This is a genomic window from Acidovorax delafieldii (genome assembly GCF_007993815.1).
GTDB lineage: Bacteria > Pseudomonadota > Gammaproteobacteria > Burkholderiales > Burkholderiaceae_C > Acidovorax > Acidovorax delafieldii.
This window is the reverse complement of record NZ_VJWE01000011.1, coordinates 956854-1012622: the sequence shown is the minus strand read 5'-3', so window position 1 is coordinate 1012622 and position 55769 is coordinate 956854. Positions and strand designations below refer to the sequence as shown.

Below are 55769 nucleotides of genomic sequence, written 5' to 3'. Positions count from 1 at the left end.
TCGGCCTCGGTGTACTGGCGGTAGCCGCTGTCGGTGCGCGCCACGCCGTTGATGAGGCCCAGCGATTCGTAGTGCCGCACCATGCGCGCCGAGATGCCTGCGCGCTTGGCAGCGACGCCGATGGGCACAGGCCAGGCGATGGGGCGGGGTGCTGCGGCCTTGGCGCGCGTGGTTGGCGCGGCATCTGGGGAATGGGGCGTGGTCATGGTGTGGCCCTCGCTGGGTGCGTGGTGGCGCGGCGCTCAGGCCGCGACGGTGTAGCCTTCTTCGGCAATGGCGGCGGCCAGGGCTTCGCGGGGGGCGGTGCTGTCCACGTCCACCTTGCCGCTGGCGCGGTCGATGCGCACCTGGGCGTTGGGATCTACCTGCTGCACGGCCTGGGTGACGGCGCGTTCGCAGTGGCCGCAGGTCATGCCCTGCACTTGGAAAGTCGTGGTGGTGGTTGCCATGGGGTGTCCTTGTTGGGTTTGGAAATGTGGCCGTGGATGCGACCGAAGCGAATGTTGAAGCTTGACATCGTGGCAGAGTCAAACACCGCTCAAGACACTCATGATGTGAGGGTTGATCAATATCAATGCTTGACCTTGCCATCACGTCAAGGATCAGCATCCCGGCCATGAACACCATCACCACCCCCCTCAACACCGCGCCCGGGTCTGTGCACTCGCTGGACCTGGGCATTTCTGGCATGACCTGCGCAAGCTGCGTGGGCCGTGTGGAGCGCGCGCTGCGCAAGGTGCCGGGCGTGCAGGAGGCCTCGGTCAATCTGGCGACCGAGTCTGCGCGCATTGCCTTTGTCACGCAGGTAGGCGCTGACGCCGCGGCCATGGAGGCGGTCCTGCGCCGCGCGGTGCGCAATGCGGGCTACGAGCCGCGTGCGGCGGGGCAGGAGGATGCTCCGGAGGACTTGTCGCCCTGGGCCGGCTTTTTACCCGTGGGTATTGGCCTGCTGCTGTCGGCGCCGCTGGTGCTGCCCATGATCGGTGACCTGTTCGGCCAGCACTGGATGCTGCCCGCCTGGGTGCAGTTTGTGCTGGCCACGCCGGTGCAGTTCATCCTGGGGGCACGGTTTTACAAGGCGGGCTGGCATGCGGCCAAGGCGCTGAGCGGCAACATGGACTTGCTGGTGGCGCTGGGCACCAGTGCGGGCTGGGGCCTGTCGATGTGGCTGTGGCTCACGGCGCCCACGGACCACCCGGGGCATGTGCCGCACCTGTACTTCGAGGCGTCGGCCGTGGTGGTCACGCTGGTGCTGCTGGGCAAGTGGCTGGAGGCGCGCGCCAAGCGCCAGACCACGGCGGCCATCCGTGCGCTGCATGCGCTGCGGCCCGATGTGGTGCATTTGCTGACCAAGCAGGGCGAGGTGGATGTGCCGGTGTCTGAGGTGCTGGTGGGCGATCAATTGGTGGTGCGGCCTGGCGAGCGCATCCCCGTCGATGGCACGGTGCACGAGGGCCACACGCAGGTGGACGAATCCATGCTGACCGGTGAGCCCCTGCCGGTGGCGCGCGATGTGGGTGCAGCGCTCACGGGTGGATCGATCAATGGCGATGGCCGCATCGTGATGGCGGTGACGGCCGTGGGCGCCGAGACGGTGCTGGCCCAGATCATCCGGCTGGTGGAAGACGCGCAGGCGGCCAAGGCGCCCATCCAGCGGCTGGTGGACCAGGTGTCGGCTATTTTTGTGCCGGTGGTGCTGGTGGTGGCGCTGGTGACCCTGGCGGGCTGGCTGGCCATGGGCGCGGGGCTGGAGGCGGCGCTGATCCACGCCGTGGCCGTGATGGTGATTGCCTGCCCCTGTGCGCTGGGGCTGGCCACGCCCGCGGCCATCATGGCGGGTACGGGCGTGGCGGCCAAACACGGCATCCTGATCAAGGACGTGCAGGCGCTGGAGCTGGCGCACAAGGTGGACACGGTGGCCTTTGACAAGACCGGCACGCTGACCGTGGGCCAGCCCCGGCTCACGGCGTTTGAGGTGGTGCCGGGTCTGGACGATACGGCGGTGATGGCGGCCGTGGCCGCAGTGCAAAGCGGTAGCGAACACCCCCTGGCGCGCGCGGTGGTGGCGGCTGCGGGCGAGCGGCAGATCCACGTGGCCACCGCGCAGGACGTGCGCGCCGTGCCCGGGCGCGGCACCGAGGGCGAGGTGGACGGCCAGAGCTACTTGGTGGGCAGCCTGCGCTGGATGCAGGAGCTGGGGGTGGGCCTGGGCCCGTTGTCAGACCGCGCGGAGGCATTGCAACGGGAAGGCGCCACGGTGTCCGCCGTGGCCCAGCGGGTCACAGAAGGGTTGGCGCTGCGGGCATTGATGGCCTTTGGCGACGAGCCCAAACCGGGTGCGCGCGAAGCTTTGGCGGCGCTGAAGGCGCGGGGCATCCGCACGGTGATGGTGTCGGGCGACAACCGGGGCGCGGCCGAGGCCATGGCCCGGCGCCTGGGGCTGGACCCGGCCGCGGGCGAGGTGATGGCCGAGGTGCTGCCGGGCGACAAGGCGGCCAAGGTGGCTGCGTTGCAACAGGGCACCGATGGCAAGCACCATCATGTGGCGATGGTGGGCGACGGCGTTAACGATGCCCCCGCGCTGGCGGCGGCCGATGTGGGCATGGCCATGGGCAACGGGACTGATGTGGCCATGCACGCAGCGGGCATCACGCTGATGCGCGGCGACCCGATGCTGGTGGCGGCGGCACTGGATATTTCGCACCGCACGGTGATGAAGATCCGCCAGAACCTGTTCTGGGCATTTGCATACAACGTGGCGGGCATTCCGCTGGCGGCGCTGGGCTACCTGAACCCGGTGGTGGCGGGCGCGGCCATGGCGCTCAGCTCGGTCAGCGTGATGGCGAATGCCCTCCTACTCAAGCGGTGGCGCATGTGATAAATACGTACAGCACGGTCATCGATGTCTGGCAAACTGCAACGATTTGTTGCGAATCCGTCGCCTCGGGGGAGGTGCGGCGACCGCATTGGCATAGCTATATCAAGGACGACAGATCATGAATCTCTTCTCGCTCATGCGGCAGTTCACCATACGTTTGCGCATGCTGGGTGCCATTGGCGTGGTGCTGGGCCTGCTGGGGCTGCTGGGGGGCGCGGGCATGCTGGGCATGTTCCGCATCCACAACATGAGCCAGGACTTCATGGACCACTCGTTCGCCGAGGTGGGTTACATGGCCGAGCTGCGGGGCGAAATGGGTGCCATCCGCCAGTTCGAGAAGGACATGATCATTGGCTACGAGAAGCCCGAAGCCGTGAAGGCCGCGTATGCCAAGTGGGTGGAGAGCCAGGACAAGGCCAAGAAGATTGCCAACAAGTTCCTGGAAGGCGAGGAGGACTCTGACAACCCGGTGGTGCGCAACATCGTCAAGCGCCTGGACAGCTACCGCGAGCTGTTTGCGCACGTGGCGCGCCAGCTGGAGGCAGGTGGCTATGACACCGCCACCATTGCCAACCGCATGAGCGGCAAGGCCGTGGCGGAGTTTGCCGAGGCCGACAAGCTGATGGCCGAGCTGGACTCGGTGCTGCGCGCGGAGGTGGCCAAGTCGGTGGCGCAGCAAAGCGAAGTGTCCAACCAGACCAAGTGGCTGTTTGTGCTGGCGGTGCTGATCACCGTGGTGGTGGTGGTGCCCACCACGCTGATGAACATGAACTCCATTTGCAAGCCGCTGGAAGACGCACGCAAGATGGCCCAGGCGATTGCGGGCGGCGACCTGTCGCAGCACATTGCTGCCGAGGGCAAGGACGAAGTGGCCGATTTGCAGCGCGCGCTGCGCGACATGCAGCAGGGCCTGAGTGCGCTGGTGGCGCAGGTGCGGGATGCCAGCGGCAACATCGCCACGGCCAGCCAGGAGATCGCCACGGGCAACCAGGACCTGTCGCAGCGCACCGAGCAGACGGCCAGCAACGCGCAGGAGGCCGTGTCCTCGCTGTCGCAGCTCACGTCCACGGTGCAGCAGACGGCATCGTCGTCGCAGATGGCAAACCAGCTGGCCGCGTCGGCCTCGCAGATGGCCACACACGGTGGCGGCGTGGTGCAGCAGGCCGTGGCCAGCATGCATGAGATTTCGACATCGAGCCGCAAGATCGGCGACATCATCGGCCTGATCGACTCCATTGCCTTCCAGACCAACATCCTGGCGCTGAACGCGGCCGTGGAAGCTGCCCGTGCAGGCGAGCAGGGCCGGGGCTTTGCCGTGGTGGCCAGCGAGGTGCGCAGCCTGGCGCAGCGCAGCGCAGCGGCGGCCAGCGACATCAAGGGCCTGATCCAGAGCAGCGTGACGGCCGTGGACGGCGGCGTGCGCCATGTGGAAGAAGCCGGTACGGCCATGAAGGACATCGTGAGCAGCGTGCAGCGCGTGGGCGACATCATTGGCGAGATCACGGCGGCTGCGTCCGAGCAGTCGGCTGGCATCGGCCAGGTGAACAGTTCGGTGGGCGAGATCGACCGCATGACGCAGCAGAACGCGGCGCTGGTGGAGGAATCCGCCGCAGCCGCCGAGTCGCTGCGCGAGCAGGCCGCGCGCCTGTCGCATGTGGTGCAGCAGTTCCGCCTGGCCGAATCTGCAGCCGGCTACGGCCACGGCGGTGCGGTGGCCGCACCGTATGCAGGGCATCAAACCCAGGCGCTGGCAACAGGCGCCGCGCAGGCGCGCCTGACGCACTGACCGCACCAGGCCTTTTCTTCCGATGAGCCCCGCAGGCTTGGTCTGCGGGGCTTTTTTGTGGGCAGAGCTGCCCGGCGGTTTATTGACCTGCGTCATGGGCGCACCCGTGCACGCGTGGCACCCTTGGGGCCTTGTTGAACCTGGGGAGTGCGCCATGCCGTCGATCAGTCTGCGAACCATTCGCGAGGAGCATGCGTCGCTCGCGGCGGTGCTGCACTCGCTGCGCCTGATGCTGGACCAGGGCCCGGGCGACGAGCCCGCCGCGTTCTTTGACGTGATGCGGGCCATGCTGTTCTACATCGACGAGTTTCCCGAGCGCCAGCACCACCCCAAGGAGTCGCAGTGGCTGTTCCCCAAGGTGGCTGAGCGCTCACCCCAGGCGGCCGAGGCCATCGCCCAGCTGGAGCGTGACCACGAGGGCGGCGAGGCTGCGGTGCGCGAACTGCAGCACCTGCTGCTGGGCTGGGAGCTGATGGGCGACGCGCGCCGCGAGGCGTTTGCGCTGGCGCTGGAGCGCTACATCCGCTTTTATCTGGAGCACATGCGCCTGGAAGAAACCGTGGTGCTGCCCGCCGCGCAGGAGGCCCTGCAGCCGGGCGACTGGACCGCCATCGACGCGGCCTTTGCCAGCAACACCAACCCGCTGGCCCCGGGCAAGCCGCGCGACGCGGCCTATGACCGGCTCTTCACCCGCATCGTCATGCGGGCGCCCAGTCCGATCGGGCTCGGCTCACCCTCCTGAGCGACTGCGCCGTTTGGTGCTGACTGCGGCAGGCGACTGCTGGCTCGTGCAGCGCCAGCTGCAACCGGTGCGGCCCCATGGGGCCGTTCCGGCGCGGTGCGGACTCAGGCGCTGAGCGCCGGGTAGTCCGTGTACCCCTCGGCCCCGCCGCCGTACAGCGTGGCGCGGTTCACCTCGTTGAGCGGTGCGTTGGCTTTCAGGCGCGCTACCAGGTCGGGGTTGGCGATGAAGGGGCGGCCAAAGGCCACGATGTCGGCGCCCTTGGCCAGGGCGGCATCGGCCAGCTCGCGGGTGTAGGCGTTGTTGACCATCCACGCACCCTTGCCGCCCGCTGCACGGTAGGCGGCCTTGAGCGCGGCGTAGTCGAAGGGGCGGCCTTCCACCTCGCGCGGGCCGCCGGTGGCGCCTTCGATGACGTGGATGTAGGCCAGGCCCAGCGGGCCCAGGTGGCGCACCACGTGGTCGAACAGCGGCTGCGGATCGGCGTCCACGATGTCGTTGGCGGGCGTGACGGGCGACAGGCGGATGCCGGTGCGGCCACCGCCGATTTCCTCAACGATGGCGCGGGTCACTTCGAGCAGCAGACGGGCGCGGTTGGCGATGCTGCCGCCGTAGTCGTCGGTGCGCTGGTTGGCACCGGTCTTGAGGAACTGGTCGATCAGATAACCGTTGGCCGCGTGGATTTCCACACCGTCAAAACCTGACGCAATGGCGTTGCGCGCGGCGTGGCGGTAGTCCTGCACGATGCCGGGGATCTCTTCGGCATCGAGTGCGCGGGGCATGGAGGTGGGGGTAAAGGTGGGCACGCCGTCTTTGATGAGCACGGTCTTGGTGTTGGCCTGCACGGCCGAGGGTGCGACGGGGGCGGCGTTGCCGGGTTGCAAGTCGGTGTGCGAGACGCGGCCCACATGCCACAGCTGCACCACGATCTTGCCGCCGGCATCGTGCACGGCGCGGGTCACCTTCTTCCAGCCGTCCAGCTGCTCGGTGCCGTACAGGCCGGGCACATCGGCATAGCCCTGGGCTTGCGGGCTGATGGCTGTGGCCTCGGAAATGATGAGACCGGCACTGGCGCGCTGCGCGTAGTAGGTGGCGACCAGGTCGGTCGGGATGGCCTCGGGCGAGCGGTTGCGCGTGAGCGGCGCCATGGCAATGCGGTTGGCCAGCTGTAGGTCGCCCGCGCGGGTGGGTTCAAACAATGAGGTCATGGTGAGTGGTCCTGAAAAGCTCAGTGCAAAAAAAGCAGCAAAGAGCCTGTTGACGATCTCCCAGGGGTCGCGCAGCGGTCTTTGCGGGAGGGGATGCAAGGCGCGGTGCGCAGTGGATAGCCCCGCTATCCACAAGCGCCGCAACGCCGCAGACCGCCCGCAAAGGCCACTGCCCGAAGGGTTGGAGCGAAATCGGGTGATTGGACGCCCCAGCTGCTTGCATGGGCATGAGCCCATGCGGCGCATCCGAAGCATCCACTCATCCCGATTGCGCTCCAACGCGATCCCCTGCGAGATCGCCAACAGGCTCTTGGAGCTTAATGCTGCAGCGCAAAACGTGCAGCGCACTGGCGTCAACAAGGGCACCGGTTTTGTGTTAGCCCCGTGCTGTCCAGGCGGCGCAAGCGGCGCGGGTGCTGTTGCATGAGAATGGACCGCCATGCCTTCGCCACCGCCCTTCGCACCGCTTTCCATCTCCCCGTTGCGCAGCCTGTGGCTCGCCGTGGCCTTGTCGATGGGCGCCGCCATCTCGCTGGGCATCACGCGGTTTGCCTATGCCCTGTTGCTGCCGCCCATGCGCGAAGACCTGGGCTGGTCGTACACGCTGGCCGGGGGCATGAACACGGCGAACGCGCTGGGCTATCTGTTGGGCGCTCTGGCCACGCCCTGGCTGTTGCGGCGCGCGGCCCCGGGCGCAGTGCTGGTGGCAGGTGCGGTGATGGCCACGGTGTTCATGGGTCTGAGCGGCTTTTTCACGCAGGCGGCACCCCTCCTGGTGCAGCGCCTGCTGGCCGGTGGGGCCAGTGCGCTGGTGTTCATTGCCGGGGGGCTGCTGGCGGCGCGGCTGGGTGCCCAGGTGCCGGGGCGCAGCGGTTTGCTGCTGGGCCTGTACTACGGCGGCACGGGCTGGGGCATCAGCCTGTCGGCTTTGCTGGTGCCAGCCGTGCTGGGTGTGGCGCCCGCGCCGCATGGCTGGACCTGGGCCTGGTGGGCCTTGGCGCTGGCCTGTGTGGCGGCCACGGTGGCATTGCTGTGGCCGGCGCGGGTGTTGAACGGGCTGGCTGCACCCGTGGCCGCCGCATCCGGAACCCCACCGGAGGCTGCAGTGCCCGACCGCGTGCGCTGGCGGGCCCTGGCCCCTGCGCTGCTGGGTTACGGCCTGTTTGGCGTGGGCTATATCGGCTACATGACCTTTGTGGTGGCGCTGCTGCGCGAGCAGGGCCGGGGTGCGGGCGAGGTGACGTTGTTCTACGCCTTGCTGGGGCTGGCCGTAGTGCTGTCTTCACGCATCTGGGCCGGGCTACTGGACCGCAGCCGTGGCGGAGAGGCACTGGCGCGGCTCAATGCGCTGCTGGGCGTGGCCACCATCCTGCCCGCCGTCACGGGCGCGTGGCCGGTGGTGCTGGCCTCGGGGCTGCTGTTTGGCGGGGTGTTCCTGTCGGTGGTGGCATCGACCACGGCGCTGGTGCGGCACAACCTGCCGCAGGCGCTGTGGGCCAGCGGCATCAGCGCGTTCACCATCGTGTTTGCGGCGGGGCAGATCGTGGGGCCCACGGTGGTAGGCTGGATTGCCGATGGCCCTGGAGGCCTGGCGCGCGGGCTGGTGTTCTCGGCCTGCGCGCTGTGGGTGGGGGCGCTGGTAGCGTGGCGGCAGAAGCCGCTGTAGCACAACTGGAGTTTTGCCCGCGCGTCGAGCTACGTGCTCCCAATCGATACTGGCGGGGCCTAGGCCAGGAACGCCGAGCAAGGGCCGTCCCGCAGCGAGGGCGTTGTCCCCCTGCCCGCGTAGCGAGAGCGGGGGGAAGGCGCGCAGCGCCTCAGGGGGGTGTCCCTATTTCAGCAGGCCTTCGGCCTTCATCGCGGCTTGCACTGCGGGGCGGGCACCCACGCGTTCACGGTAGGCCGCCAGGTTGGCCAGGCCGGAGATGTCGAGCTTGGTGGGCTGGGTCCAGTTGGTCACGGTGAACAGGTAGCCGTCGGCCACGGTGAACTGGTCGCCCATCAGGTACTGCTTGCCGGCGAGCTGGCCATCCACCCACTGCAGGCGTTGCAGCAGGCGCTCGCGCACCATGGGCTTGTACTCCTCGGGGGTGGCGGGGTTGAACAGGGGGCTGAAGCCCTTGTGCAGCTCGGTGCCGATGAAGGTCAGCCACTCTTGCAGGCGGTAGCGCGCCAGGGTGCCGTTGGCGGGGGCGAGTTGCTTGTCGGGCACCTGGTCGGCGATGTATTGCACGATGGCCGGGCCTTCGCGCAGGCGCTCGCCGTTGTCCAGCTCCAGCACGGGCACGTAGCCCAGCGCATTGATGGTGTAGTAGTCGGTGCCGTCCTGCAGCTTGTGGCTCTTGGTGCTGGCCAGCACGGGGGTGTAGGCCAAGCCGGCCTCTTGCAAGGCGATGTGGGGGGACAGGGAGCAGGCGCCGGGGGAGTAGTAAAGCTTCATGGATCGGTCCTTGAAAACGGTCGGAAACCGCCGATCCTATGCGCTGTGCCGGATTCTTGCAGGCGCCGGGGCGCAACCCCGGCGCCTGCTGCGTGGTGCAGCGGGGAGGGGTCGCGTCAGCTGTCGTATCCAGGCAGGTCGCGCTGCACCTTGCGCAGCAGCGCGGGCCAGGCAAAGGCGCCGCCCAGGCCGCCGGTCTGCACGCGCATGGCCTGGGCCACGCCGCTCACGATCTGCGGGTTCACCTGCGTCAGTTCGCCGCCGGCCTGCGCGTCGATCTGGATGCGGCAGGTGTTCTCGAAGGTGTACATGGACAGGAAGGCGTCGGCAATGGTCTTGCCCACGGTGAGCAGCCCGTGGTTGCGCAGCATGAGGAAGTTGGCTTCGCCCAGGTCGGCCTGCAGGCGCGGCTTTTCTTCGTCGCGGAAGGCCACGCCTTCGTACTCGTGGTACGCCAGCGAGCCCAGCACAAAGGTGCTTTGCTGGCTGATGGGCAGCACGCCGCCCTTTTGCGCGCTCACGGCCACGCCGGCGCGCGTGTGGGTGTGCAGCACGCAGCCCGCCTCGGGCCGGGCCTCGTGCACGGCGCTGTGGATCACGAACCCGGCAGGGTTCACAGGGAAGGGCGAGTCGTGCAGCTTGTTGCACAACATGTCCACCTTGATCAGGCTCGACGCCGTGATCTCGTCGAACATGAGGCCATAGGGGTTGATCAGGAAGTGGTGCTCGCCAGGGCCTGACACCGACTCGGGCAGCTTGGCGCTGATGTGGGTGAAGACCAGGTCGCTCCAGCCGTACAGCGCGACGAGCCGGTAGCACGCGGCCAGGTCGCAGCGCAGCTGCCATTCTTCAGGGCTGACGCTGCCTTGCAGCGAGGGGATGTTGAGCATGGGTGGTGTCTCCGCTTTTTGTAGAGGTGGGAAACGCCACTGTAGGGCGGTCTTGCCCGAGGGTCTGTCAGGCAGGCTACACCTGACGCACAACGGACGGAATGGTCGCCCCTGTGGTCCAGGAGCAGCCACACTGCAGTCTGACCGCCTGTGCGTTCAGCGTCAGCGCGTCAGTACTGCTGACGCTGCCGAAGTTGCCGCCGCCCGAGCCAGCCCAGTCCCAGCGCCGCCAGAGCCAGCATCCAGGGCTCATTGACAGGAATCCCCGTGGCTAGGGCCGTCACATTGATGTTCAGCGTGATGACCGAGGACAGGCCATTGGCATCTGTGACCTGGATGACCAGCACGTAGCTGCCGGGAGCCGTGGGTGTGCCGACCAGCATGCCGCTGGCGCTGAGCGACATGCCTGGTGGCAGCGTGCCCGAGTTGATGGCAAAGGTGTAGGGACCTGTGCCGCCAGTCACCTGTATCTGTCCGCTGTAGGGAATGTTGACAAGGAGTGCGGGGGGCGGGGTGATGACCAGCGTGCTGGTCACGGCGCCCGTGCCTGTCAGGTCCAGTTCGCGGCCCAGGAAGTCGGACACCGTGATGGTGAAGCTGTAGGCCGCTGCGGTAGTAGGGGTTCCCGTGAGGGCGCCACTGGCCGACAGGCTCAGGCCGACGGGTAGCACACCGGTGCTGACCAGGAACTGGTACGGCGCCACACCATTGCTGCCCACGAAGGTCACGCTATAAGGCACACCCTGCACCGGGACGGGAATGGAGGAGGGCGTGACGTTGATGCTCTGGGCTGCGGCGGTAGCGCTCCACAGCAAGAGGCCTGCGGTCCCTGCTCCTGCCAGGAGTTGTCGGCACCAGGTGGCCGCAGCCCGGGCTGCGCGGGCCATCATTGCGCACCTCCGCGCTTGCGTTGGAGCTGCCGTTCCAGGACTGAGAGGCGTTCCGCCAAGGCCAGGAGTTCCTCATCCTTGGCAGCCAGCTTCTGGTGCAAAGCCTGGACTGTCGCGGCGGCCAGACCCGCGACATCGCTGGGTGCAAGCGTCTGCGGGCTAGCGCCCAGCTGGAAGCGGTGGTGCACGTCTTCGGCCATGGGGCCCAGGTGCAGGCTGGCGTTGAGGTCGCTCAGGTAGCGCCAGGCATACAGCGGCAGCTGCGCCACCTCGCCCAGAATGACATGGACCGGCGCCGCTGTGATGTCGTGCTTGAGCGTGCGGCTGGAGCCCTGGCTGAGCGTACCGGCGATCACCAGGCCGCCGCTCGACTGTACCGACAACGCGTTGCTGCCGCTGCCGCTCGGTGCCAGGCTGACACTGGACGTAGTGGTGTGCTGGGTCCAGTACGCTGTGCCCGTGCCATGCGCCAGGCGCGCTGCGATGGAGCCGTTGTTCTGTAACTCCATCTGCACGCGCGTGGCGGGGGCCGCCGCGCTGTTGTCAATCAGCAAGGTGCCGGTGCCGTCGCTTCGGCGCAGGTTCAGCGACGCCACGGGGCGGGGAGTCCCCAGGCCGACGTTGCCGCTGCCGGCGATGTCAAGGCTGGAGTGCGGTGCCCCAGGCCGGATGCGCAGGGGCAGGCGCGAGCCGCCCGTGACGTCGCGCACGAAGAAATTGGCCTCGTTGCCGGCAATGTCCCAGGTCTGGGCTGTGAAGCCGCTGGTGTTGCTTTGCTCGAGCCGTACCCCTGGGGTATCGGTGGTCAGCATGTGCAGGTCCAGCGCGGGCACGGCCGTTCGGATGCCCACGCGCCCCTGTGGGCTCACGTGAAGACTGTGTGCCGGTGCGCCGGCCATCCAGCGTGCGGGAAGTTTGGCGCCCGTGGCATCCTCGATGGCCATGTAGCTGGCCCCACCACTGGAGGTGTCATTGGCGACCAGGGTCCATCTGTTGTTGGGAAATGGCGTGAGCCGGGTGTCCCAGAAACCGATGCGGGTGTTGTTCTCCTTCAGCCGCAGGGTGTCATCGCCAAAAACCTCGTTGTTGACGCAGTCGAGTCCTGTGCAGACGCTGCCCTGGACGATGTGGTCGTCGGCGACCACTTGGTCCTTGGTGGTCATGCGCGTGCTGGCCCGGATGGCGGCAGGTGCCGTGGTGGTGCTGTCGGCCGCACCGACCTCGCCACGCGGCGGTGCCTGAGGCGGCAGCACGAAAGAGCCACCGGCCACGGTCACGTAGCCGCTGAACTGGGCACCTATGGGGCTGGCTGCGGGCGCTGCTGGAGCTACAGCGGCATCGTCACGCCGCACTGCGTTGGTGGCAGGTGCGAGTGTCAGTTCGTAGACGTAGCGCCCGTCGGGCAGAGGGGTGTCCTGCAGGGAGAACACCAGCGGGCTGCGCAGCACGAAGTCCTGGGGCGTGCCGCCGTCGCGCGCGACGCGCAGCACGGCACGGCCATGGGGCGCGGCGGGTGTCCACTCCAGCCGCTGGGCCAGCAGGCGGACTGTGACAGCGGCGGCGCTGGCGGCGGCCTCCGGTTGTTGTGCCTGCACGTTCTGGCACAGCAGCGACGCTGCGAGTGCCGTGGCCATCATCAGCAGGGCGGCAGTGCGCGGTTTTGGCCGGCTCTGCGAGGGGTTGTGGTGGTGCATGGCTAGCGACCCCTTCAGCGTACGGGCTTGGCGGGGACCGCCATCTGGGCTTCGAGCAGGGAGATGCGGGCCCGGATCGCCGCAATGTCGGCCTCGCGCTCTGTCACCTTGCGAGCCAGTTCCTGCACGGCCCCCAGGGTCACGCCCGCGAGGTCGCCGGGCGCCAGGCTCTTGTCATCCTGGCCGAGCTGGAAGATCTTGCGGAAGTCTTCGGCCATGGGGCCGACGTGGCGTTCCTGTGCGGGGCTCGCGGTGTAGCGCCAGTGGTACAGCGGCAGGCTCAGCACTTTGGCCAGCAGGCTGCTGCCGTTGATGGGCTCGATGCCCGTCTTGAGCGAGCGGCTGGAGCCGGTGCTCAACGTTCCGGTGATGGCCAGGTTGCCGTTGGCCGCCAGCGTGAGCTGGGGGGTACCCGCGCCCTGTGTGGCCAGCGTGAGCGTGGTGCCGGCTGTCATGTCCCAACCGGTGGCCGCTGCCGTGGTGAAGCGCAGCGTGGCCGGGCCGTTGTTGGTCAGGTTCAGCAGGGTGCGCTGTGCGGCTGTGCCGCTGGTTTCCTGGACCAGGACTTGGGCCGTGCCGTCGGTGCGCAACACATGCAGTGCAGCGGCTGGCGACGCAGTGCCCAGGCCGACATTGCCCGATGCCGCGATGTCCAGGCTGCTGGTGGGTGCTCCAGGGCGTATGCGCAGCGGTAGGCGTGAGCCACCTGTGACGTCGCGCACGAAGAAATTGGCCTCGTTGGAAGCGATATCCCAGGTCTGCGCCGTGAAGCCGCCCGCTGAGGACTGCTCCAGGCGGACCCCTGGCGTGTCACCCGTCAGGGCATGTACGTCCAGCACCGGTGTGGCGGTGCGCAAGCCCAGGTCGCCGCCGGAGCTGACGTAGAGGCTGTTGGTGGGGGCCCCGGCACTGACGCTGAAAACCTGGTTGCCAGTGGCCGCATCCTCGATGGCGAGGTAGGAGGCGCCGCCCGAGGCGGCGTCGTTGGCCCGAATGCGCCAGTCGTTGGTGGGGAAGGCGCCGGTGCTGGTGTCCTCAAAATGGATGATGGGGTTGGCGCCCTTGAGCCGCACCGTGTCGAAGCCGAAGGACTCGTTGTTCACGCAGTCGAGCCCGGCGCAGAGGCTGCCCTGCACGATCAGGTCGTCGGCAACAACTTGGTCCTTGGTGGAGAACGTGGCTGCCGCCTTGGTGCGTGGCGCCGGCACGCTGTATTCGGTGCCGCCCACCTGCAACTGACCCTGGGCCACGACAAAGGAGCCTGACACGATGCGCTGGGACAGCGTGGCCTGGGCCAGGGCGGGATCCATGAGCGGAGGCGGGTCCAGGCTCAGTTCATAAAAGTAGCGTCCGTCGGCCAGGCCCGCGCTGCGGGGTTCCAGCACGATGGGCGCGCGCGCGAACGCCAGATCGGTGGTACTGCCGTCGGGGCGCGCCAGCCGCAGCTTGGCCGCACCGTGGGCTGTGTTGGGGGTCCAGGTGATGCGATCGGCCTGGCGGGTGGTGGCGATGGAAGGGGCAGCGCTCTGGGCAGCGCAGGTGGTGGCGATCAGGCTCGCCACCAGGGCCATCGAGGCTCGGTGCAGAAGGTTCATGGCGGTGTTCTCGAAAGCGCGGGCGGAGAAGGGCTACCAGGAGCACCGACACGGTCAGGGTGGCATGTTCGCCGCGTGCTTGCCGTTGGTTACTCGTAGAAACAAATTGAGTCTGAATGACCAGTGCTGATGCGTCAATCGAGAAATGCGCGAGGGTGATTGTTGTTTTTGTGATACATCATGCGGGCGGGTTGGCGGGTGCGTTCTCGCCGAGCGCGCCGCCGCTTTGCCGCCCTGCCGAGCGCGGTCAGGCTGCTCCTGGAATCGGTGCGCGCATGCCCGCGTTCAGCAGGTTCCAGGCGTTGATGATGGCGATGGCAAAGCCCAGGTCGGAAATCTCGGCGTCGGTGAACAGGGCCTTCAGCTTGGCGTACTCGTCATCGCTCGCGTCGCTGTGGGGGGTGGCGGTGATGATCTCTGCCCAGCGAAACGCAGCGCGTTCGCGCTCGCTGAAGAACGGTGCCTCGCGCCAGCCAGCCACAGCGTTGAGGTGGCGCGGATCGGCGCCGTCCTTGACGAGCGCGCTCCAGTGCATGTCCATGCAGTAGGCGCAGCCGTTGATCTGCGAGATGCGCAGGAACACCAGCTCGGCCAGCCGGGTGCCCAGTGGGCCTTTCTTGATGGTTTCAGAGACGTTGACCAGGCCCATGAAGGCCTTGGACGACAGTTGGTGGTAGGGCAGGCGGGCGCTGTGTTGCGACATGGAAAACTCCTGGTGTGAAAGGGTGTTGATAACGGCGGTGAAAGACGGCGCTCGTGTGTAGCCTTGTGGCCTTGCTACCGTATGGCCACACTGCCGTCTTCCATACCCTTCAAGACGCTGCACCGTGCCAGGTTGTGACAGGTGGCCTGCGTTTTTTCTGCCCTGGCGCACTCGCCGGAGCTGCCCGCGTGATGGTCTGCGCAGACGGCGCTATGCCCGTGTCTTTACAGCGGCAGCATGGCCGGGATGCCGGCCAGCTTGTCCGGGTTGCGCACGGCGTAGATGGCCACGATGCGCTCGCCATCGGTCACAAACGCCTGGGCCGACTCGATGCGCCCGTCCACATAGCGCAGCAGGCCCGGCTCGCCGTTGATGAGCGCCATGCGATACACCACCTGCGTGCCCAGGCGCCGGAACACCGCCCAGTACAGGTTGGTGATGCGAAACGGCCCCACCAGCGGCTTGGGAAACGAGGGCACGATGCCACCGCCATCGCCGATGAGCTGGGCGTCTTCGCTCAGCAGCGCCTCGATGGCGTGGCGGTCCCCGCTCTGGGCGGCATTCATGAAGCGTTGCAGCAGCTGGTGGTGCACCGCCTGCGGCACCTCAAAGCGGGTGCGCGCCTGCTGCACGCGCTCGCTGGCGCGGTGCACCATCTGGCGGCAGCTGGCCTCGGTCTTGCCCAGCTGGGCGGCGATCTCGGGGTAGTCGTAGTCGAACACCTGGCGCAGCAAAAAGGCCGCGCGCTCCTCGGGCCCCAGCCGCTCCAGCACATACATGAACGCCACCGACAGCTCGCCCGCCAGTTCCGCCGCCGATTCGGGCGTGTAGGTGTCCAGCTCCACCAGCGGCTCGGGCAGCCACCAGCCCACATAGGCCTCGCGCTCGGCCTTGGCCGCCCGCAGCCGGTCGATGGACAGCCGCGTGACGATGGTCACCAGCCAGGCCTCGGCCGACTGCAGAGTGCTGGCGTCGGTGCGGCTCCAGCGCAGCCAGGCGTCCTGCAGCACATCCTCGGCATCGGCCCGCACGCCCAGCATGCGGTAGGCAATGCCAAAGAGGCGAGGGCGCAGGGTGGTGAAGGGGTCGGTGGTGGTGGTCATGGCAATGGCGGCGGTGGAGTGCTTTCAGTGAAGCACAGACGGCGCACACCTGCAGTTTGTGACAGCCTGGCTTGGAACTATCGTTTTTATAGCTGCTAGTGCATGTGGCACTAGCGCTTGAGTTCACTTTGGGGCTTGAAACGCCTGCAGTGTCCCTCCGTGGCCCCGCGAAACAGACTACGGGCGCGCGGCCGGCTGCGTGAGCGATTCCAGCCGGGACAGGTAGTGCATGGCGTGTGCCTGGCTGCTGCCGCACATCTCGGCAGAGGGCGTCAGCCCCGCGCACACCGCTGGGCGTTCGGGTTGGCCAAAGATGCGGCAGCGCGCATCGTCCGCCAGCTGAATGCACCGCACCCCGGCCGGCTTGCCCAGTGGCATGCCGGGGATGGGCGAGCTGATGGAGGGGGCGGTGCAGCAGGCGCCGCAACCGGGGCGGCAGTCCACGGGCGCGCCGCCTTATTGGCCGCCAGCGGGCTGCAGGCGGCTGGCGCCCCACAGCACCTGGTCCACCACGGCACGCACGCGGTCGCGGTGGGCTGGCTGGACGAGGGCGCCGCTGTCGTCAAACGCGCTGCCTGCCGAGCCCAGGGCAAATGCCTTGGGCGCCAGCCAGCATTCGGCATTGATCAGCAGGGGTGCCAGGTGGCTTTGCGAGCGCAGGCCACCCAGGGCGCCTGGCGAGGCACTCAGCATGCCCACGACCTTGCCGCGAAAACTCTTGCCACCGTCCTGCCAGTCGGGGTTGCCCTTGACGGGGCTGGAGGCCCAGTCGATGGTGTTCTTGAGCAGGGCGGTGTAGCTGCCGTTGTACTCGGGCGAGCAGATGATCCAGGCCGGGTGCTGCCAGAGGATTTCCTTCAGCCGGATCACGTCGGCAGGCGTGCCCTGGGCTTCGAGGTCGGCGTTGTACAGCGGGATGTTGAAGTCCGACAGCTCCATCAGCGTGACGCTGGCCCCTGCATCGCGCGCGATGGCAGCGGTGGCGTGGGCCAGTTTGCGGTTGAAGGATTGCTGGCGGGTGCTGCCCGCGAAGATGAGAAGTTGGGTAGTCATGCGGGCCATTGGAGCACAAAGCCGCGGCAGGAATACTGCAAGCTGCCGCCCTCCGGCGTGTGGGGGCGGGCGTTTGTTTCACGTGAAACACCTGCCCAAGGCCGCAGGCGCTGGTAGCGCTGCGGATGGGTGGCGCTACCGCTGTCACCAGGGCTTTGCACAAAAAGCATGCAAAGGTGGGAAAATCGTGGGTTTCCCCTTGCACCCTTGCCGCCCCGATGGGCTGGTGAATGATGCATCCCGCCGCAGTGCGCCCCCCCCCCGTTGGGCCGTCGCAGGCTGGCGGGCGGTTTTGAATGTCGGGCCCCCCGGGCCCCGGAGCACCCCCCATGTTGTACCCCCAGGAATTTGATGTGATCGTTGTCGGCGGTGGCCATGCAGGCACCGAGGCCGCGCTGGCCGCTGCCCGTATGGGCAGCAAAACGCTGCTGCTGACCCACAACATCGAGACCTTGGGGCAGATGAGCTGCAACCCGAGCATTGGGGGCATCGGCAAGGGCCACCTGGTGAAAGAGGTGGATGCGCTGGGCGGGGCCATGGCGCTGGCCACGGACGAGGGTGGCATCCAGTTCCGCATCCTCAATAGCTCCAAGGGCCCGGCCGTGCGGGCCACGCGCGCCCAGGCCGATCGCATTCTGTACAAGGCCGCCATCCGCCGCATGCTGGAGAACCAGCCCAACCTGTGGCTGTTCCAGCAGGCGGTGGACGACCTGATGGTGGAAGGCGACCGCGTGGTGGGCGCCGTGACGCAGGTGGGCATCCGCTTCCGCAGCCGCACCGTGGTGCTCACGGCGGGCACCTTTCTGGACGGAAAGATCCATGTGGGCCTGAACAACTACGCGGCTGGCCGGGCAGGGGACCCGCCGGCGGTGTCGCTGTCGGCGCGCCTCAAGGAGCTGAAGCTGCCGCAAGGGCGCCTCAAAACCGGCACGCCGCCCCGCATCGACGGGCGCAGCATCGACTTCTCGAAGTGCACCGAACAACCCGGCGACGGCATGCCCGGCGGCGTGAACGAGGGCACGGTGCCTGTGTTCAGCTTCATGGGCAATGCACAAATGCACCCCCAGCAGGTGCCCTGCTGGATCACCCACACCAACGAGCGCACGCACGAGATCATCCGCAGCGGCTTCGACCGCAGCCCCATGTTCACCGGCAAGATTGAGGGCGTGGGCCCGCGCTACTGCCCCAGCGTGGAAGACAAGATCAACCGCTTTGCCGACAAGGACAGCCACCAGATCTTTCTGGAGCCCGAAGGCCTGACCACGCACGAGTTCTACCCCAACGGCATCAGCACCAGCCTGCCGTTCGACATCCAGTACGACCTGGTACGCAGCATGCCGGGGCTGGAGAACGCGCACATCCTGCGCCCCGGCTACGCCATCGAATACGACTACTTCGACCCGCGCTCGCTCAAGAGCAGTTTCGAGACACGCCAGATCCAGGGCCTGTTCTTCGCCGGGCAGATCAACGGCACCACCGGTTATGAAGAGGCGGCGGCCCAGGGGCTGTTCGCAGGCATCAACGCCGCGCTGCAGTGCCGGGGTGACGCGCCCTGGCTGCCTGGCCGCGACGAGGCCTACCTGGGCGTGCTGGTGGACGACCTGATCACCAAGGGCGTGACCGAGCCCTACCGCATGTTCACCAGCCGGGCCGAGTTCCGCCTGCAGCTGCGCGAGGACAATGCGGACATGCGCCTGATGGAAGTGGGGCGCCAGATGGGCCTGGTGGACGATGCGCGCTGGGATGCCTTCAGCCGCAAGCGCGATGCGGTTTCACGTGAAACAGAGCGCTTGAAGGCCACCTGGGTGAACCCGCGCAATCTGCCTGCCGCCGAATCGGAGCGGGTGCTGGGCAAGAGCATCGAGCACGAATACAACCTGTTCGAACTGCTGCGCCGCCCCGATGTGAGCTACGCCAACCTGGTGTCGATGGACGGCGGTAAGTACGTATCGGCCGATGTTTCACGTGAAACCCTGGGTGACCTGAGCGACCCTGTGCTGGAGCAGGTGGAGATTGCCGCCAAGTATGCAGGCTACATCGACCGCCAGAAGGGTGAGGTGGAGCGCGCTGCGCACTTCGAGAAGCTGCGCCTGCCGCCCGATCTGGACTACATGCAGGTCACCGCACTGAGCATCGAGGCGCGTCAGGTGCTCACCCGCCACCGGCCCGAGACCCTGGGCCATGCCTCGCGCATCACGGGCATTACGCCTGCGTCGATCTCGCTGCTGATGGTCCATTTGAAGAAGGGTGGGTTCAAGGAGTTCGCCGTGGCACCCGCCATGCCATCCAAGGCAGAAGGCGAAGTGGCGGCATGACGATGGCGGTGAACAGCAACCACGACAGCCTGCGCCAACAATTGCAAGCCGGGGTCGACGCCCTGGCGCTGGGCCTGAGCGATGCGCAGGTTTCCCTGCTGATGGACTTCCTGGCGCTGCTGCAGAAGTGGAACAAGGTCTACAACCTGACCGCCGTGCGTGACCCGCAGGAGATGATGACGCACCACCTGCTGGACAGCCTGGCCGCCGTGGCGCCGTTGCGGCGGCATGTGGCGGGCCTGCAGCAGGGTGGGGTGGCGGCGGTGAAGCTGCTGGATGTCGGGTCGGGCGGTGGGCTGCCCGGTGTGGTGTTTGCCATCTGCTGCCCGGATGTGGACGTGAGCTGCGTGGACACCGTGGGCAAGAAGGCAGCCTTCATCCAGCAGGCGGCGGTGGCGCTCAAGCTGCGCAACCTGCATGGTGTGCACGCACGGGTCGAGACGCTGAGCACGCCGTTCGATGTCATCAGCTGCCGCGCGTTTGCCTCGTTGCCAGACTTTGTGACCTGGTCGCGCAGCGCACTGGCCGCGCCCCATGGCGTATGGCTGGCCATGAAGGGCAAACATCCCCATGAGGAAATCGCTGCGCTGCCTGGGGATGTGGCAGTGTTTCACGTGGAACAGCTCACGGTGCCGGGTCTGGACGCGGAGCGCTGCATCATTTGGATGAAGCCCGCCTGATGGCTCTGTCCTCAGTGCGCCGACTTTTCGACGGGTGGGGCAGGGGGCTCGCGTAAACTCGGCTCCTCACCCGGGTGCATCTTTCGGTCGCACCCTACCCGCGCACCAGGAGAAACCATGTTCGGCATCGCAGACTACGGCGCCTTTGTCGCCGCCATCGTGTTGTTCCTGCTCATTCCGGGCCCTGGCAATCTGGCGCTCATCACCTCCACCAGCAAGGGCGGTATTCGCGGCGGCATGGCGGCCACCATGGGCGTGATTGCGGGCGACCAGGTGCTGATGTGGGCGGCAGTGGCCGGTGTGGCTGCGTTGCTTGCCACCTACCCCACGGCCTTCCACGCGGTGCAGTGGCTGGGGGCCGCCTATCTGGCGTGGCTGGGTTTCAAGATGGTCACGGCCAAGCCGGGCGCCCAGCCCATCCTGAACATCGAGCCACGCCACTATTTCAAGCAGGCCGGGCTCATCACCTTGCTCAACCCCAAGGCCATCGTTTTCTACATGGCGTTCTTTCCGCTGTTCGTCGATCCTGCGCGCCACCAGGGCATGCTGACCTTTGGCGTGATGGCGGCCACGGTGGCCGCGTTGACGTTTCTCTATGGCCTGACTGCCGTGCTGCTCACGCACCACCTGGCCGAGCGCATGCGCGCCAACCCGCGCATCGGCCGCGTGCTAGAGAAAGTGGCAGGCGTCTTCCTGATCGGCTTTGGCATCAAGCTGGCCATCTCCAAATAACACCACACGAACTGCAGCACCCACATGGCCAAGATCTTTTGCGTTGCCAATCAAAAGGGTGGGGTGGGCAAGACCACCACCACCGTCAACCTCGCCGCCGGCCTGGCCAAGATCGGCCAGCGCGTGCTGATGGTGGACCTGGACCCGCAGGGCAACGCCACCATGGGCTCGGGCGTGGACAAGCGCAGCCTCGACCTCACGGTGTACGACGTGCTGCTCGAATCCGCCTCCGTCAAAGAGGCGGCCGTGCTGTCGGACAAATGTGGCTACTGGGTGCTGGGCGCCAACCGCGAACTGGCCGGGGCCGAGGTGGAACTGGTGGCGCTGGAGCACCGCGAAAAGCGCCTCAAATCTGCGCTGGCCGAGGCCGATGGTGACTATGACTTCGTGCTGATCGACTGCCCTCCGTCGCTGTCGATGCTCACCCTCAACGGCCTGTGCAGTGCCCACGGCGTGATCGTGCCCATGCAGTGCGAATACTTCGCGCTGGAAGGCCTGACCGACCTGGTCAACACCATCAAGCAGGTGCACGCCAACCTCAATGCCGACCTGCAGATCATCGGCCTGCTGCGCGTGATGTTCGACCCGCGCATCACGCTGCAGCAGCAGGTGAGCGACCAGCTCAAGGGCCACTTTGGCGACAAGGTGTTCAACAGCGTGATTCCGCGCAACGTGCGCCTGGCCGAGGCGCCCAGCTATGGCCTGCCCGGTGTGGTGTTTGACCCGGCCGCCAAGGGCAGCCAGGCCTTTGTGGAGTTTGCGCAGGAGATGGTCGAGCGTGTGCAAACCATGCCTCCTGCAGCCTCTTCCATGGCCAAAATGGCCGCAGGCGCTTGAAGATTATGCGGTGGCAGCTATTAATTTGATAGTAATGAAGGCCTCCAACATCCTGCTGCTGCCTGGCTGGCAGAACTCTGGCCCCGACCACTGGCAAAGCCGCTGGGAGGCCGCGCACGGCTACCAGCGCGTGGAGCAGCACGACTGGATGCGCCCGCTGCGCGGCGACTGGTCTGCGCGCCTGGAAGAAACCGTGGCCGATGTGGATGGCCCCGTGGTGCTGGCGGCGCACAGCCTCGGTTGCATCCTCACCGCCTGGTGGGCGGCGCACACCCGCCACGCGGCCAAGGTACGCGGCGCGCTGCTGGTGGCGCCGGGCGATGTGGAGCGGCCCGACCTGGCTGCGCAGATCCACGGCTGGGCGCCCATTGCGCGCCAGCCGCTGCCGTTTCCGGCCGTGCTGGTGGGCAGCCGCAACGACCCGTACTGCAGCTTCGAGCGCGCCGAAGGTCTGGCCCAGGCCTGGGGTGCGCGGTGTGTGGACTATGGCGAGCGCGGGCATATCAATGCCGAATCCGGGCTGGGCGACTGGGATGAGGGGCGCGGCTGGCTGATGCAGCTCGCCACCCCGGCATGAACCGCTGGGCCTTTTGGCGCAAGCGCCCGGATACGGCGGGTGCTGCACAGAGCCAATTACCCACGATGGTGCAGCGTCCTGCGGCGCTCTACTGGCCGCTCGATGCGCTGCAAGTGGTGTTGGCCTGGCTGCTGCCCAGCGGGGCGGTGGTGGTGGGCGCGCTGGGGCAGTTCATGCTGGCCCTGGTGCTGCTGGCCATCGGGTTCGGTGTGTGGCTGCGCCTGTGGCGCAGTCGCAAGCGGCGCCGCGTGGCGAGCCGCTCTGCGCGTTGATGTTTTGAACCCTTGTTGCCGACCCATGACCAAGATCAGCCTGCCCGCCATTGCCGACCAACTGCCCCGCGCCTGGAACTCCACGGTGGTGGGCCAGGCTGCGGGCGCCAACGTCAAGGTGCTGCGCATGGACGACGCGGCCTACCCCGATGAATCGCACGACTTTGACGAAGCCCTGCTGGTGCTGGACGGCTGCATGCGTCTCGCCCTGCAAGGGCAGGTCACCGAGGTGAACGCGGGCGAGGTGTTCATCGTGCCCGCTGGCGTGCCCCACGCCGTGGCGCCCGGCAGCCACGGCACGCTGGTCATCATCGACCGCTGATTCTTTCCCCCTTTCCCTTTTTCCTTTCGCGAGACGCATTTCATGGTCACCAAAAAACCCAAGGGCCTCGGCCGAGGCCTGGAAGCCCTGCTGGGCCCCAAGGTCGAAGACAAAGTGGAGCAGGCCCAGGCCGCCGACGCGGGCCTGCCCAGCAGCCTGCCGCTCTCCGAGCTGGTGCCGGGTGTGTACCAGCCGCGCACGCGCATGGACGAGGGCGCGCTGTACGAGCTGGCCGAGTCCATCAAGGTCCAGGGCGTCATGCAGCCTATCCTGGTGCGGCGCCTCGCGGGGGGTGAACACGCAGGTAAGTACGAAATCATTGCGGGCGAGCGGCGTTTTCGGGCCTCCCGCCTGGCGGGCCTGGCCGAGGTGCCGGTGCTGGTGCGCGATGTGCCGGACGAGTCGGCCGCCGCCATGGCGCTCATCGAAAACATTCAGCGCGAAGACCTCAACCCGCTGGAAGAAGCCCAGGGCCTGCAGCGCCTGGTCAAGGAGTTTGGCCTGACGCATGAGCTGGCAGCCCAGGCCGTGGGCCGCTCGCGCAGCGCCGCCAGCAACCTGCTGCGCCTGTTGAATCTGGCCGAGCCCGTGCAGACCATGCTGATGGCGGGCGACATCGACATGGGCCATGCGCGTGCACTGCTGTCGCTGGATCGCGCCGCGCAGATCACGGCGGGTAACCAGATCGCGGCCAAGAAGCTATCGGTGCGCGAGGCCGAGGCCCTGGTCAAAAAGATCGGCGCCGAGTTCAGCCTGGTGCCGCAAAAGCCCCAGAAGGAAAAGTCGCGCGACCTCAAGCGCGTGGAAGAAGAACTGTCGGACCTGCTCATGGCCGAGGTCGAAGTGCGCGTCAAGAAACGCGTCAAGCGCAACGGCCGGGTGGAGGACATGGGCGAGCTGGCGATCCAGTTCGGGTCGCTGGAGGCTTTGAACGGCCTGATCGACCGCCTGCGCGGCTGACCCTCTCATCGCTCCGGGGTGCGGGGTTGTTGCCGCGCAAGATGGCGTGAAATAGCGCACACAAACGGTTTCCACAAGTAACTTGCAGGGGCAAAATGCGTCCTTGCGGGGCCTACACTGCGCTGCGTTCAACACACCCGGGTTGACCGCAAGGCCTCTTCACAGGGCGGCGACGACGCTGCTTTGCGGCCCATGATGGTTTGCCGGGTGATCCATGTATCTCCTGGAGCAGACCTGATGACAACCCCTTTGCGCTACCTGACCCCCGCCTGCCTGGCCGCTGGCCTGTGCATTGCCAGCCTGGGCGCCCAGGCCCAAAACACCAAGGCTCCCAAGGTGCAGCTGTGGATGGACCTGTCCACCGGCACCATGGCCGGCATGCCCGAGATGGACAGCCTGCCCGGTGGTGGCGGCATGCTCAGCGGCCTCATGGGGGGCATGGGCGGCGGCGCTGCGCCGGGCATGGGGGGCGGCAGCAACACGTCGTATGGCAACGCCCGCGCCATGTCCATCATGCCGCCGCGCGTCATCGATATCGCCTTGCACAACAGCCTGCGCCCCGGCGTTGAGGCCAGCCAGTCCATCCCGCCCGGCATGCGCATGGGCGAGTCCCTGCCGCTGATCCCGCCGCGTGCCCAGCCCACCCAGACCGAGCCGGGCGAAGTGCCGCGTGAGTACCAGCAACAGCAGCTCAAGGGCCGCATCCTGCTGTACTGGGGCTGCGGTAGCGCGGTGCGTGCGGGCCAGCCCCGCGTGATCGATCTGGCACGTGCCAAGCCCTCCGACTACGCCCAGGCCTTCGCGGGCCGTGCCGTGCCGGACCGGGGCCCGCGCGTGGGCCCGGTCTATGCGCTGTACCCCAACGAACGCAACCAGGTCAGCCTGTCGCGGGACAGCTCGGTGGTGGGCGAGCACCAGGTGCGTGGCGATGGCGTGCCTGCCTCCATGAAATTTACCCTGGGCGCGGCGCAGGACCTGATGCCCGCCATCGACCTGCGCACCACCGGCAAGCCGCAGGACAGCATGGGCACCAGCTGGCAGCCCGTGCGCAATGCGCGTGCCTACTACCTGCATGCCATGTCACAGAGCGGGGACGATCTCATCATGTGGTCCAGCGCCGAGACGCCGGACACCGGCATGGGCCTGTTCGACTACCTCTCGCCCGCCACCATCGACCGCTGGCTCAAGGAGCGCGTGCTGCTGCAGCCCGAGACCACCCAATGCGCCATCCCGCAGGGCATCTTTGCGGGTGGCGGGCGCGATGCCACGCCCATGTTACGCATGATGGCCTACGGTGGCGAGAGCCACATCGTGTACCCACCCCGCCCGGCCGACCCCAAGGCTGCGTGGGAGCCTGAATGGTCGGTGCGTGTGCGGGTGAAGTCACACACCATGGCCATGCTGGGTGAAGAGATGCAGGGGCGCCGTGGTGGCATGGGCACGGCACCCGGCGCACCGTCGGGCGGCACAGGCGCTTACTCCAGCGGCATGGGCGGTGCACCCGCAGGCCAGCCACCTGCGGGCGACGGCGGCACGGACGCGGGCAACGTGGTCAACCCCGTCAATCTGCTGCGCGGCATTTTTGGCCGCTGAGAACGGAACCATGCTGGCCCTGCGCATGCCCTGGCCCCTGCCTGCACTGGCGGCGTGGGCGTGCGCGTGGCTAATTTTTGTAGCGCTGCAGCGGGCGGTTCCGCCGGTGGCCGCGTTGCTGGTGGCCTGCCTGCTGGGCACGGCTGCCAGTGTGCTGGGCGACAGCTGGTGGCGGCGCGGGCTGATTGCCGCCGGGTTTCCTTTGTCACTGGCGCTGCTGGGGGCGGCCAGCCTGCCCACGTGGGCGTGGCTGGTGCCGCTGTCGTTGTTGTTGCTGGTCTATCCGCTCAATGCGTGGCGCGATGCGCCCCTGTTCCCCACTCCGCGCCACGCGTTGCAGTCTCTGGCCGTGCAGGCGCCGCTGCCTTTGGGCGCGCGGGTGCTCGACGCAGGCTGTGGCCTGGGCGATGGCCTCAAGGCCCTGCGCCATGCCTACCCTGCCGCCCAGCTCGACGGGCTGGAGTGGAGCTGGCCGCTGCGCCTGCTGTGCGCCCTGCGCTGCCCCTGGGCGCGGGTGCAGCGTGCCGACATGTGGAAGGCCGACTGGAGCGCCTACCAGATGGTGTACCTGTTCCAACGGCCCGAGAGCATGGCCCGCGCGGCCGCCAAGGCCCAGGCTGAGCTGGCGCCTGGCGCGTGGCTGGTGAGCCTGGAGTTTGCGGTGCCGGGCTGGCTGCCCAGCGCCCAGCTGCGTGCGCCCGGCGGGCGGGTGGTGTGGCTGTACCGCATGCCGCGCCAGCAGCAGGAGGGATGACATGCACACCATGCTCCACTGTGCCGGTCCCTGTGTCCGTCTGCGTCACCGGCCCCACACGGTTACAGAAAAGATACAAGCTTTTGCTACATTGCGCGGCTGGCTACAACCCCATACACAACAACCAAGAAACTCACAGCCAGAGGGGGCCGCACACAGCACGTATCCGCGCCGGGAGGGGGCGCACGGGCTGCCAGCACCCGCCTTGACCGGACTTCCACCACGCACGCCGTATTCACAGCACCCTCCCTCTGGCGGGGCTGTTGCACGGCTGCGCGTGGTAAGCGCGGGGTGTTTCTGGTGAGCAACCGACCGATCTGCAAGGAGCATCCATGACCGCCCACCCACCCCGTTTCCGTCCGCGCCTGCTATGGGCCCTGGCACTGAGCGCGGCCCTCACCGGCTGCGCCACCATGCAGAGCCATGACAAGCTGGCCACCGACATGCAAACCGCCGGGCGCAGTGGCGGCATCCCCGCCGCGCTGGCCAGCCTGGAGAGCACGGCCAAGACTGAAGAAGAAAAAACGGCGCTGCTCTACAACATGGAACGCGGCGAACTGCTGCGCATGGACCGCCGCTACCCCGACAGCACCAACGCCTTCCTGCTGGCTGACAACAAGGTCAAGGAATGGGAAGAAACCGCCAAGACCAACCCCTCCAAGCTGATGGGCACCGTGGGCGCCGCCCTGGTGAGCGAGCGCCTGAAGGTCTATGAAGGCCAGGATTACGAAAAGGTATGGCTGACCACGCGCCTGGCGCTCAACCGCATGGCCGTGGGTGATTTTGAAAACGCCCGCGTGGACATCAAGCGCACCCACGAGCGCGAAGCCATCATTGCCGAATTCCGCGCCAAGGAAACGCTGGCCGCTGAAGAGGAAGCCAAGTCCAAGGGCGCCACATCGGGTGGCAAGGAGCTGAATGGCTACCCCGTCGAGACCCTCAACGACCCCGAGGTGCTGGCGCTCAAGAACGGCTACTCCAACGCGCTGAGCCACTACCTGGCCGGCTTCCTGTACGAAATGCTCAACGAGCCCGGCCTGGCCGCGCCCGGCTACCGCAAGGCCATCGAGCTCAAGCCCGACACCCCCGTGCTGGAGGAAGGCCTGCGCGGCCTGGACAACCGCACCGGCTTCACTTGGAAGCGCCGCCAGCGCATGACCGATGTGCTCTTCATCGTCGAGGCCGGTGACGCGCCTGCACGCAAGCCCAAGGCCTTCACCATCCCCGTTCCCACCGGCCGTGGCCTGGTCACCGCCAGCATTTCGTACCCCGTGATCGAGCCTTCCAAGGATGCGCCCCTGACGGTGGTGTCGGCCGCTGGTACCGACCTCAAGCTCGAAAAAGTGGTGGACGTGAACGTGATGGCCCGCCGTGCCCTCAAGGACGAAATGCCGGGCATGGTGCTGCGTGGCTTCACCCGCGCCGTGGCCAAGGGCGTGCTGCAGAACGAGCTGCAAAAGCGTGGCGGTCTGATCGGCGGCATCATCGGTGCCGCTGCCTCGGTAGCCACCGAGCAGGCCGACGACCGCCTGTGGCGCATGCTGCCCGGCCGCGTGTATGTGGCCCGTGGCTACTTGCCTCCTGGCGAGCACACCGTCACCATCAATGGCCGCCAGTTGCCACAGCCGATCAAGATCGACGGCCAGTATGCTCTGGTGCCCCTGCGCATGTATGACAACAGCGTGCTGATCGGCGACGTGGCCATGCTGGGCCAGCTGCCCACGGTGGCGGCCGCACCCCAGCCGGCTCCCGCCGCAGCAGCGGCACCCGCGGCCCCGGTGCGCACCACCAACAACAACCGCGCCCGCACCGTGCCCTCGTCCACCGTCAAGCCCACGGCCGCCCAGCCTGCAGCGGCTGCCAAGAACTGACCCCTGTTTCTGACCCCATTCAAGGAGCCTCTGGCATGAGAACCCGTTTTGTCCCCGCCGCGATCCCTGCAGTGCTGTGCGCGGCCCTGATGACCCTGGCTGGCAACGCCAGCGCCCAGTTGCATGACCCCGCCACGCCGCTGGCCGTGGCGGCCAAGGTGGCGCTGCGAGGCGAGGCCAACAGCATCGCCGTGCGCGAGATGCGCATCGTGCGCAAGAACGACATCCTGGTGGTGCAGGCCGACATGGCCAACATGGGCCGCACCGACCGCACCGTGTTCTACCGCTTCAAGTGGCTGGACAACGTGGGCAACCAGGTGGGCGATGGCGAGTCCTGGAAGCAGATGAGCGTGCTGGGCTTGGGCCAGCAGACTGTCAAGAGCGTGGCGCCTACCTCTGCGGCTGTCGATCTGCGCCTGGAAATGAATGTGGAGCCGCGCTGATCGCGCCGCACCAATCCCTGTTTGAGTGAGGAGTAAACCAACATGAACACCAAGAACCGCATCCAGCGCAGCGCGCTGATCCTGGCCTTTGCGGCCAGCACCCTGGCCCTGTCGGCCTGCCAGAACCTGTCGTCCCCCACCGTGCGTTTTGACCGCCAGGTCAACTACGGCGACGCCAAGGCCGTCGAGCTGGTGACCAACGAGTTCGGTTCCACCGACCTGCAGATGATTGCCGAGAAGATGACCGGCGGTTTGCTCGAAACCGGCATCTTCCAGGGCCGCCCCACGGTGACGATCTCCACCGTGAAGAACAAGACCAGCGAGTACATCGACACCACCAACGTGATGAACTCCATCCAGACCGCGCTGGTCAAGTCCGGCAAGGTGCGTTTTGTGCGCTCCATCAACGAGATGCAGGCCGGTGTGGACGAGCTGCAGCGCCAGAACCAGAGCGGCCTGTACAAGCAGGGCACCACCGCCAAGGTCGGTCAGATGACCGCCGCCAAGTACAGCATGGAAGGCGAGCTGACCAGCATCGTCAAGCAGAACAACAGCACCAAGGACGTGTACTACAAGTTCACGCTGAAGCTGTTTGATGTGCAGGAAGGCACGATCGAGTGGCAGGACGAGAAAGAAATCAGAAAGACCAGCAAGCGCTGATCTGCCCCAAGGAGCACACCATGCAACGCAGAATCACCCTCCACACGGCCCTGGCCGTGATCGCGGCCACCACGCTGGCCTGGGGCACGGGCGCGCAGGCGCAGCAGCCCGGCGCCGCGCCCAAGATCGCCGTGACCGACCTGGCCTATGCCCAGCGCGTGTCCGAATACTTCCTGGCCGGCACCTACCAGCGCAGCAGCCAGATGAGCGCCCAGGGCAGCCAGGGCGGCAGCCACAGCCATGGCATGTACGGCGGCGGGGGCTCGTACTCCGGCCAGCAGTCCATGCAGGCGTCCGAGCAGGCCAGCGGCACCTATGTGGCCGGGCGCTACAGCTACATCGAGCAGCGCGAGCTGGGCGGCTATACCAACGACATCAAGGGCGCCATCCTGCAGGGCACGTACTTCCGCCTGGTGCAGGGCAAGGGCTTTGACGCTGGCAAGCCCCAGCCCAGCAAGGCCGAGCAGGTGCTCAACCAGGTGCAGGGCGGCAAGATGGCCACGCCCCAGGCACAGCCCCAGGTCAATGACGTGATCACCCGGATCAAGAAGGGCGAGTTCAACGGCGCCGACTACGTGCTGTTCGGCGTGGTGTCCAGCATCGAGTTCACCGACGCGCTCTCGCCCCTGCAGGGCACCACCAGCGCCACGCGCCAGTACGGCCTGCAGCTGCTGGCCGACTTCTCGCTCATCAACACCAAGACCTACGAGATCAAGGCCGCGTTCTCCGCCCAGGGCGAAGGCAACGACACCAAGATCCTGTCGATCCGCGGCGACATTGCGCCCCCCAACCGGGCCAAGGTGATGCGCGAAACCTCGCTGTCGCTGGCGCAGGACGTGTACCAGCAGCTCGCGGTGCAACTGGGCTACACCGACGCCAACCTGGCGCGCGGTGTGCGCCCACCGGTGGTGTACCAGCAAGGCGGCCAGCCCATGCCCGTGCCGCAACCGCAGCAGCCCGAGCAGGTGCTGATCCTCAAGTAGCCGAGATTTTTGACAACCTCTTGAGGATGACGCACTGCTTGGCCCCTGCGCCGCACATTGCTGCGGCAAACAGGGCGCCTCGGTCCGCCCAGGCCAGCCATGTGCTGGCTTTTTTTATGCCTGTGCTGATGGGTATGGCGGGTGTGCTGGCCGGGTGCACGCAACCGCCCCAGACCTTCTATGCGGCTGCGGCCTCTGAATCGCTGGCCCAGGTGTATGGCAACGATCCGTCAGGTGCTGTAGCAGCGCGAACCGTAGCGCCGGACCCGGATGCCATGTCGCCCTCCACTTTCACTTCCCGGCCTCTGCCGGGTGCACAAGGGGCCATGCTGCAGGCACTGCAACGCAACGGGCGCACGCCGCCGCTGCGCTACCGGGTGATCGTGATCCCGGGCTCCGGCTGTGCAGGCATGGGGCCCATTGCGGAGCGCTACTTTGCGGGATTGCTGCATGCCCAGGTGCTGGTGCTGCACAAGCCCGGCGTAGACCCTCAGACCCGCACGGCATCTGCAGACTGCGGGCCCGACTTTGTGCAGCAAGACCGGTTGTCGGCGTGGGTTGCGCACGCCCGCGTCGCGCTGCAGGCCGATGCCCTGCAGCGCGAACGCGATGGTGCCCCGGCGCTGCCGCAATTGCTGGTGGGCATTTCGGAAGGTGCGGAGCTGTTGACGGCCCTGGCGCCCGAGGTGCCGGGGCTCGCTGGCCTGGTGGTGCTGGCTTCCAGCGGCCTGGACCCGCAGGAAGCGGGCGCGCTGCAGGCGCAACGCCTGGGTGCCCAGGCCGATTGGGACGCGCTGGGACGTTTTCAGCGGGGGCGCATGCCCGACAGCACCGTGCTGCAAGGCCGCAGCCTGGGCTACTGGCGTGACCTGTGGAACTGGCCACTGGCCCTGCCGCTGGTGCAAAGTCCCTGGCCGCTCCTGCAGGTGTGGGGCGGGGACGATGCCCTGGTGCCGCAGGTGGCGTACGAACGCTTTGCGGTGCTGGCATCCGCCCGTACTGAGCCCTATTGTGCGCGGCGCATCGACGGCGCCGACCATGGACTGCAACGCCGCCATGCCAGCGAGGGCACAGAGGATGGTGTGCAGCAGGTGTGGGCCTGGACGGAGCAGTGGGCGCGGGCCCCCACAGCAGGTCTGTGTGCTTCGCTGCTCGGCGCCCAGGGCGTCATCAAGCCTGCGCAGTGACGCCTGCCTCGCCCGGCCAGGTCACCTACCCTGAACGGGCCTGAGACTCTGTCGGCGGTTGCTCAAGGCACGGCGTAGATTTGCCCAAACGTTCCGCGCTCCAGCATCTCGCTGGGTGAGGTGCCATAGCCCGCAAATACCTGCGTGCCGCGTAAGCCCGACACATCGGCAGCTGCCAGGATGGGCACCATGTGGCTGCCCAGCGTGGCGGGGCTGGCTGCGGGCAGGTTCCCGTCCGCTACAGGCACCCAGCCTCCGGGCGACAGCGCAAACAGTCCCGCGCCTGGCACCAGGGCTGCCACGTACAGGCCTCCGGCGCGCCCGGCGTCGGGTGCCGAAACCTGGATCGCCGCCCACAGGTTCAGCTGCTGCAGTGGACCCGATGTGGAGGCTGAAAACACAGGGGTGGCACTGGTGTACGGTACCCGCGCACTGTCGCTGTCAAAGCCGGGTTGGGCCATGACCGGACTGAGGTCCACCGCCTCGAAAGCCGTGTGCGGCACGGACTGGACCTGCGAGATGGTGGCATCGCTCCACAGGCGGCTGGGGTCGCCGGTGATGTACATGTCCGAACCACCATCGGCGATGTACATGCCGTAGGTCTTGAGTGCCTGCAGGATGGCCCGGGCCTGCACGCTGTAGTTCTGAGGCACGGGGTAGTCCGCACGCAGCCGGAACAGCTGGCCCATGGGGGGCTTGCTGGCCGAGGCGTCCCCATTGCGGGTGAGGTGCCGTGCGGGCCAGGTGTAGCTGGTTCGGATCTTGTGACTCTGGATGGTGAAGCGAAGCGCATGGCGGATGTCGCCAGCGCTCGCCTCGTCGGCCTTGAGCAGCAGGGGCAGTATCGGAAACCCGGCCGCGTCTGCTGAAGTCCATCCCGCAGGCCGCAGCGCGTTGGACCGCAGGTCGAAGGCGGCGCTGCCGTAGATGTCCCAGCCCCCATCGGGCCGGGTGTAGCTCAGGTAGCTTTCCCACAGCGTGCAGGTGTCGGTGTCCACGGTCAGGATATGGTGGTCGTTGTAGACCGCCTTGTTGCCGCTGATGCCGCCCTCCACCAGGGGCTGCGGCGGAATGGGCAAGCGTGCGGGCTCGCGCAGGCCTGTGCAAGGCCGCACAAGGCTTTCGTCACCCCGCGCGCAGTCGCTCTCGTCGGGGGCTCCATCGCCATCAAAGTGCACCGTCGGCCACCCGAAGCTGCGGCCTTGGACCACGTTGTACGGGATGCCCCAGTACTCGGGGCTGCGCATGTCCTCGCTCTGGCCCAGGTCCAGGTGCAGGCGTCGTGGGGTACTGCTGATGGTCTGCAGGAAAGCTGCCGACTGAGGGTGCACCGGAAAGTTGTCGATGGGCGTATTGAAGAGGTGGTCTGGCGGTAGCACCGGGCAGTTGCCGATGAGCGGTGGTCCAGCCATGGCCAGCGGCACCAGGGCGGCCGACAGGCAGGCAAGGGTTGCACGTACGAACTTCATAGGGTCTCCGGCCGAGGGGGGAGGGCAACAGCCTCCCGACAGGCGGGTATAGCGCAAACCTCCAGGGGATGCCAGGGCTATCGCGTGACAGCCTGTTACCTGCTGGCCGCAGTCAGGGCCGGGGCCGATACATCCTGAACAGCTGCTCTGGCCCCACAGTGAAATAGTCCGCCGGCCCGCCGCCGCGCAGGATGTGCCCCGCGTTCGCGGTGTCGTACACGCCGTCCTTCAGCAGCGCCTGATCGATGTGCACGGCCACCACCTCGCCCAGCACCAGCCAGGTATCCACCAGGGCCCCGTCCACCCCCTGCAGCTGCAGGATCTGCGTGCTGCGGCATTCAAAGGTGACCGGGCTTTCGGCCACGCGCGGGGGGCGCACGCGGGTGGAGGGCAGGGGGGTCAGACCGGTCAGGTTGAACTCGCTCACTTCAGGTGGCACGGCCGCGCAGCTCTGGTTCATCACCTCGGCCAGGTCGCGGGTGGCGAGGTTCCACACAAACTCGCCCGTGGCCTGCACGTTGCGTACGGTGTCCTTGTAGCCAATGCTGGCAAAGCCCACGATGGGGGGCACGTAGTTGAAGGCGTTGAAAAAGCTGTAGGGCGCGAGGTTGGTCGCTCCCGTGGCGCTTTGCGTGGAGATCCAGCCGATGGGGCGGGGCCCCACGATGGCGTTGAACGGGTCGTGCGGCAGGCCGTGGCCCAGGCGGGGTTCGTAGCTGTGGAAGGTGCGTGGGGGCTGTGGAGTGGTCATGGGGCTCGGCAGGGTGGGGCGAACAAGCGGACACCTTAGCGGCAGACGCGGCGCGCTGCAGTCATCGGGGTATCTGCATGCTCACTTTTTCATAGCTGTCCGGGCATATGGTTCTAGCGCACAGGGGCAACAGGAGGCAGATATCGGCCTACAGAGCTCCCGTATGCCCTGGTTAAGGCTCAGCACGGCGTGGTCATGCCGTAACGCCCGGCAGCCTCGGTAGCACGCACCGCACGGGGCTACGGGACCACGGCTGCCGGCTGCTGCTGCCCCAAAAACCGTCCCGGCGGCTGCCCCACCGACTTGCGCACCATGGCGCTGAAGGCGCTCGCGCTGTAGCCCAGCTCGGCGGCGATCTGGCCCATGGGCATGCGGCCGGCGGCCAGCGACACGGCCTTGGCCAGGATCACCTGCTGGCGCCATTGGGTGAAGGTGCTGCCCAGTTCGGAGCGGAACAGGCGTGCCACCGTGCGGGGGCTGGCGCCCGTGTCCTGCGCCCAGTCGGCCAGGGTGTCGTGGCGCGTGGGGTCGGCCAACACGGCCTCGCACAGGTGGCGCAGGCGCTTGTCCTGGGGCAGGTCCACGCCCAGCTTCACGGCGGCGGCACGGGCCAGTTCGTCGCGCACCAGGGCGCTCAGGTGCTGCTCGCGTCGCAGGTCGGCGGGGCTGATCGCGGCGCCGCCATCGGGTGCGGTGGGCATCTCGCGCACCAGGGCGCGCAGCAGGTCGGACACCTCCAGCACGCGGCACTGGCGCCATGCGTCTTCCTGGTCGCGCGGCACGCCGGGGCCGCAGCGCCCCCGGGGCTGGTGAAAGTACAGCGTGCGCAGGTCGGCGTCTTCCACCATGGTCACGGCATGTTCCACACCGGGCGGAATCCACAGCGCGCGCGAGGGCGGCACGATGTAGGTGCCGTGGTTCACCGTGAGCCTGATCACGCCCGTGGTCGATATTGCCACCTGCGCCCAGGGGTGGCTGTGGGGCATCACCTGCGTGTCGGCGGCCAGCCAGCGCAGCTTGGCGCGCACCGGGCGGGCGGCGGTGGGCACAAACAGCTCGGGCGTGAGCGAGTCCACGTACGACATCCCGCGCGGCTTGCCGGCCTGGGCGCGAGGCACGACCTCGGCGGCGAAGTGTTCCACCACCGGTTCGGTAGGGGTGGGGGGCCTGGTGGGTGGGTTTGGCATGTTTGCGATAGAAATTGGCCGTCTATCGTAAACCTGCCGAGGGCATGCTGCCTAAGATCCAACCCATGACTGCTTCCACCTCCGGCGCTACCGCCACCACTGCCAACCCCGTCCCCCTGCGGCAGGACGCCCGCACCATCGGCCTGATCGGCCTGGCCCACGGCAGCTCGCACTTCTTTCACATGCTGCTGCCGCCGCTGTTTCCGTGGCTGATCGGGGAGTTCGGCTTCAGCTATTCCGAGCTGGGCCTGCTGGTGTCGGTGTTCTTCGTGATCTCGGGCGTGGGCCAGGCGCTGTCGGGTTTCCTGGTGGACCGGGTGGGCGCGCGACCTGTGATGTTTTTTGCGCTGTCCAGCTTTGCCGCGGCGGGGCTGGCGGCGGGCACGGCGCAGGGCTACACGGGCCTGCTGCTCGCGGCGGCTTTGGCGGGGCTGGGCAATGCACCGTTCCACCCGGTGGACTTCACCATCCTCAACAAGCGCGTGTCGCCCCAGCGCCTGGGGCATGGCTTCTCGGTGCACGGCATCAGCGGCAACCTGGGCTGGGCGACGGCCCCGGTGTTCATGGCGGGCATTGCTACCGCTACGGGCTCGTGGCGCACGGCCTGCCTGTGCGGCGCGCTGCTGGCCCTCACGGTGCTGGCCATCATGGTGTGGAACCGCGATGCCATTGATGACCGCCAGGGAGCCTGGGCCCACCAGGCCAAGGGCGGCGCGGCGGCGGCGAAGCCCGAGCACCCCATGGCCTTCCTCAGGCTGCCTTCGGTGTGGCTGTGTTTCTCGTTCTTCTTCTGGAGCACCTGCGCACTCAGCGCCATCCAGAGCTTTGCCAGCCCGGCGCTGCAGTCCATGTACGGCCTGCCGTTGAGCGTGACGGCCATGGTGGTCACGGGCTACATGCTGTGTGGCGCGGCGGGCATGCTGGTGGGCGGCTTTCTGGTGGGGCGTGTGCAGCGGCTGGAGAAGATCATCTCCGTGTGCCTGCTGGGCTCGGCCGCGCTGCTGGTGGTGGTGGCCTCGGGGCTGCTGCCCGGCATGGCGGCGCTGGTGGTGGCCTCGGTGGCGGGGCTGGGCACGGGCCTGGCGGGCCCCTCGCGCGACATGCTGATCAAGCGCGCCGCGCCCCCCGGTGCCACGGGCCGCGTGTATGGCACGGTGTACTCGGGGCTGGACCTGGGCTTTTGCCTGGCGGCACCGGTGTTTGGCGCCATGCTGGACCACGGCATGACGGCGGGCATTTTCTACGGCTCGGCCGTGACGCTGGGCCTGAGCGTGGTGTCGGCCGCGCTCGTGGGGGTGGGCGTGGCAGCGCGGGCGGCACGGCCCGTGCCTGCAGCGGCCTGAAGGGGCCACGGGGCGGGGGCTCTGTACGGCGCCCAGCACGCCGCGCGGGCCTGTGTTGCAATCGCGGTCGGTGGCGCCGGGGCCCTGTTTGGCAGGGTTCGCAACGGCGCCCTTTGTTTTCAACGCACTTCCAGGACACCGCCCATGACGAACCCCATGTACAACGCTAGCATCCCTGTCTTTCGCCAGATGCTGGGCTCGCTCCAGGACATCCTGGCCAAGACCGAGGCCCATGCCATGGCCCGCAAGATCGAGCCGGACGCATTGCTGCAGGCCCGCTTGTTCCCCGACATGTTCCCCATGGCCCGCCAGGTGCTGATCGCCTGCGACTTTGCCAAGGGCGTGGCCGCGCGCCTGGCCGGTGTGGAGGTGCCTTCGCTGCCCGACGCCGAGCGCCCCGGTTTTGCCGACCTGGCCGAGCGCATCCGCACGGTGCTGGCGTTCATCGAAGGCTTACCGCAGGCAGCCTTTGCCGAGGCCGCCACGCGCCAGATCACCATCCAGCCCGGCACGCCGCGCGAAAAGCAGTTTGTGGGTGAACACTACCTGCTGCACTACGGCCTGCCCCAGTTCTTCTTCCACGTGAACGCGACCTACGCCATCGCGCGCCACAACGGCGTGGAACTGGGCAAGCGCGACTACATGGGCAAGTTCTGACCCTGGGCCCTGTCCTGGGGCGCCAAGGTGCCCCGGGTGCTGCCGTGTGGGGCCAGGCATGCAGATATGGGCAAAAAATGGCCCGTAGCGCTAGTGAAACATGCCTGATGCGCTATCAAATTTGTAGTATTGAACACGACGCCTAGTGCGGATAAAAAAGACAACGGAGACCCGACCCATGCCCACCCCCCGTGCCACACCACGCACCCTGCCAGCCCTGGCGCTGGCCGGCGTGACCTGCCTGCTTTCTGCCTGCGCGCCGGGGCCCACACAACCACTAGCTTCGGCGCCGGTGAGTGCCACGGCCGAGGCCGCGCCCACGGCCACCCCGTGCCCCAAGGACCTGGCGCCCATCGCCCGCTGCCTGTCGGGCAAGGACTCGGCCGGTGCGTACTACCTGGTGGCGGTGCCGCAGCAGTGGAACGGCCACCTGGTGCTGCACGCCCACGGTGGCCCGGCACTGGGCGCGCCGAAGATGGAGCGGTCGGTGGAGGACCTGGAGCGCTGGGCCATCATGGTCCGCGCGGGGTACGCCTGGGCGGGCAGCACCTTCCGCCAGGGCGGTGTGGAGGTGCGTGCCGCGGCCGAGGACACCGAGCGGCTGCGCCAGATCTTCGTGCGCCACGTCGCCCAGCCGCAGCGCACCATCCTGCACGGCCAGTCCTGGGGCGCCAGCGTGGCGGCCAAGGGGGCCGAGATGTTCCAGACCACGGCCGATGGCAAGCGCCCCTACGACGCCGTGCTGCTCACCAGCGGCGTGCTGGCGGGCGGAACGCGCTCTTACGACTTTCGCACCGACCTGCGCGTGGTCTACCAGTACCTGTGCAACAACCACCCCCGGCCCACCGAGGTGCAGTACCCGCTGAACATCGGCCTGCCTGCCGATGCGGCGATGACGCAGGCGGACCTGACCGCGCGCGTGAACGAATGCCTGGCGCTGAACAAGCCGGTGGCCGAGCGCACGCCCGAGCAGCAGCGCAAAGTCAAAACCATCGTGGATGTGATCCGCATCCCGGCCAGCTCCATCCAGGGCCACATGAACTGGGCCACCTTCCACTTCCGCGACGTGGTGCAGCACCGCACGGGCGGCGCCAGTCCGTTTGGCAACCGGGGTGTGCAATACCGAGGTTCGCCCGACGATGCCGCTCTGAACGCCGCCGTGCTGCGCTACCGTGCAGACCCTGCCGCTGTGGCCCGCTTTGCGCAGGACACCGACCTGACCGGCCGCATCCCCGTGCCCGTGCTCACCGTCAAGGGCGTGGACGACCCCACGGCCTTTGTCGAGCTGGACGCAGCCTTCCGGGCCACCATGGCGCAAGGCGGCAGCGCGGCGCGCCTGGTGCAGACCTTTACCCAGCACAACACCCACAGCTACCTGAGCGACCCCACCTACCCCACGCTCATGACCGCGCTGCTGCGCTGGGTGGACGCGGGCGACAAGCCCACGCCCGAGGGCATTGCGCAGCAGTGCGCAGGCATGGAGGCCACGTTCGGCAAGGGCTGCGCCTTCCTGCCTGGCTATGTGCCGGCGGCGCTGAACACCCGCGTGGCCGACCGCGAGCGGCCGTAGATTGTTTTCTCTTGCGGTTCCCGCCGCGCCATAAAAAAAGGCCCCGCAGAGCGGGGCCTTTTTCATTTGCCGCTGCAGCACAGGGCCGCAGCAGCGGTGGGGCCGGACTCAGGCCGCCACGGCCTTGAGGGCTTCATTCAGCGTCTTGCTGGGGCGCATCACGGCGTCCAGCTTGGCCACGTCGGGCAGGTAGTAGCCACCGATGTCGGCGGGTGCACCCTGCACGGCAGCCAGTTCGGCCACGATGGTCTGCTCGTTGTCGGCCAGTTGCTTGGCCAGTGGGGCGAACAGTTGGGCCAGTTCGGCATCGGCCGTTTGCGTGGCCAGCTCTTGCGCCCAGTACAGGGCCAGGTAGAACTGGCTGCCACGGTTGTCCAGCTGGCCGGTCTTGGGCGAGGGGTTCTTGTTGTTGTCCAGCAGCTTGCCTGTGGCGGCGTCCAGCGTCTGGGCCAGGATCTTGGCCTTGCCGTTGCCGGTCTTCAGGCCCAGGTCTTCCAGCGACACGGCCAGCGCCAGGAATTCACCCAGCGAATCCCAGCGCAGGTGGTTTTCTTCCACCAGCTGCTGCACGTGCTTGGGGGCCGAGCCGCCCGCGCCGGTTTCGTACATGCCGCCGCCGGCCATCAAAGGCACGATGGACAGCATCTTGGCCGAGGTGCCCAGTTCCATGATGGGGAACAGGTCGGTCAGGTAATCGCGCAGGATGTTGCCGGTGGCGCTGATGGTGTCCAGGCCACGGATCACGCGCTCCAGCGTGTAGCGCATCGCACGCACCTGGCTCATGATCTGGATGTCCAGGCCGGTGGTGTTGTGCTCGTGCAGGTACATCTTGACCTTGGTGATCAGCTGCGCTTCGTGCGGACGGTACGAGTCGAGCCAGAACACCACGGGCATGCCGGAGTTGCGGGCGCGGTTCACGGCCAGCTTCACCCAGTCGCGGATCGCGGCGTCCTTCACCTGGCACATGCGCCAGATGTCGCCTTGCTCCACGTTCTGGCTCAGCAGCACTTCGCCGGTGGCCAGGTCGGTGATGTTGGCCACGCCGTCTTCGGGGATCTCGAAGGTCTTGTCGTGGCTGCCGTATTCCTCGGCCTGCTGGGCCATCAGGCCCACGTTGGGCACCGTGCCCATGGTCTTGGGGTCGAACGCGCCGTGCCATTTGCAGAAGTTGATGATCTCCTGGTAGATGCGAGCGAAGGTCGATTCAGGCATCACGGCCTTCACGTCCTTCAGGCGGCCGTTGGCGTCCCACATCTTGCCGCCGTTGCGGATCATGGCGGGCATGGAGGCGTCCACGATGATGTCGTTGGGCGAGTGGAAGTTGGTGATGCCCTTGGCCGAGTCGACCATGGCCAGCTCGGGACGGTGCTCGTGGCAGGCGTGCAGGTCGCGCTTGATCTCGTCGCGCTGGCTTTGCGGCAGGGTTTCGATCTTGGTGTACAGGTCCACCATGCCGTTGTTCACGTTCACGCCCAGCTCTTCAAAGGTCTTGGCGTGTTTGGCGAACGCGTCCTTGTAGAAGATGCGCACGCAGTGGCCGAACACGATGGGGTGGGACACCTTCATCATCGTGGCCTTCACGTGCAGCGAGAACATCACGCCGGTCTTGCGCGCGTCTTCGATTTCCTTCTCGTAGAACTCCAGCAGCGCCTTCTTGCTCATGAACATGCTGTCGATCACTTCGCGGTCGAGCAGGCTGACCTTGGGCTTCAGAACGATGGCCTTGCCGCTCTTGGTGATCAGCTCCATCTTCACGTCACGGGCGCGGTCCAGCGTCATGGACTTTTCGCCGTGGTAGAAGTCGCCGGCGTGCATGTGCGACACATGCGAACGCGAGGCCTGGCTCCACTCGGCCATGCTGTGCGGGTTCTTGCGGGCGTATTCCTTCACGGCCTTGGGCGCACGGCGGTCGGAGTTGCCTTCGCGCAGCACGGGGTTCACGGCCGAGCCGGTGCACTTGCTGTAGCGGGCCTTGATTTCTTTCTCTTTGTCGTCCTTGGGCTGGTCCGGGTAGTCGGGCAGGGCGTAGCCCTTGGCCTGCAGCTCGGCGATGGCTGCCTTGAGCTGCGACACGGACGCGGAGATGTTGGGCAGCTTGATGATGTTGGCATCGGGCTGCAGCGTCTTCTTGCCCAGCTCGGCCAGGTTGTTGGGCACGCGCTGTTCTTCGGTCAGGTAGTCGGAGAACTCACCCAGGATGCGCGCTGCCACCGAGATGTCGCTCTCCAGCACGTTGATGCCTGCCGGTGCCGCAAACGTGCGAATGATGGGCAGGAAGGAAGCCGTGGCCAGACGGGGTGCTTCGTCGGTCAGGGTGTAGATGATGGAAGGTTGCTGGGTCGTCATGGCTTGTCTCACGAAACAGAGTAGGTAGATGCCCCCGGCTGCGTCGCAGCGGGGCCAAACGCGGATGCTCTCTGATTCTCCTTGCTCGGGGCTGTCACTGCCCGCTGTTTTTGCAATCGAATCTCACAATGCAAAATTATCATAAGCCCAGGGCACTTTTTTTCACCAAATAGGTGGTAATCACCCTGCGGCCTTCTGCAGTTTGACCCCGTTGGCGCTCGCGCGCCACCCCCCGCAGACCCTAGGAACTCCCCCCAGGAACCGCCAACACGCGGCCAGGCAGGACGGCAAACTGCGTCCAGTGCGCTGGCAGGGTGTCGGGTGCCGTGCCGGTGAAAGCCCCGAAGGCGGGCAGGATCAACTGCCCGTCGCCCCAGCCAAAGCAAGGCGCCCGCAGCGCATCGCGCGCCGGGCCGCGCAGCCGCAGCGTGGGGTGCAGATGCCCGGCGAGCACCGTGTGGCCTGCCACGGCCTGCGGGTGGTGGCAGGCCAGCACGGGCGCATCGGTCGAAGGCAACCAGGGCTCATTGACCAGCGCCATTGCCAGCGCTGCCGGCGGATCGCCCGCGTGTTGGTCATGGTTGCCGCGCACCAGGGTCATCGCCACACGGGCATGGCGCTGGCGCCAGGGCAGCAGCTGATGCCACAGCGCATCGGCCGCGCCGCTGCGCGCGTGCAGGAAGTCACCTAGAAACACCAGGTGATCGGCGCCGGTGGCAGCGAGCACCGCGTCCAGCCGCGCCAGGTTGTCGGCCGTGGTGCCGTGGGGCACCGGCTGGCCTGCGCGGCGGAAGGTGGCAGCCTTGCCGAAATGCACATCCGCCACCAGCACCATGTGCGCGGCGGGCCACCACAGGGCGCGCTGGGGCAGCAGTTGCAGTGCGGTGCCGCAGGGCAGGGTAATGGCGTGCGCACCGATGGGGGGCGTAGGGACAGCCGGCGTTCCGAGGGCTGCTGTGTGAAGGGGGAGCGTGGTCATCGTGCTCAGAATCCGTGGCGTCTGCGGGTGCGGCGGGGGGGGGGGGGGGCGCCCGCTGCACGGCGCGCGCGTTGTGTGCGGGCGCCGGAGCTATCGGGCAGGTCCCACGCCATATCTGTGGACTGCACCGCGTGCTGCGCCAGGTGGGTGCCCGTGGTCGCGTCGGCCGCCTGCTCCAGCGCCTGCACCATGCGCGCCAGACGGTCGGCCAGGGTCTCGGTGCTCAGGCGCTCGCGAAAGCGTTCCACCATCAGCGGCAGGGCAAACGGGGTGGGGCGCTCCAGGGCGTGGATGGACAGGGTCTGCGCCTGCATGCCGCGCAGCGTGCGGGCCAGCCGGTCCATGTCCAGCTCGTTCGTCAGCAGCTCGGCGCGTGCTTGGGCCAGCAGCAGGTTGTCGGGGTCGTACTGCGCAAACACGTCGTAGTACAGCGACGACGAGGCCTGCAGCTGGCGGCTGCTGCGCTGCTCGCCCGGGTGGCTCTGAAAGATCAGGCCCGCGATGCGCGCGATCTCGCGAAAGCGCCTGCGCGCCATCTCGGTGGCGTTCAGGCTGGCCAGCACTTCGTCTTCGAGCCCGCGACCGATGGTGGTGTGAGTGCCTTCGCCAATCAGCCGCGGAAGCAGCGTGGCCCAGTCCACCGGCTTGGCCGACAGCAGCTCCAGCCCATAGTCGTTGACCGCGATGGAGAAGGTGTTGGGCACCTGCTGCGATGCGCGCCAGCCCAGCAGCCCGGCCAGGCCCAGGTGCACCAGGCGCCCCGCCAGCGGGTACAGGTACAGGTGCCAGCCCTCGCGCGTGTGCAGGGTTTCGGCCACCAGGCGGCCCGGGGTGGGCAGGGCCGACCAGGCCTGCTGCAGCTCCAGCAGCGGCCGGACGCAGCGCATCTCGGGCGTGGTGAACTGGCCGCGCTCCGCCTGCGCCAGCTGTTCCAGCATCGCATCGGCCAGCGTGTTCGACAGCGGCATGCGCCCGCCGCTCCAGCGCGGCAGCGCAGCGCTGCCCCTGGGGGCGATGCGCACATAGGCCGTCATCTGCTGGGTGCGCACCAGCTCCAGCAGCCGGCCTGCAAACATGAACACATCGCCCTTGCGCAGCCGGGCGATGAAGCTCTCTTCCACCGAGCCCAGGCGCCCGCCGCTCACGAACTGCACCTGCATGCTGGCATCGCTCACGATGGTGCCGATGTTGCTGCGGTGGCGGCGCGCCAGGCGGGCATCGGGCACGCGCCAGATACCTTCGTCGTCGGGCACCACGCGGTGAAAGTCCGGGTAGGTGGCCAGCGATGCGCCGCCCTGGCGCACGAACTGCAGCGCCCACTGCCAGTCGTTGTCAGCCAAGGCGGCGTAGGCGGGTGTGCGGCGCACCTCGGCCAGCAGCGCATCGGGCACAAAGCCGCCGCCCAGCGCCACGGTGACCAGGTGCTGCACCAGCACGTCGAGCGGCGCACGCGGAGTGTGCCGGTCTTCAATACGGCCCTGCGCCAGGGCGTGGCGCGCGGCGGCGGCCTCCACCAGCTCCAGGCTGTGCGTGGGCACCAGCGTGATGCTGGAGCTGCGCCCCGGCGCATGGCCCGAGCGGCCCGCACGCTGCACCAGCCGCGCCACGCCCTTGGCCGAACCGATCTGCAGCACCTGCTCCACCGGCAAAAAGTCCACGCCCAGGTCCAGGCTCGATGTGCACACCACGGCCTTGAGCTGCCCGGCTTTGAGGCCTTGCTCCACCCAGTCGCGCACCTCATGCCCCAGCGACCCATGGTGCAGCGCAATGGTGCCGGCCCAGTCGGGCCGTGCCTCCAGCAGCGCCTGGTACCAGCGCTCCGCCTGAGACCGGGTGTTGGTGAACACCAAGGTGGACGCTGCCGCTTCGATCGACTGCACCACCTGCGGCAGCAGGCTCAGCCCCATGTGGCCCGCCCACGCAAAGCGGTCGGCACGCGCAGGCAGCATCACCTGCACCTCCAGCCGCTTGTCGATACGGCCCTGCACCAGCACGGCGGGCGGTGGCTGTGACCCGTCCGGCACGGGCTGCGGCAGCAAGGTGTGCAGCGCCTCATCCAGGTTGCCCAGCGTGGCCGACATGCCCCACACCTGCAGCGCCGGGTTCCAGCCCGACAGGCGCGCCAGCGCCAGCTGCACCTGCACGCCGCGCTTGTTGCCCACCAGCTCGTGCCACTCATCCACCACCACCAGGCGCACGCTGGCCAGGCGCTCACGCGCATCGGCGCGGGCCAGCAGCAGCGACACGCTTTCGGGCGTGGTCACCAGCAGCGTGGGCAGGCGGCGGTCTTGCGCGGCGCGTTCGCCGCTGGCGGTGTCGCCGGTGCGCAGGCCGCTGGTCCAGGTGGGGGCCAGTTCGGGCAGAGGTGTCTGCAGGGCGCGCAGCGAATCGGCAGCGAGTGCACGCATGGGCGTGATCCACAGCACGGTGAGGGGCGGTGCCGCAGCGCGGCGCGTGCGCAGGGCGGTGCGGGCGTTGGATGCTTCTGCAGGCGCAGGTGCAGCATCGGCCTGCGCCAAGTGCTGCAGCGCGCCCAGCCACACCGCATAGGTCTTGCCCGCGCCCGTGGTGGCGTGCAGCAGGCCCGAGCGGCCCTCGCCCATCGCGCGCCACACGTCTTGCTGGAAGCCGAAGGGCTGCCACCCGCGCGCCGCCATCCAGGCGGCTGCGGCACTCGGTGCCACCGGGGGCAGGGGCTTGCGCGGGCGGCGCGTCGTGCTCATGCGGCCGCGTCCTGCCCCGGCAGCAGTGCCATCAGCGTTTGCAAGGTATCGGCCTCGGCCACGGGTTTGTCTTGCCGCCAGCGCAGCATGCGCGGAAAGCGCACCGCAATGCCGCTCTTGTGGCGCGGGCTGCGCGCAATGCCTTCGAAGCCCAGCTCAAACACCAGCGTCGCGTCCACGCTGCGCACGGGCCCGAAGCTCTCGCGCGTGGTCTTGCGGATGATGGCGTCCACCTGCGCAATCTCGGCATCCGTCAGGCCCGAATAGGCCTTGGCAAAAGGCACCAGCTGCCGGTCTGGGTCGTCCTGCGGCCCGGTCCACACGGCAAAGGTGTAGTCGGTGTAGAGGCTTGCGCGGCGGCCATGCCCACGCTGGGCGTAGATGAGCACCGCATCCACGCTCATGGGGTCGATCTTCCACTTCCACCACACGCCCACATCCTTGGTGCGGCCCACACCGTACTGCGCGCTGCGGTGCTTGAGCATGAAACCCTCGGTGCCCATACTGCGCGCGGCCTCGCGCTGGCGTGCCAGGTTGTGCCAGTCGGCGCCATGCAGCAAATCGCTCAGGCGCAGGGCCTGGTGCGGTGCGGGTGCGATGGTGGTTTCATCAGGCTGTTGCAGCGTGGCCTCCAGCAGCGCACGGCGGGCCTGCTGCGGCTCTTGGCGCAGGTCCTGCCCGGCGTGTTCGAGCAGGTCGTAGGCCACCAGCACCACGGGCAGCTCGCGCAGCAGTTTGGGGGTCAGCGTCTTGCGGCCCAGGCGCTTTTGCAGATCGGCAAAGGGGCGGGGTTGGGGCTCGCCCGGCAGCCACACGAGGATCTCGCCATCGACCACCGTGCCATCGGCCAGCTGCGCCATCGCAGCCTCGGCCAGTTCAGGGAAGCGGTCGGTCACCAGTTCCTCGCCGCGCGACCAGATCCACACCGCGCCCGCCCGCCGCACGATCTGCGCGCGGATGCCGTCCCACTTCCACTCCACCAACCAGTCGCCGGGCGTGCCCAGCAGTGCGGGCATTTCGGCCACGGTCTGGTTGAACGGGTGGGCCAGGAAGAACGGGTAGGGCTGGCCCGCATCGGCAGCATCATGCGTACCGGCATCGTCGTCCACCGGCGCGATCAGCGCCTGGTAGTCGCTGGCCTGCGGCTGCCGGCCGATCTGCGTGTAGCCCATCAGGCGGTGGGCGATGCGCTTGGGGTCCAGCGCGCTCACCGTGGCCAGCGCCTGCGTGACCTGCAGGCGCGACGCCCCCACGCGGAAGTTGCCGGTGATGAGCTTGAAGTACACAAAGCGCTGCTCAGGTGCCAGCCTGTCCCATTGCGTGCGCAGACGGGTATCGGCCTCATCGGGCGGCAGGGCGCGCAGGGGCAGCAGCTGGGCCATCCATTCGGCCAGTGTCAGTTCGGTGGGTTGGGTGGGCGGGGGCAGCAGCAGCGCCAGCGTTTCGGCCAGGTCGCCCACGGCTTGGTAGCTTTCTTCAAACAGCCACTCGGGCAGGCCAGCGGCCTCTTGAGCCAGCGCTTTCAGGCGCTTGGTGGGCACCATCTGGCGGGGTTTGCCGCCTGCGAGAAAGTAGGTGGCCCAGGCCGCATCAGCGGGCGGTGCAGCACGAAGGTACGCCACCAGCGCTGTGAGTTTGGCCGACTGCGCGGTGGTGGCGTCGAGCGCCTGGAACAGCTGGGCAAAGGCCTTCATGCGGCTGCCTCAGGTGTGGGTGTGCCGCCTGGCACCTCAGGCGCTGCTCCTGCATCGTCCTCGTTGTCATCGGCGCCGTATTCGGTGGCGAACACCTGGGCGTCCAGCCCTTGCTCGCACAGCCAGCGCACCATCACGGCCGTGCTGCCGTGCGTCACGATGACGCGCTCCGCGCCCGTGGCGCCAATGGCTTTTTGCAAGCTGGGCCAGTCGGCGTGGTCGCTCATCACAAAGCCCCGGTCCACCCCCCGGCGTCGGCGTGCGCCGCGCACCAGCATCCAGCCGCTGGCAAACGCGTCGGAGTGTTCGCCAAACCGCTTGAGCCAGGGTGTGTCCGCAGCCGAGGGCGGGGCCAGCACGAGCGCGCGTTTCAGGTCGGCCTTGGTGAGGCCAGGGTCCGTCACGCGCAGCGTGGGCGGCAGGTCCACGCCCGCCGCGCGATACACGGCGTTGAGCGGCTCCACCGCCCCATGCACCACGATGGGCCCGATGCTGGCATCCACCCCGTGCAGCAGACGCTGCGCCTTGCCGAAGGCGTAGGCATACAGCACGCTGGCCTTGCCCGCCGCTGCATTGGCAGCCCACCAGGCATTGATGTCGGCAAACAGCGCGGGCTGCGACGGCCAGCGGTAGATGGGCAGGCCGAAGGTGGATTCGGTGATGAAGGTGTGGCAGCGCACCGGCTCGAACGGCGGACAGGTGCCATCGTCTTCCAGTTTGTAGTCGCCCGAGGCCACCCACACCTGGCCACCTTGTTCGACGCGCACCTGGGCCGACCCCAGCACGTGCCCGGCCGGGTGCAGCGAAACGCGCACGCCATGGTGGTCGATGACCTCGCCGTAGGCCAGCGTCTGCAGCGCGATGTCCGCCCCCAGCCGGTTGCGCAGCGTGCCCGCGCTGTCGTGGTGCGCCAGGTAGTGGGCCGAACCCATGCGCGCATGGTCTGAATGGGCGTGCGTGATCACGGCCCGCTCCACCGGCCGCCAGGGGTCGATGTAGAAGTCGCCGGGCGGGCAGTACAGGCCTTCGGGGCGGTGAACGATCAATTCGTTGCAGGACATGCGTGTGGCATCGTAGGCGGCAAGGCAAAGCCGGTGGGGCTGCCCGGGTTTGCCCGGTGGGGTGTTGCAGGCAATTTTGACGTCCAATCTGCCACAAGCGCCGGTGTTTTATGTCTCACTTGCTATCAATAATGAAGCATATTGAGCTGTTGGGCCGTGCCGCTGAAGGCGCGTCCTTGCCCATCATCCCGCCATCGGTTGCGCCGTCTGCAGGACTGCGCCGCGTTCTGCGCGTGGTCGGCTGTCTTTACGGCAGAAAACCACGCCCGTACGATGGCGGTCGCCTGCGGCCCAGACCCGCAGCCAGGGACTCATCCATGCGCTTGTATCCGTCGTATCGGTCGCTTTTTGTCGTGCTCTACGGCCCGGTTTTGGGCCTCGTGGCCGCATCAGCCGCTGCCCAGGCCCCTTCGGGCGCCGCGCCGCGCACCAACGCCTTCAACGACCCCTTCGTCCAGGTCACCCAAGCCATCCCGCAATGCCCCGTTCCCGAAGGGCCCCTGTACACCGAGGCCGAGGTGCGCGAACTGGCGCATGTGCGCTCTCAGCATGGCGGCAGCTGCCACCGCGTGGGGCGCTGTCGCCTGCCCAACTCCTACCTGTACGACGCCGAGATCATCCCGCGCGTGCAGCGCTACATCCAGCAGGACGGCCGCTTTGACGACACCAGCGTGTGGGTGCTGGGCGAGCGGCGGCTGGTGACGCTCAAGGGCTGCGTGCAGTCGCAAGCGCAGTCTGATGCGCTGGAGAAGGCTGTGTGGCTGGTAGACGATGTGATGGGAGTGATCAACCTGCTGCAGGTGGGGACGGATGCGGCGGCGGCGCGGTACCCGTTGCTCAGACCTTGACGGCGCCCTGAACAAGGGCAGGCTGCGCTTCAGTCGAAATGGGTGATTGAGAAACGCACACTCGCCTGGCCGTTGTTCTTAGGCAGTGCATGCATGCCCAATACAACCAAGTCTCCTCGTGCCGACCGGTATTGCACTTCACGGAGGGTAGGCACCACCGTACTCAGGTTGGTGTTGTATGCGGGTGTGGGGTCCGTGCCGTCACGGGATGCTGTGGAGTGCTGCAGCCCCTGGCCCAAGAGTTGAGCATCCAAGGCATTCCAGACCCGCTCGCCTGCGCCAGCTGCCGTGGTGAAGCCAAGCTGCGATTGCGGCGGCTTGTTGCCATCGCCCACCGATCCGAAGTATTCCTGATCCTCTGCACCCTCCGGTACTCCCAGGCTTCGAATCAATCGCGATATGCCCGCGTAGTAAACAGGAGATCCGGGCTGCGCCACGAAATCCTCCATAGAAAATATGTAGCCGATGGTGATGAGCAGGCCACACAGGGCGGCGAAGGCTACACCCGCCAGGGACAGGATCACGGTTCGGATGGAGGTGCGGCTCATAGGGCAGATCGTTGGGCACCGGATTGTGGTGCTGAGCAACGTGTCCTACCGGGATTTCCATGGTCTCCAGACCCATTCATGTGCTGCAAAGTGTTGCCTTTCATTCACAAGGAGTTATCTGTGCAGCTGCTGTCTTCCCCGCTTTTATCTAGATACCTGCCAGCCGTGTCCATCGCCGCTGTGGCACTGCTCCCCTGCCTGCTGCCCAACTATGCCTGGGCCAAACCCTTCAAGTGGTCCGGCTCCAGCGACATCCAGACCATGGACATCCATTCGCAGAACAGCGCTCTGGGCAACGGCATCCATGCGGCGGTGTACGAGTCGCTGGTCATGTTCAACAGCCGCACGCTCAGGGTGGAGCCGCTGCTGGCCACGTCGTGGCAGCAGGTCAGCCCCACGCAAATGCGTTTCAAGCTGCGCCAGGGCGTGAAGTTCAGTGACGGCTCTGCCATGACGGCGGACGACGTCGTGTATTCGCTGCAGCGTGCGATGAGCAAGACCTCTACCTACGCCATCTACACCCAGGGCATGGACCGCATTGCCAAGGTGGATGGCGAGACCATCGACATCTTTCTGAAGAACCCCAACCCGGTGCTGCTCAACCAGCTGACCGAGCTGCGCGTGATGAGCAAGGCCTGGGCCGAGAAGAACAACGCGGTGGAGCCCAAGGACATCAAGGCCAAGGACGAAACCTATTCGCACCGCAACGCCATGGGGACAGGCCCGTACGTGCTCAAGGAATGGGTGCCCGACCAGAAGATTGTGTTCGCTGCCAATCCGGGCTGGTGGAACGCAGGCAAGGTAGAGGGCAACGTGACCGAGATCACCTACCTGCCCATCAAGTCCGAGGCGACGCGCATTGCCGCGTTGCTGTCCGGCGAGGTGGACATGGTGCGCGACACCAGCATCCAGGACCTGAGCCGTATCAAGGCCAACCCGAACCTCAAGGTCATGGAGATGGTGGAAAACCGCACCGTGTACCTGGCCATGGACCAGTTCCGCGACGAACTGGCGGGCAGCAACATCAAGGGCAAGAATCCGCTGAAAGACCTGCGCGTGCGCAAGGCGCTGTACCAGGCCATCGATGGCGCAACACTGCAGCGCGTGACCATGCGCGGCATGTCCAAACCCACGGGCGCGATGGTGTCGCCCCTGGTCAACGGGTGGACCGAGGCGGTGGACAAGCGTCTGCCCTATGACCCCAATGCCGCCAAAGAACTGCTGACGCAAGCCGGCTACAGCGACGGCTTTGAGGTGGACTTTGCCTGCAGCAACAACGCCATCGTGCAGGACGAGCAACTGTGCCAGGCCATCACAGCCATGTGGTCGCGCATCGGCATCAAGGCCAAGCTGCGCACCATGCCCGCCGTGAGCTACTACCCCATGGCCCAGCGGCACGAGGCCAGCATCGCGCTGCTGAGCTGGGGCGTGCCCACGTTTGATGCGCTGTACACGCTGCAGTCGCTCACCCGCACCAAGACCACGGGCGGCGACGGCAACTACAACCTGGGCCGCTACAGCAACGAGCGCATGGACTACATCGTGGACCGCGTGAAGACCGAGACCGACCTGCCCGTGCGCAACCGGCTGCTCACCGAAGGCCTGCAGCTACAGAACGACACCGTGGCCCATATCCCCCTACACAACCAGATGCTGGCCTGGGCCATGAAGAAAAACGTGGAGCTGGTGCAGCGGCCGGACAACCGCATCGATTGGCGGTTGATCAAGGTGAACTGAGTCGCTTCCTGAGGTGCTGGTCAGCGCCTTGCCCACGGCGCATGTCGGCGTCAGCGCGCAGGTTGCAGCATGATGATCGCCATGCCTGCCAGCGCCACCAGCACGCCCGCTACATCCCATGGCGTGGGGCGGATGCCATCCACCGCCCACAGCCAGGCCAGTGCCACCCCGATATAGACCCCGCCGTAGGCTGCATACACGCGGCCTGCGCCTGCGGTGTCGTGCAGCGTCAAGAGCCAGGCAAACAGGGCCAGGCTTGCGGCAGCAGGCAACAGGAGCCACGCGGGCTTGCCGTGCTTGAGCCAGAGCCAGGGCAGGTAGCAGCCCACGATTTCGGCGAGGGCCGTAGCGATGAAAAGCAGCAGGGTATTCAGCATGGTGCGGGGCCTTGTGCGGCACTGGAGTTCGGGGCATCCGGGTGGGTGGCCAGCCACTGGCGCAGCGCCAGCTCGCCCTTGGGGGTGAAGTGCACCACGCGTGAGTCCTGAGCGCGTTGGGCCCATCCCCAGTCGAAGAGGCGCTGCAGCAGCGCCGCGCCCAGGGCGCCGCCCAGGTGGTGGCGGCGCTCGCTCCAGTCCAGGCAGGGGCGGCACACCATGCGTCGCTGCTGCGCCAGTGTGGACGTGTCGATACCCACGTGCGCAAACCACCGCGCGCCAGCGGGCGTGATGGCCGCCCCTTGGGGCGTGGCCTGCAGCATGCCCTGGCGCACCAGCGCTTCATAAAACTGCACGCCCACCTCGCCCGCCAAGTGGTCGTAGCACATGCGCGCGCGGCGCAACGCAGGCTCCCGCGGGCTGGCGCGCAGCCGCACGGCACCAGCGCGAAACGCCACGTTCATCAGTGATTCCAGCAAGTGCGCCACATCGCGGTTCGCCAGCCGGAAGTAGCGGTGCCTGCCCTGGCTTTCCACCGCGACCAGGCCAGCATCCAGCAGCTTGGCGAGGTGGGCGCTGATGGTCTGCTTGGTCACACCTGCGATGTCGGCCAGTTCGGTGGCCGTGAGCGCGCGGTCCGCCATCAGGGCGGTGAGGACTTCGGCGCGTGCGCTGTCGCCGATGAGCGCGGCAATGCGCGCGATGTGGGGGCCGTCTTTCATGGTTCGATCTTGGGCGAACCATCGAGTGCCGTCAACCGCCTATCGTGAAGCCCTTGTCCACCAACCTTTCCAGAGCTTCATGATCACCTGCTTCATCCGCTACGAGATCGACCCCTTCCAGCGCGAGTCGTTTGCCGAATACGCGCGCCGCTGGGGCCAGATCATTCCACGCTGCGGTGGCCATCTGCTGGGCTACTTTCTGCCGCATGAAGGCAGCAACTACGAGGCCTGGGGCCTGATCGGCTTTGAGTCTCTGGCCGCCTACGAGGCCTACCGCGCCCGCCTGCGCGCTGACCCCGAAGGCCGCGCCAACTTTGCGCTGGCGCAGGACAGGCGCTTCATCCTGAGGGAGGAGCGCACCTTCACCCTGGCCGTGGAAGGCACGCTGGGCCTGCCCGCACGGTGACGCAGCCGCCTGAGCCCGGACATGGCGCTCCACCTCCTTGCGGAGGCCGACGGGAGTGAGCGTGAAAGTGATCAGAACTGCGAGGCTCTGTCATTTCGCGACGTGGTACGTGCTGGCGGGCATGGATGTGACCACATCTGAAAGATGTTGCCCGCAGGACTCAGGGCCATGGGCAAGTTGGGTGTTCTGAAGTCATCTCAGACCCATCGGGAGGAAGCGATCTGCCGTGCGAGTGATCACCAGATAGCCGGGAATACTCTTGGCACGGGCTAAACGCACCCTCTCCATAAAGGCTGCAGCCCTGTGCCAGCCGTCGTAGAGAACGATATCGCTGAGCTGCTGCGATGGATTGTCCGAAACCAGTGTTGCGGCGCAGAGGAGATATCCCTTGCTCGCCCCTTCCCCTGGGTCATGGATCAGCCGCTGAATATGGGCGGCTGATTCGCTGTCGTCCTGCGCCGTACCGGCTTGCCAGGATTCGACGGATCTCCCGTCTGCAAGAACGAGATTTCCGATATCGACCGCGTTCATTTCAACCTCAAAGACAGCCTGCGGTTCGCGCAACAGTATTCGCGCTATGTACGGTGATCTGGACAGGAGTGCGAATTCTGTGCACACCATGGGATTTGTGGTGTCAACCTGGATTTTTCCTGCAAGCCGACCTTGGGCCTCGTGCTCTCCCCAACGAACTAGCGCATTCGTGAGCGTTTGCCGTGACTTGATTTGCATGCATGTCTTCTTATGTCATCACCGACCCCATTGACGGGATGATTCGGGTGGATGGATGGCCCTTGAGATCGCGGAATTTGTTTGTTGTAGTGGCGCGAAACTGGCTGAGGCCTGGTGGGTGAACTGCCGACGGTAGTTTGCCTCAGCGTCTGCCAGTGCGATGCAGGCGAGGGGTTCGCACATGCGACGTTGTCCGAACCAAGATACCTGTCTCACGGCCTTCGACTTCGCCGCCTCATCACCTTCAACGGGGAGGGGAAAATCCCGCTCGACGGGACAACAGTCACTGTCCCTATGTTGCCGTCGTTTCAGCTGCTGCTGGCTGCTGGAGGCCCCAGAGGCTTCGAGCCCGCCCGCACCGTCATGTGTTGGCGGCACTATCGCCGGGGAGGCTATGCCTTGACCGCAATCAACTCCATGCAGACGCGGTAGCGCTGACTGATGCCATAACGCACGGGTTGGAAGCCCGACTCAGTGAGAAGTGCATAGAGTCTGTCACGTTCAAAATTGTGATAGTGCTCAATTTCTCCCCAGTAAGGGTTCGCGTTGTTTGCATCCAGCGCTTTCCAGACCGGCGACCCCATGTTGGGCAACGAAATTAGCAGGACTCCGCCAGGGTGAAGGAGCCGGTGGGCTGCGTGCAGACCGACCTTGGGAAATGGCATGTGTTCCAGCACATCCGCCATGCTGATCACACTGGCTGGGTGGGACAACTGGAATTCGGCAACGTCCTGGCAGTGTGCGGCTACACCCCATTTGCGCAACTCGTTCACGGATTGCGATCGCAGGTCCAGGCCCACTGGCTCGAAACCATATTCTTGTGCCGTTAACAGCAGCGACGCATTGCCAAAGCCCACATCCAGCCAGGTGCCGTGGGTCTGGTAGGTAAGGACCTTTTCGATCATTTGTGCGGACACATAGCGTTGCCGCTCCAAGTCGTAGCCCACCACCTGCGACTCATTCGTGCCACGAAAAACGATATTCAGTGCTGCATCGGAATAGTAGCCGCTACGGAACACGTGCCGGCAAGCCGAGCACTGACGCCAGTGCATGGTGCGGGAGAGCTCGGGGCTATAACGCGGATGGTGGGAGCAATCAGCACTGCACAGCGGCCCGAATGCTTTGCTTTCGCACAGCGGACAGGCCAGGTAGTCGATCAGTTCACCCGCCATGGCTGCCGGCGGAGGCGTGGCAGGGCGGTATGTGGTCTGCACCGGCACTGCGGGGATGTTGTACTTGATCATCCGGCCATTCTAGGTGCCAGGTGTCGCCATCGCCCAATGCGGCTACAGCGCAAAGATCTTGCCCGGGTTCAGGATGTTCTTCGGGTCCAGCGCGCGTTTGATGGCGCGCATCATGTCCACTGCGCCGGTGCCGGTTTCGTCCAGCAAAAAGCCCATCTTGTGGATGCCCACGCCATGCTCTCCGGTGCAGGTGCCGCCCATGCTGAGGGCGCGGGCAACCAGGGTGTGGTTCATGGCTTCGGCCTTGGTGCGTTCTTCGGCGCTGTTGGGGTCGATGAGGTAGCCAAAGTGGAAGTTGCCGTCGCCCACGTGGCCGACGAGGAAGTAGGGGATGCCGCTGGCTTCGACCTCGTCCACCGATTCGAGCAGGCAATCGGCCAGGCGGCTGATGGGCACACAGGTGTCGGTGCTGATGGCGCGGCAGCCGGGGCGGCTTTGTACGGCCGCGAAGTAGGCGTTGTGCCGCGCGGTCCACAGGCGCGTGCGCTCTTCGGGCGTGCTGGCCCATTCAAAGGCCTGGCCACCGAATTCGCTGGCAATGTCTTGCACCATCTCGGCTTGCTCCTTCACGCTGGCGGGTGAGCCGTGGAACTCCATAAGCAGCATGGGTTCCTCGCGCAGGGTCAGCTTGCTGTGTGCGTTCACCATGCGCACGGTGTGGTGGTCGATGAGTTCCACACGCGCAATCGGCACACCGATCTGGATGATCTGGATGGTGGTGCGCACAGCCGCTTCGATGCTGGGGAAGGAGCAGATGGCTGCGCTCACGGCTTCGGGCAGCGGGTACAGGCGCACGGTGATCTCGGTCATGATGCCCAGCGTGCCTTCGCTGCCCACCATCAGGCGCGTGAGGTCGTAGCCCGCGCTGCTCTTCTTGGCGCGGGTGCCGGTGTGGATGACCTCGCCGCTGGCAGTGACCACCTCCAGCGCCAGCACGTTTTCGCGCATGGTGCCGTAGCGCACGGCATTGGTGCCGCTGGCGCGCGTGGCGCTCATGCCGCCGATGCTGGCGTCGGCGCCGGGGTCGATGGGGAAGAACAGGCCGGTGTCCTTGATGGCTTCGTTCAGTGCCTTGCGTGTGATACCGGGTTGCACCGTCACAGTGAGGTCTTCGGCGTTGATGCTGAGCACCTGGTTCATGCGGCTCACGTCAATGCTGATGCCGCCCTGCACGGCCAGCAGGTGGCCTTCGAGCGACGAACCCGCGCCGTAGGGGATCATGGGCACTTCGTACTGGCTGGCCAGCTTGACCGCCTCGGCCACGTCCTGCGTGCTTTCGGCAAACACCACGGCGCTGGGCGGCGGAGCCTGCAGCGAACCTTCGTCACGCCCGTGCTGCTCGCGCACAGCCTGGGCCAGCGAGCACTGCGCGCCAAAGCGGGCCTGCAGCGCATCGATGAGGGCCTGGGGCACGTCGCGCAGTTGGATTTCGGGCAGCAGGTGGGCGGCAGCGGTGGGGGCGTTCATGGTGTGTGTCTCCGGTGGGTGCGGTCAGTGAGAAGCATTCTAGGTTCGGCCCCGTGGCTGGGCCCTGGGTGATCCACCTTGGGCCCGGGTGGGGATGCGGGTATTCACGAGCTTGCTGGTCAGCGGTGGCGTAAATACATTACGTTCGAAATGTATATTGTGAAAACGCCATGAACCACCGTGTTTCCCCCAAGGCCGGGGCGCGCCGCACCCATGCGGAGCGCAGCGCCGCCACCCGCCAGCACCTGATCGCCACGGCCATCGACGTGATCCAGCACCGCAGCCTGGAGGAGATGTCCATCCACGAGCTGGCCAAGTCGGCGGGCATGACCTCGGGCGCGGTGCAGCACCACTTCGAGTCGAAGGCGGTGCTGATGATGAACGTGCTGAGCGAGCTGATCGAGTCCACCGTGCGCTCGGGCGAACTCTGGCCCAGCGCGGAACTGCCAGCGCGCGAACGGGCGGCGAAGTTTGTGCAGGCGGTGTGGCGCCTGGTCTATGCGCAGCCGCGCTTCATCGTGGCCTGGAACATCTACCTGGGCTGCCGCAATCAGCCCGAGGTGCTGGGCCACATTGCCGAGCTGCGCCAGAGTGTGCAGATGCGCATGCACGAAGGCTTCTTCACGGCCTTCCCCGAGCTGGCAGCAGAACCCGACCGCGATGGACTGCTGGGCCTAGTGCTGTCGTCGCTGCGCGGGCTGGGGCTGCTGCAGCTGTTTGCGCCCGCCCAGCCCACCGCGCCT

52 protein-coding genes (2 of these 52 only partly in view) are annotated in these 55769 nt (G+C 66.9%); 26 read left to right on the top strand and 26 right to left on the bottom strand.

Annotated elements, in window-relative coordinates; translation table 11 throughout:
- Together cueR and ATF69_RS07380 are read right to left on the bottom strand one after the other, a co-directional pair.
- Positions 1–206: the 5' end (the start) of a Cu(I)-responsive transcriptional regulator gene (cueR, locus tag ATF69_RS07385; RefSeq protein ID WP_208758700.1), read on the bottom strand. It extends 313 nt beyond the left edge of the window; only the first 206 of its 519 coding nucleotides appear in the window; its start codon is at positions 204–206; its stop codon lies off the left edge, out of view.
- A 36-nt stretch (positions 207–242) separates the two neighbouring features.
- Positions 243–449 (bottom strand): heavy-metal-associated domain-containing protein, encoded by a 207-nt coding sequence (locus ATF69_RS07380; protein ID WP_056742486.1) that lies wholly within the window; start codon positions 447–449, stop codon positions 243–245.
- A gap of 167 nt (positions 450–616) precedes the next feature.
- On the opposite strand from ATF69_RS07380, the gene ATF69_RS07375 reads away from it, so the two are divergent.
- The 3 genes from ATF69_RS07375 (at position 617) to ATF69_RS07365 (ending at position 5406) form a co-directional block, all read left to right on the top strand.
- A complete protein-coding gene (locus ATF69_RS07375; protein WP_146870406.1) occupies positions 617–2878 on the top strand; it encodes a heavy metal translocating P-type ATPase in 2262 nt (753 codons plus the stop codon).
- Between the two features lie 118 nt (positions 2879–2996).
- The gene (locus ATF69_RS07370) at positions 2997–4664 is read left to right on the top strand and encodes a methyl-accepting chemotaxis protein (protein WP_056056943.1); all 1668 of its coding nucleotides are present in this window, start codon (positions 2997–2999) and stop codon (positions 4662–4664) included.
- A 154-nt stretch (positions 4665–4818) separates the two neighbouring features.
- Positions 4819–5406, top strand: a complete 588-nt coding sequence (locus ATF69_RS07365) for a hemerythrin domain-containing protein (RefSeq protein WP_146870404.1) — start codon at positions 4819–4821, stop codon at positions 5404–5406.
- A gap of 104 nt (positions 5407–5510) precedes the next feature.
- Here ATF69_RS07365 and ATF69_RS07360 read toward each other — a convergent pair whose 3' ends face one another.
- Positions 5511–6614, bottom strand: a complete 1104-nt coding sequence (locus tag ATF69_RS07360; RefSeq protein WP_099731640.1) for an alkene reductase — start codon at positions 6612–6614, stop codon at positions 5511–5513.
- A gap of 439 nt (positions 6615–7053) precedes the next feature.
- On the opposite strand from ATF69_RS07360, the gene ATF69_RS07350 reads away from it, so the two are divergent.
- A complete protein-coding gene (locus ATF69_RS07350) occupies positions 7054–8280 on the top strand; it encodes a YbfB/YjiJ family MFS transporter (RefSeq protein WP_146870401.1) in 1227 nt (408 codons plus the stop codon).
- Positions 8281–8445: 165 nt separating this feature from the next.
- Here the strand turns inward: ATF69_RS07350 and gstA are convergent, their stop codons facing one another.
- From gstA to ATF69_RS07305, 9 genes are all read right to left on the bottom strand, one after another.
- Positions 8446–9054, bottom strand: coding sequence for a glutathione transferase GstA (gstA, locus tag ATF69_RS07345; protein ID WP_056056950.1), 609 nt, complete (start codon positions 9052–9054; stop codon positions 8446–8448).
- Between the two features lie 116 nt (positions 9055–9170).
- Complete coding sequence (locus tag ATF69_RS07340; protein WP_056742476.1) at positions 9171–9944, bottom strand: class II aldolase/adducin family protein; 774 nt, start codon at positions 9942–9944, stop codon at positions 9171–9173.
- Positions 9945–10114: 170 nt separating this feature from the next.
- Complete coding sequence (locus ATF69_RS07335; RefSeq protein ID WP_082564840.1) at positions 10115–10834, bottom strand: Ig domain-containing protein; 720 nt, start codon at positions 10832–10834, stop codon at positions 10115–10117.
- On the bottom strand, positions 10831–12528 hold the full coding sequence (locus ATF69_RS07330; protein WP_146870399.1) for a tail fiber domain-containing protein: 1698 nt from the start codon (positions 12526–12528) through the stop codon (positions 10831–10833). Before ATF69_RS07330 ends, ATF69_RS07335 begins: the two co-directional genes overlap by 4 nt.
- A 14-nt stretch (positions 12529–12542) precedes the next feature.
- On the bottom strand, positions 12543–14123 hold the full coding sequence (locus ATF69_RS07325; protein WP_146870396.1) for a tail fiber domain-containing protein: 1581 nt from the start codon (positions 14121–14123) through the stop codon (positions 12543–12545).
- Positions 14124–14370: 247 nt separating this feature from the next.
- On the bottom strand, positions 14371–14826 hold the full coding sequence (locus tag ATF69_RS07320) for a carboxymuconolactone decarboxylase family protein (protein WP_056742467.1): 456 nt from the start codon (positions 14824–14826) through the stop codon (positions 14371–14373).
- Positions 14827–15050: 224 nt separating this feature from the next.
- Positions 15051–15929: an RNA polymerase sigma-70 factor gene (locus ATF69_RS07315; RefSeq protein ID WP_146870394.1), complete on the bottom strand. Its 879-nt coding sequence runs from the start codon at positions 15927–15929 to the stop codon at positions 15051–15053.
- 177 nt (positions 15930–16106) lie between these two features.
- Complete coding sequence (locus ATF69_RS07310; protein WP_056742462.1) at positions 16107–16373, bottom strand: YkgJ family cysteine cluster protein; 267 nt, start codon at positions 16371–16373, stop codon at positions 16107–16109.
- 12 nt (positions 16374–16385) lie between these two features.
- Positions 16386–16982: an NADPH-dependent FMN reductase gene (locus ATF69_RS07305; protein ID WP_056743165.1), complete on the bottom strand. Its 597-nt coding sequence runs from the start codon at positions 16980–16982 to the stop codon at positions 16386–16388.
- A 329-nt stretch (positions 16983–17311) separates the two neighbouring features.
- Between ATF69_RS07305 and mnmG the strand changes: the two genes are divergently transcribed.
- From mnmG to ATF69_RS07230, 15 genes are all read left to right on the top strand, one after another.
- Positions 17312–19297, top strand: a complete 1986-nt coding sequence (mnmG, locus tag ATF69_RS07300) for a tRNA uridine-5-carboxymethylaminomethyl(34) synthesis enzyme MnmG (RefSeq protein ID WP_146870392.1) — start codon at positions 17312–17314, stop codon at positions 19295–19297.
- Between the two features lie 2 nt (positions 19298–19299).
- Positions 19300–19977, top strand: coding sequence for a 16S rRNA (guanine(527)-N(7))-methyltransferase RsmG (rsmG, locus tag ATF69_RS07295; protein ID WP_370539892.1), 678 nt, complete (start codon positions 19300–19302; stop codon positions 19975–19977).
- Positions 19978–20094: 117 nt separating this feature from the next.
- Positions 20095–20709: a LysE family transporter gene (locus tag ATF69_RS07290; protein WP_056742455.1), complete on the top strand. Its 615-nt coding sequence runs from the start codon at positions 20095–20097 to the stop codon at positions 20707–20709.
- A 24-nt stretch (positions 20710–20733) separates the two neighbouring features.
- Positions 20734–21546: a ParA family protein gene (locus tag ATF69_RS07285; protein ID WP_056742454.1), complete on the top strand. Its 813-nt coding sequence runs from the start codon at positions 20734–20736 to the stop codon at positions 21544–21546.
- Positions 21547–21580: 34 nt separating this feature from the next.
- Entirely contained in the window at positions 21581–22123 is a 543-nt protein-coding gene (locus ATF69_RS07280) for an RBBP9/YdeN family alpha/beta hydrolase (protein WP_146870387.1), read from the top strand.
- Positions 22120–22395 carry a hypothetical protein gene (locus ATF69_RS07275; RefSeq protein WP_146870385.1) on the top strand — a complete coding sequence of 92 codons (276 nt, stop codon included), beginning with the start codon at positions 22120–22122 and terminating at the stop codon, positions 22393–22395. The genes ATF69_RS07280 and ATF69_RS07275 overlap by 4 nt, the downstream gene beginning before the upstream one ends.
- Before the next feature lie 25 nt (positions 22396–22420).
- Positions 22421–22717, top strand: a complete 297-nt coding sequence (locus tag ATF69_RS07270; protein WP_056056978.1) for a cupin domain-containing protein — start codon at positions 22421–22423, stop codon at positions 22715–22717.
- A 42-nt stretch (positions 22718–22759) separates the two neighbouring features.
- Entirely contained in the window at positions 22760–23677 is a 918-nt protein-coding gene (locus ATF69_RS07265; protein WP_146870383.1) for a ParB/RepB/Spo0J family partition protein, read from the top strand.
- A gap of 237 nt (positions 23678–23914) precedes the next feature.
- Positions 23915–25270, top strand: a complete 1356-nt coding sequence (locus tag ATF69_RS07260; RefSeq protein WP_146870382.1) for a hypothetical protein — start codon at positions 23915–23917, stop codon at positions 25268–25270.
- A 10-nt stretch (positions 25271–25280) separates the two neighbouring features.
- Complete coding sequence (locus ATF69_RS07255; RefSeq protein WP_146870380.1) at positions 25281–26024, top strand: class I SAM-dependent methyltransferase; 744 nt, start codon at positions 25281–25283, stop codon at positions 26022–26024.
- Between the two features lie 332 nt (positions 26025–26356).
- Positions 26357–27895 (top strand): COG3014 family protein, encoded by a 1539-nt coding sequence (locus ATF69_RS07250; RefSeq protein WP_108500335.1) that lies wholly within the window; start codon positions 26357–26359, stop codon positions 27893–27895.
- 35 nt (positions 27896–27930) lie between these two features.
- Positions 27931–28338 carry a YcfL family putative periplasmic lipoprotein gene (locus ATF69_RS07245; RefSeq protein ID WP_056056988.1) on the top strand — a complete coding sequence of 136 codons (408 nt, stop codon included), beginning with the start codon at positions 27931–27933 and terminating at the stop codon, positions 28336–28338.
- A 42-nt stretch (positions 28339–28380) separates the two neighbouring features.
- Positions 28381–28998 carry a penicillin-binding protein activator LpoB gene (lpoB, locus tag ATF69_RS07240; RefSeq protein ID WP_056742439.1) on the top strand — a complete coding sequence of 206 codons (618 nt, stop codon included), beginning with the start codon at positions 28381–28383 and terminating at the stop codon, positions 28996–28998.
- 20 nt (positions 28999–29018) lie between these two features.
- Positions 29019–29981 carry a hypothetical protein gene (locus tag ATF69_RS07235; protein WP_056742436.1) on the top strand — a complete coding sequence of 321 codons (963 nt, stop codon included), beginning with the start codon at positions 29019–29021 and terminating at the stop codon, positions 29979–29981.
- 101 nt (positions 29982–30082) lie between these two features.
- Positions 30083–31168 (top strand): alpha/beta hydrolase, encoded by a 1086-nt coding sequence (locus ATF69_RS07230; protein ID WP_244303672.1) that lies wholly within the window; start codon positions 30083–30085, stop codon positions 31166–31168.
- Between the two features lie 62 nt (positions 31169–31230).
- Here the strand turns inward: ATF69_RS07230 and ATF69_RS07225 are convergent, their stop codons facing one another.
- The 3 genes from ATF69_RS07225 to ATF69_RS07215 all read right to left on the bottom strand — a co-directional run bounded on the left by ATF69_RS07225 (position 31231) and on the right by ATF69_RS07215 (position 34575).
- On the bottom strand, positions 31231–32637 hold the full coding sequence (locus tag ATF69_RS07225) for a hypothetical protein (protein ID WP_146870378.1): 1407 nt from the start codon (positions 32635–32637) through the stop codon (positions 31231–31233).
- Positions 32638–32749: 112 nt separating this feature from the next.
- The gene (locus ATF69_RS07220) at positions 32750–33388 is read right to left on the bottom strand and encodes a flavin reductase family protein (RefSeq protein WP_146870376.1); all 639 of its coding nucleotides are present in this window, start codon (positions 33386–33388) and stop codon (positions 32750–32752) included.
- 239 nt (positions 33389–33627) lie between these two features.
- Positions 33628–34575, bottom strand: a complete 948-nt coding sequence (locus ATF69_RS07215) for an AraC family transcriptional regulator (RefSeq protein ID WP_056742430.1) — start codon at positions 34573–34575, stop codon at positions 33628–33630.
- Positions 34576–34640: 65 nt separating this feature from the next.
- On the opposite strand from ATF69_RS07215, the gene ATF69_RS07210 reads away from it, so the two are divergent.
- The 3 genes from ATF69_RS07210 (at position 34641) to ATF69_RS07200 (ending at position 38145) form a co-directional block, all read left to right on the top strand.
- Positions 34641–35918, top strand: coding sequence for an MFS transporter (locus ATF69_RS07210; protein WP_146870374.1), 1278 nt, complete (start codon positions 34641–34643; stop codon positions 35916–35918).
- 144 nt (positions 35919–36062) lie between these two features.
- Positions 36063–36575: a DUF1993 domain-containing protein gene (locus ATF69_RS07205; protein WP_146870372.1), complete on the top strand. Its 513-nt coding sequence runs from the start codon at positions 36063–36065 to the stop codon at positions 36573–36575.
- A 178-nt stretch (positions 36576–36753) separates the two neighbouring features.
- A complete protein-coding gene (locus ATF69_RS07200) occupies positions 36754–38145 on the top strand; it encodes a hypothetical protein (RefSeq protein ID WP_146870370.1) in 1392 nt (463 codons plus the stop codon).
- A 108-nt stretch (positions 38146–38253) separates the two neighbouring features.
- Here the strand turns inward: ATF69_RS07200 and ATF69_RS07195 are convergent, their stop codons facing one another.
- The 5 genes from ATF69_RS07195 to ATF69_RS07175 all read right to left on the bottom strand — a co-directional run bounded on the left by ATF69_RS07195 (position 38254) and on the right by ATF69_RS07175 (position 46948).
- The gene (locus tag ATF69_RS07195) at positions 38254–40491 is read right to left on the bottom strand and encodes an NADP-dependent isocitrate dehydrogenase (RefSeq protein WP_121941539.1); all 2238 of its coding nucleotides are present in this window, start codon (positions 40489–40491) and stop codon (positions 38254–38256) included.
- A gap of 241 nt (positions 40492–40732) precedes the next feature.
- On the bottom strand, positions 40733–41470 hold the full coding sequence (gene pdeM, locus ATF69_RS07190; protein WP_146870368.1) for a ligase-associated DNA damage response endonuclease PdeM: 738 nt from the start codon (positions 41468–41470) through the stop codon (positions 40733–40735).
- A 5-nt stretch (positions 41471–41475) separates the two neighbouring features.
- A complete protein-coding gene (locus tag ATF69_RS07185; RefSeq protein ID WP_146870366.1) occupies positions 41476–44193 on the bottom strand; it encodes a ligase-associated DNA damage response DEXH box helicase in 2718 nt (905 codons plus the stop codon).
- Positions 44190–45887 carry an ATP-dependent DNA ligase gene (locus ATF69_RS07180; protein WP_146870365.1) on the bottom strand — a complete coding sequence of 566 codons (1698 nt, stop codon included), beginning with the start codon at positions 45885–45887 and terminating at the stop codon, positions 44190–44192. Before ATF69_RS07180 ends, ATF69_RS07185 begins: the two co-directional genes overlap by 4 nt.
- A complete protein-coding gene (locus tag ATF69_RS07175; RefSeq protein WP_146870363.1) occupies positions 45884–46948 on the bottom strand; it encodes a ligase-associated DNA damage response exonuclease in 1065 nt (354 codons plus the stop codon). Before ATF69_RS07175 ends, ATF69_RS07180 begins: the two co-directional genes overlap by 4 nt.
- Positions 46949–47265: 317 nt before the next feature.
- Here ATF69_RS07175 and ATF69_RS07170 point away from each other — a divergent pair, with 317 nt between their 5' ends.
- Positions 47266–47796 carry a BON domain-containing protein gene (locus tag ATF69_RS07170; RefSeq protein ID WP_146870362.1) on the top strand — a complete coding sequence of 177 codons (531 nt, stop codon included), beginning with the start codon at positions 47266–47268 and terminating at the stop codon, positions 47794–47796.
- 29 nt (positions 47797–47825) lie between these two features.
- On the opposite strand, the gene ATF69_RS07165 is transcribed toward ATF69_RS07170, so the two are convergent.
- Entirely contained in the window at positions 47826–48344 is a 519-nt protein-coding gene (locus ATF69_RS07165; protein WP_146870360.1) for a hypothetical protein, read from the bottom strand.
- A 261-nt stretch (positions 48345–48605) separates the two neighbouring features.
- Between ATF69_RS07165 and ATF69_RS07160 the strand changes: the two genes are divergently transcribed.
- The gene (locus ATF69_RS07160; RefSeq protein WP_146870735.1) at positions 48606–50081 is read left to right on the top strand and encodes an ABC transporter substrate-binding protein; all 1476 of its coding nucleotides are present in this window, start codon (positions 48606–48608) and stop codon (positions 50079–50081) included.
- A gap of 50 nt (positions 50082–50131) precedes the next feature.
- On the opposite strand, the gene ATF69_RS07155 is transcribed toward ATF69_RS07160, so the two are convergent.
- Positions 50132–50455, bottom strand: a complete 324-nt coding sequence (locus tag ATF69_RS07155) for a YnfA family protein (protein ID WP_146870734.1) — start codon at positions 50453–50455, stop codon at positions 50132–50134.
- Positions 50452–51180 (bottom strand): ArsR/SmtB family transcription factor, encoded by a 729-nt coding sequence (locus ATF69_RS07150; protein WP_146870358.1) that lies wholly within the window; start codon positions 51178–51180, stop codon positions 50452–50454. Before ATF69_RS07150 ends, ATF69_RS07155 begins: the two co-directional genes overlap by 4 nt.
- A gap of 79 nt (positions 51181–51259) precedes the next feature.
- Here ATF69_RS07150 and ATF69_RS07145 point away from each other — a divergent pair, with 79 nt between their 5' ends.
- Positions 51260–51586, top strand: a complete 327-nt coding sequence (locus ATF69_RS07145; RefSeq protein ID WP_146870357.1) for an NIPSNAP family protein — start codon at positions 51260–51262, stop codon at positions 51584–51586.
- A gap of 192 nt (positions 51587–51778) precedes the next feature.
- Here the strand turns inward: ATF69_RS07145 and ATF69_RS07140 are convergent, their stop codons facing one another.
- The 3 genes from ATF69_RS07140 to ATF69_RS07130 all read right to left on the bottom strand — a co-directional run bounded on the left by ATF69_RS07140 (position 51779) and on the right by ATF69_RS07130 (position 55026).
- The gene (locus tag ATF69_RS07140; protein WP_146870355.1) at positions 51779–52315 is read right to left on the bottom strand and encodes a hypothetical protein; all 537 of its coding nucleotides are present in this window, start codon (positions 52313–52315) and stop codon (positions 51779–51781) included.
- A 392-nt stretch (positions 52316–52707) separates the two neighbouring features.
- Entirely contained in the window at positions 52708–53559 is an 852-nt protein-coding gene (locus ATF69_RS07135) for a class I SAM-dependent methyltransferase (RefSeq protein WP_244303671.1), read from the bottom strand.
- 42 nt (positions 53560–53601) lie between these two features.
- Positions 53602–55026, bottom strand: a complete 1425-nt coding sequence (locus ATF69_RS07130) for an FAD-binding oxidoreductase (RefSeq protein WP_146870353.1) — start codon at positions 55024–55026, stop codon at positions 53602–53604.
- Positions 55027–55196: 170 nt separating this feature from the next.
- Here ATF69_RS07130 and ATF69_RS07125 point away from each other — a divergent pair, with 170 nt between their 5' ends.
- Positions 55197–55769, top strand: the 5' portion of a protein-coding gene (locus ATF69_RS07125) for a TetR/AcrR family transcriptional regulator (protein ID WP_146870352.1). It continues 120 nt past the right edge of the window; only the first 573 of its 693 coding nucleotides appear in the window; its start codon is at positions 55197–55199; the stop codon falls past the right edge of the window.

Bases quoted from the DNA above. Each gene is read 5' to 3' on its own strand.
- ATF69_RS07215 (WP_056742430.1), bottom strand. From the start codon at position 34,575: ATGCCAAACCCACCCACCAGGCCCCCCACCCCTACCGAACCGGTGGTG.
- ATF69_RS07265 (WP_146870383.1), top strand. From the start codon at position 22,760: ATGGTCACCAAAAAACCCAAGGGCCTCGGCCGAGGCCTGGAAGCCCTG.
- gstA (WP_056056950.1), bottom strand. From the start codon at position 9,054: ATGAAGCTTTACTACTCCCCCGGCGCCTGCTCCCTGTCCCCCCACATC.
- ATF69_RS07145 (WP_146870357.1), top strand. From the start codon at position 51,260: ATGATCACCTGCTTCATCCGCTACGAGATCGACCCCTTCCAGCGCGAG.
- ATF69_RS07290 (WP_056742455.1), top strand. From the start codon at position 20,095: ATGTTCGGCATCGCAGACTACGGCGCCTTTGTCGCCGCCATCGTGTTG.
- ATF69_RS07275 (WP_146870385.1), top strand. From the start codon at position 22,120: ATGAACCGCTGGGCCTTTTGGCGCAAGCGCCCGGATACGGCGGGTGCT.
- ATF69_RS07305 (WP_056743165.1), bottom strand. From the start codon at position 16,982: ATGACTACCCAACTTCTCATCTTCGCGGGCAGCACCCGCCAGCAATCC.
- mnmG (WP_146870392.1), top strand. From the start codon at position 17,312: ATGTTGTACCCCCAGGAATTTGATGTGATCGTTGTCGGCGGTGGCCAT.
- ATF69_RS07285 (WP_056742454.1), top strand. From the start codon at position 20,734: ATGGCCAAGATCTTTTGCGTTGCCAATCAAAAGGGTGGGGTGGGCAAG.
- ATF69_RS07360 (WP_099731640.1), bottom strand. From the start codon at position 6,614: ATGACCTCATTGTTTGAACCCACCCGCGCGGGCGACCTACAGCTGGCC.
- ATF69_RS07220 (WP_146870376.1), bottom strand. From the start codon at position 33,388: ATGACCACTCCACAGCCCCCACGCACCTTCCACAGCTACGAACCCCGC.
- ATF69_RS07160 (WP_146870735.1), top strand. From the start codon at position 48,606: ATGGACATCCATTCGCAGAACAGCGCTCTGGGCAACGGCATCCATGCG.
- ATF69_RS07320 (WP_056742467.1), bottom strand. From the start codon at position 14,826: ATGTCGCAACACAGCGCCCGCCTGCCCTACCACCAACTGTCGTCCAAG.
- ATF69_RS07200 (WP_146870370.1), top strand. From the start codon at position 36,754: ATGCCCACCCCCCGTGCCACACCACGCACCCTGCCAGCCCTGGCGCTG.
- ATF69_RS07245 (WP_056056988.1), top strand. From the start codon at position 27,931: ATGAGAACCCGTTTTGTCCCCGCCGCGATCCCTGCAGTGCTGTGCGCG.
- ATF69_RS07380 (WP_056742486.1), bottom strand. From the start codon at position 449: ATGGCAACCACCACCACGACTTTCCAAGTGCAGGGCATGACCTGCGGC.
- ATF69_RS07140 (WP_146870355.1), bottom strand. From the start codon at position 52,315: ATGCAAATCAAGTCACGGCAAACGCTCACGAATGCGCTAGTTCGTTGG.
- ATF69_RS07150 (WP_146870358.1), bottom strand. From the start codon at position 51,180: ATGAAAGACGGCCCCCACATCGCGCGCATTGCCGCGCTCATCGGCGAC.
- ATF69_RS07205 (WP_146870372.1), top strand. From the start codon at position 36,063: ATGACGAACCCCATGTACAACGCTAGCATCCCTGTCTTTCGCCAGATG.
- ATF69_RS07165 (WP_146870360.1), bottom strand. From the start codon at position 48,344: ATGAGCCGCACCTCCATCCGAACCGTGATCCTGTCCCTGGCGGGTGTA.
- ATF69_RS07175 (WP_146870363.1), bottom strand. From the start codon at position 46,948: ATGTCCTGCAACGAATTGATCGTTCACCGCCCCGAAGGCCTGTACTGC.
- ATF69_RS07210 (WP_146870374.1), top strand. From the start codon at position 34,641: ATGACTGCTTCCACCTCCGGCGCTACCGCCACCACTGCCAACCCCGTC.
- ATF69_RS07350 (WP_146870401.1), top strand. From the start codon at position 7,054: ATGCCTTCGCCACCGCCCTTCGCACCGCTTTCCATCTCCCCGTTGCGC.
- ATF69_RS07250 (WP_108500335.1), top strand. From the start codon at position 26,357: ATGACCGCCCACCCACCCCGTTTCCGTCCGCGCCTGCTATGGGCCCTG.
- ATF69_RS07335 (WP_082564840.1), bottom strand. From the start codon at position 10,834: ATGATGGCCCGCGCAGCCCGGGCTGCGGCCACCTGGTGCCGACAACTC.
- ATF69_RS07225 (WP_146870378.1), bottom strand. From the start codon at position 32,637: ATGAAGTTCGTACGTGCAACCCTTGCCTGCCTGTCGGCCGCCCTGGTG.
- ATF69_RS07270 (WP_056056978.1), top strand. From the start codon at position 22,421: ATGACCAAGATCAGCCTGCCCGCCATTGCCGACCAACTGCCCCGCGCC.
- ATF69_RS07195 (WP_121941539.1), bottom strand. From the start codon at position 40,491: ATGACGACCCAGCAACCTTCCATCATCTACACCCTGACCGACGAAGCA.
- ATF69_RS07130 (WP_146870353.1), bottom strand. From the start codon at position 55,026: ATGAACGCCCCCACCGCTGCCGCCCACCTGCTGCCCGAAATCCAACTG.
- ATF69_RS07260 (WP_146870382.1), top strand. From the start codon at position 23,915: ATGACAACCCCTTTGCGCTACCTGACCCCCGCCTGCCTGGCCGCTGGC.
- ATF69_RS07185 (WP_146870366.1), bottom strand. From the start codon at position 44,193: ATGAGCACGACGCGCCGCCCGCGCAAGCCCCTGCCCCCGGTGGCACCG.
- ATF69_RS07325 (WP_146870396.1), bottom strand. From the start codon at position 14,123: ATGAACCTTCTGCACCGAGCCTCGATGGCCCTGGTGGCGAGCCTGATC.
- ATF69_RS07315 (WP_146870394.1), bottom strand. From the start codon at position 15,929: ATGACCACCACCACCGACCCCTTCACCACCCTGCGCCCTCGCCTCTTT.
- ATF69_RS07180 (WP_146870365.1), bottom strand. From the start codon at position 45,887: ATGAAGGCCTTTGCCCAGCTGTTCCAGGCGCTCGACGCCACCACCGCG.
- ATF69_RS07330 (WP_146870399.1), bottom strand. From the start codon at position 12,528: ATGCACCACCACAACCCCTCGCAGAGCCGGCCAAAACCGCGCACTGCC.
- ATF69_RS07340 (WP_056742476.1), bottom strand. From the start codon at position 9,944: ATGCTCAACATCCCCTCGCTGCAAGGCAGCGTCAGCCCTGAAGAATGG.
- rsmG (WP_370539892.1), top strand. From the start codon at position 19,300: ATGGCGGTGAACAGCAACCACGACAGCCTGCGCCAACAATTGCAAGCC.
- ATF69_RS07235 (WP_056742436.1), top strand. From the start codon at position 29,019: ATGCAACGCAGAATCACCCTCCACACGGCCCTGGCCGTGATCGCGGCC.
- ATF69_RS07170 (WP_146870362.1), top strand. From the start codon at position 47,266: ATGCGCTTGTATCCGTCGTATCGGTCGCTTTTTGTCGTGCTCTACGGC.
- ATF69_RS07255 (WP_146870380.1), top strand. From the start codon at position 25,281: ATGCTGGCCCTGCGCATGCCCTGGCCCCTGCCTGCACTGGCGGCGTGG.
- ATF69_RS07370 (WP_056056943.1), top strand. From the start codon at position 2,997: ATGAATCTCTTCTCGCTCATGCGGCAGTTCACCATACGTTTGCGCATG.
- ATF69_RS07365 (WP_146870404.1), top strand. From the start codon at position 4,819: ATGCCGTCGATCAGTCTGCGAACCATTCGCGAGGAGCATGCGTCGCTC.
- ATF69_RS07280 (WP_146870387.1), top strand. From the start codon at position 21,581: ATGAAGGCCTCCAACATCCTGCTGCTGCCTGGCTGGCAGAACTCTGGC.
- ATF69_RS07135 (WP_244303671.1), bottom strand. From the start codon at position 53,559: ATGATCAAGTACAACATCCCCGCAGTGCCGGTGCAGACCACATACCGC.
- ATF69_RS07375 (WP_146870406.1), top strand. From the start codon at position 617: ATGAACACCATCACCACCCCCCTCAACACCGCGCCCGGGTCTGTGCAC.
- pdeM (WP_146870368.1), bottom strand. From the start codon at position 41,470: ATGACCACGCTCCCCCTTCACACAGCAGCCCTCGGAACGCCGGCTGTC.
- lpoB (WP_056742439.1), top strand. From the start codon at position 28,381: ATGAACACCAAGAACCGCATCCAGCGCAGCGCGCTGATCCTGGCCTTT.